A 57,039-nucleotide genomic window follows, 5' to 3' on the forward strand; every position below is an offset into this window, starting at 1 on the left:
GCCGCGGATCATCGGAGTCGAGGTGGCGGAACTCGCTGGCGACGCTGGCGAGTTCGAGATCGCTGGTCATGTGCAACACGATCGATTCGATGGCGTTGGACAGTTGCTCGCTCGGCGTCCGGCCGGACTGGATTGCTGCGCCGACCCACGCCAGCACCGAGGTCATCGCCGCCTCGAGCAATTCGACGAGGATGCCCAGTTTGTTGTCGTGGTGGTAGTACAGCGTCGGCAGTGACACGCCTGCCCGCGAGGCGATGTCGCGGATCGAGGTGCCGTGGTAACCGCGCTCGTAGAAGGCGTGTTTCGCCGCGACGAGGGTGGCCGGCAACGGCACCGGCTCGCGTCGTCGCCAGTCCAGACCCTCGGTATCGATCGTCAGCTTCCGGGTGGGAGCCGTCTTGGCCGGTTCAGACACGTTCGATGATGGTGGCGTTGGCCATGCCCGCGCCCTCGCACATGGTCTGGAGGCCATAGCGGCCGCCGGTCGCCTCGAGGTGGTTGACGAGGGTGCCCAGCAGGCGGGTACCCGACGATCCGAGCGCGTGGCCGAGGGCGATCGCGCCGCCGCGCGGGTTCAGCCTGGCCGGGTCGGCGCCGAACTCGTGAGCCCAGGCCATCGGCACCGAGGCGAACGCCTCGTTGACCTCGTAGGCGTCGATGTCGTCGATCGACAGCCCCGAGCGCGCGAGGATCTTGTGCGTGGCCGGGATGGGCGCGGTCAACATGAAGATCGGATCGTCACCGGCGACGGAGAACGAATGGAAGCGTGCGCGCGGGGTCAGTCCCAGCTTCGACGCCATCACGTCACTCATGATGAGGGCGCCCGATGCACCATCGGTCAGCGGCGACGAGTTGCCGGGGGTGATGTGCCAGTTGATCTCCGGGAACCGGGTGGCGAAGTCCTCGGTGTAGAACGAGGGCTTCAGGCCGGACAGGCCCTCCGGAGTGGTCGTGGCGCGGACCGTCTCGTCGGTCTTGTGTGTGGAGGTCGTGCCGTCGGCGTCGGCGACGTCGATGGGCAGGATCTCGCGGTCGAAGAAGCCCTCGGCGGCTGCTGCGGCGGCACGCTGGTGGGACCGGGCGGCGAAGGCGTCGAGCGCCTCGCGGTCGAACTTCCACTTGGCGGCGACCAGTTCGGCCGAGATTCCTTGCCCGACAAGACCGTCCGGGTAGCGCGCGGCGATGCTGGGGCCGTAGGGGCTACGTCCGGCGGTGGTGAAGCCCATCGGGACCCGACTCATCGACTCCACGCCGGCGGCGATCACCACGTCGTAGGCGCCGGCGATGATGCCCTGCGCGGCGAAGTGGGCTGCCTGCTGGCTCGATCCGCACTGACGGTCGACGGTCGTGGCGGGCACGGATTCGGGGAAGCCCGCCGACAGCAGGGCCGTCCGCGAGATGTTGAGGGCCTGCTCGCCGGCCTGGCCGACGCAGCCGCCGATGACGTCGTCGACGAGAGCCGGGTCGATGTCGTTGCGCTCGACCAGCGAGCGCAGGACGTGCGCGAGGAGCTCGACGGGCTTGGTCTCCGAGAGCGCGCCACCGGGCTTGCCCTTTCCGGACGCGAGGCGCACGACGTCGACGATGACGGCTTCGGGCATGGGGGTTTCCTCTCGGGAGCAGTGCCGCGCCGCAGCACGCTGCATGGCGCGCGTCACTTTATCTAACGATCGTTATACCCGGTGTAGCACGCCATCGACAACGGAATCAACAAGGCGGACCGCCGGACAACGCACGAAGCCCCCACCCGGCACACGGGTGGGGGCGATCGGAGCGAGCGGTCAGATGGTGCCTTTGTCGTCCTGGCCAGCGGGAACCGCAGTGAACGTCCGGACATCGAGGGGGCCGGCGAGAAGCCCGCCGAGTGCCTTGCCGAGTTGGGTGAGCGCAGGTGCGGCGCCGTGGGTCGCCAGGGCCTCCATGGACTCCCACCGTTCGATCATGACCAGATCGGTCGAGTCGCCGGTGGCCTCGTGCAGCGCGTACTTCCCGCATCCGGGCTCGCCGTGCACTTCGGGGATGGCGGCGAGCACGGCCTCCCGTACCGCCTGCTCCTCGCCGGGCTTGGGGGAGATGGTGGCGACGACGATCACTTCGGACATGCTGTTCTCCGTTCGCGGTGCTTGGTGTGTATCTCGACTACTCGTCGGGATGTCCCTCGGACATCGGACACCCCGGTGACGTTAGGTCAGCGAGTCGTCTCGATGTGGCGGTTTCGGCACCCCGCGCAGAAACGCGGGCCCCGAACGGCTGCGCGCGGGCGTTCCGGCGCGGCTGACGGGGCCGGCGAGGTGTGCGACGAGGAGTCAGCGCCAGCCGAGAGCGGGTGCGACGTGCGTGAGGATCGACTCGAGGACATGCGCGTTGTAGTCCACGCCCAGTTGGTTCGGCACGGTCAGCAGCAGCGTGTCGGCCGCGGCGATGGCCTCGTCTTCGCGCAACTGCTCGATCAGCTTGTCCGGCTCGTCGGCGTAGCTGCGGCCGAAGCGGGCCACGCTGTTGTCGATGACGCCGACCTGATCGGACTCGGCACCGCCGCGTCCGAAGTAGGCGCGGTCGCGGTCGTCGACGATGGCGAAGATGCTGCGGCTCACCGACACCCGTGGCTCGCGCGGGTGTCCGGCGTCGGCCCAGGCCTTGCGGAACCGCTGGATCTGTTCGGCCTGCAACTGGTGGAAGGGCACCCCGGTGTCCTCGGTCAGCAGCGTCGAGCTCATCAGGTTCATCCCCTGCTCGGCGGTCCATTCCGCGGTCGCGCGGCTTCCGGCACCCCACCAGATGCGATCCCGGAGACCGGGCGACTGCGGCTCGATGGGCAGCAGGCCGGGCGGGTTGGGGAACATCGGCCGAGGATTGGGGGTCGCGAAACCCCCGCCCTCGATGACGCGTAGGAACACCTCGGTGTGCTGGCGGGCCATGTCGGCGTCGGTCTCGCCGTCGGTCGGGACGTATCCGAAGTACTTGTATCCGTCGATGACCTGCTCAGGCGATCCGCGGCTGATGCCGAGCTGGAGCCGACCGCCGGAGATGAGATCCGCCGCGCCGGCGTCTTCGGCCATGTACAGCGGATTCTCGTACCGCATGTCGATGACCCCGGTGCCGATCTCGATCCGACTGGTCTTCGCACCCACCGCGGCCAGCAGTGGGAACGGCGAGGCGAGCTGCCGGGCGAAGTGGTGGACCCGGAAGTACGCGCCGTCGGCGCCGAGCTCTTCGGCGGCCACCGCCAGGTCGATCGACTGGAGCAAGGTGTCGGCACCGGACCGCACCTGGGACCCGTGGGCGTCCGACCAGTGGCCGAACGAGAGGAAACCGATGTTCTTCATGCCCTCTAAATGAAACTCCGGTCCGTTTTGTTCCCGAGGCCCCGCCGCCGTCCCGCGAATCGGGTCCGATCACGGGGCGGCAGCGGCCTGGCGGAACGAGTGGAGCGACCGGCAGGTCAGGGCGCCCAGGTGCCGGGGGCGGCCTCGTCGTCGGCGACCGGGACCGAGATGACCCGGTAGGCGCGGTTCACGGCCGACACGACCGCGCGCAGGCTGGCGGTGGTGATCGACGACGCGATGCCCACGCCCCACACGGTCTCGCCGTTGACCTCGGTCTCCACGTACGCCGCGGCGCTGGCGTCGCCGCCCGCGGTCAAGGCGTGCTCGCTGTAGTCGAGGACCCGGACCTCGTAGCCGACGGTGCCCAGTGCGTCCACGAACGCCGCCAGCGGACCGTTGCCCGACCCGGAGATCTCGCGCTCGTTGCCCTCGACCTTCACGACCGCGGTGATGTGGTCGTCGCCGCCGTCGACCTCGGCCGCGTCGACCTTCTGACGGATTCGCTCCAGCGGCCAGATCGGGTGCAGGTAGTTCTCCGCGAAGACGTCCCACATCTCCTTGGGATTGACCTCGCCGCCCTCGCCGTCGGTGATCTTCTGGATCTCGCGACTGAACTCGATCTGCAGACGACGCGGCAGGTTCATGCCGTGGTCGGCCTTCATGATGTAGGCGACGCCGCCCTTGCCGGACTGGCTGTTGACGCGGATGACCGCTTCGTAGTTGCGGCCCACGTCCTTGGGATCGATCGGCAGATACGGGACGGCCCAAGTGATGTCGTCGACATCGGAATCGGCGTCGTCGGCGTCGACCTTCATCTGGTCGAGGCCCTTGTTGATCGCATCCTGGTGGCTGCCCGAGAACGCGGTGTAGACCAGGTCGCCGCCGTAGGGATGACGCTCGGGAACGTTGAGCTGGTTGCAGTACTCGACCGTCCGGCGGATCTCGTCGATGTCGGAGAAGCTGATCTGCGGGTCGACGCCGCGGCTGAACATGTTCATGCCGAGGGTGACCAGGCAGACGTTGCCGGTGCGCTCGCCGTTGCCGAACAGGCAACCCTCGATGCGGTCGGCGCCGGCCTGGTAGCCGAGTTCGGCTGCGGCGACGGCGGTTCCGCGGTCGTTGTGCGGATGCAGGCTCAGGATGACCGAGTCGCGGCGGGCGAGGTTGCGGTGCATCCACTCGATCGAGTCGGCATAGACGTTGGGAGTGGCCATCTCGACGGTCGCCGGCAGGTTGATGATCATCGGGCGCTCGGGTGTGGGGGCGATGATCTCGGTGACCGCGTCGCACACCTCCTTGGCGAAGCTCAGCTCGGTGCCCGTGTAGGACTCCGGGGAGTACTCGTACCGCCAGTTGGTGTCGGGGTAGTTCTGCTGTACCTCGAGGACCTTGTGTGCGGCGTCGGTGGCGATCTTGGTGATGGCCGCCTTGTCTGCGCGGAACACGACGCGCCGCTGCAGAACCGAGGTCGAGTTGTAGAAGTGCACGATGACGTTCGATGCGCCGCGGCAGGCGTCGAAGGTGCGCTCGATCAGCTCGTCGCGACACTGGGTCAGGACCTGGATCGTCACGTCGTCGGGGATGGCGCCGTCCTCGATGATCTCGCGGACGAAGTCGTAGTCGGTCTGGCTCGCCGACGGGAAGCCGACCTCGATCTCCTTGTAGCCCATCCGGACCAGGAGGTCGAACATGCGGCGCTTGCGTGCCGGGCTCATCGGGTCGATCAGTGCCTGATTACCGTCGCGCAGGTCGACCGCGCACCACATCGGGGCGGTCGTGATGACCTTGTCGGGCCAGGTGCGGTCGGGAACCGCCACCGTCTCGACCTCGTCGGCGAACTGGCGGTAGCGATGAACCGGCATCGCCGAGCTGCGCTGCGGATTCCAGGCGGGCTGTCCGGCGGGAATCGGGCCTGCGGGCTCGACGATTCGGCTGGCGCCGGAAGTGAAACTGTCTGCTGGTGCCATGGTGGTCATTCTCCGTGTCTGGAAGGAAAGTGACCGGCGCGTGATTGGGCCCCGCGACGGAGGGCCGGTCGGTTCAGACCCCGCCGCGGCAACCGAGGAGGAGTGCGCGCTGCATGCGCCTGACTGTACTCCCCGGCGACGAAGTGACCAAAGCTGCAGGTGAGGCCCCGAATCGGGTCCCCCCTCTTCGGGGGGTGCCGCCCCGGCTACCCGCATTCCAGACTATGACATGCCTCTCAGTCGGCAGCCGGAGTGACCCAATTCATCCGCCCGGCCGACAGGGGCCGCCCGGATGAGTTGCCGTCCGGGATAGCGCGCCGCCCACCCCGACGCGGCCGTCTGCAGAAAGGGACGAACGCCAGTGACGACCATCCCCGCCGACCCCCCGGTGACCGATCCGCCGGAGGGCAAGCGCACGAGCCTACGACGAGTGGCCGCCGCGAGTTCCATCGGTACGACCATCGAGTTCTACGACTTCTTCATCTACGGAACCGCCGCGGCCCTGGTGTTCCCGACGGTGTTCTTCCCGTCCGCCGACGAGGTCACCGGGACGATCGCCTCCTTCGCGACCTTCGCCGTGGCCTTCTTCGCACGGCCGGTCGGCGCGATGCTCTTCGGACACTTCGGTGACCGGATCGGCCGCAAACGCACCCTGGTGTGGACCCTGCTCATCATGGGACTGGCGACGGTCGCGATCGGTCTTCTCCCCGGTTACGAGACCGGCGTGTTCGGCTTCGCCGAATCCGGCATCGGTATCGCGGCTCCCATCCTCCTCGTCTTCCTGCGGTTCCTGCAGGGCTTCGCCGTCGGCGGGGAATGGGCGGGCGCAACGCTTCTCACCGCCGAGTACGCCCCACCGGGCAAGCGGGGGCTGTATGCGATGTTCCCGCAGCTCGGCCCGGCCTTCGCGTTCTTCCTGTCGAGCCTGACGTTCCTCATCGCGAGCCTGACCCTCGGCGAGACGAGTTCGGCCTTCCTCGACTACGGCTGGCGCATCCCGTTCATCCTGTCGTTCGCGCTGGTCGCGGTCGGGTTGTGGGTTCGGCTCGCGGTCGCCGAGACCCCGGTGTTCCGAGAGGCGCAGCAGCGCAAGGCGGCCGGCGACGCCGCGGCCGACGGCCCCGCCCTGCCGTTCCTGGATGCGTTCCGTCACCAGTGGCGCGAGATCCTCATCGCCGGCGGCGCGCTGGCGAGCCTGTTCTCGCTCTTCTACATGGGCACCGCGTTCCTCACGAATTACGGCACCAAGTCACTGGAGCTGTCCCGGACCTTCGTGCTGACCGCAGGGATGGGCGCGGCCGTGGTGTTCGGTCTGTCGACCGCGGCGTCGGCGGTGTGGTCGGACCGCGTGGGGCGTCGCCGCGTCATCCTCACCTCATGCGCCATCGCGATCCCGTGGACGCTGGTGCTGTTCCCGATCCTCGAGATCGGCGGCGGCCTCGCCTTCGTCGTCGGGCTCCTCGGCACACTGCTCATCTTCGGCATCGCCTACGGGCCAGCCGGTGCGCTCCTGCCCGAACTGTTCGAGGCGCGATACCGCTACACCGGTGCGGGGATGGGCTACAACCTCGCCGGCATCCTCGGCGGTGCGATCCCGCCGCTGATCGCCGCCCCGCTGATCGCGGGTCCCGGTGCGATCTGGGTGGGTGTCCTGCTCGCCGGTCTGTCGGCACTCAGCGTCGTGTGCACGATCATGATCGTCGAGACCAAGGACAAGACGATGCGGGCGTCGGCCCCCGGCGACGAGCAGGTGCTGGTCGCGTAACCGATTGTCCCGCAATCTCACACGCAACTCCGCCCCGGGCCGTTCGGCTCGGGGCGGAGTTGGCTGTGCGGTTCTTCCGGATCAGGAGCTCCGGCGGCTCACGGGGTGTAGCGCAACCAGTCGACGGTCATCGTCGACGGACTCGGGGTCGTCGACGACGGCGGTCCGGGCCAGATGCCGCCGACTGCGACGTTGAGCAGTGCGTACATGGGTTTGTCGAAGACCCAGCGCTCATCGCCGGTGAGCGAGGACCTGTTGATCATGTAGACCGCGTTCCCGTCGATGGTGAAGCGGATCTGCGACGACGTCTTGGTCACCGCGTAGACGTGGAAGTCGCCGGGGTCGACGCCGGTCAGGTCATGGCCCCGTTCCCAGCGCCCGGCGAGGGGGCCCGGGAGCGGGAGTCCGGGGAGCAGGTCGGTGAGCGAGATGTCGAGCGACCCGGTGGCGGTCCCCAGGGCCGTCGGGCCGTGCACGCCCACGTGCACCCAGTCGGAGGTGTTGATCGTCTCCGCGATGTCGACCTCGCCGGCGGCCGGATATCCGACCGAGTCGATGTCGCTCCCGAGTAGCCAGAATGCCGGATGCAGCCCGCGACCCTGCGGCAGCGAGATGCGTGCGGAGATCGTGCCGTAGGTGAACTCGAAGCTGTCCTTGGTGGTCAGCCGGGCTGAGGTCCAACCGCCCGTCGCGGCCCGCCGGGCCTCGATGAGGAGGTTGCCGTTGCCGTCCAGACGTGAATTGAGGCGGTCGGCGGTGTAGTTCTGCACCTCGTTGTTGCCCCAGCCACCCGCGCCGGTCTCGTGCTGCAAGGCCGACGGAAACGTGCCGGCTGCGCCGTCGAACTCGAGGCTGAAGGGCTCGTCGGCGCTTGCGATCGCCGGCACGGACAGCGCTGCCGACAGAGCCGTGACGGCGGCGACGGGAGCGAGGTGCGCTCCCAGCCGACGGAGAAGTCCTCGTCGTGGAGGTGAGACAGTCATGGAGAAGAAGTACCACAAGTCACTTCTGTCTCATATGCCTCGTTCGTCACATCCGCCGGTCAGGTGCCTGCAGAGTCCGGGAACGCGGCATGGCCCCACTCGCCGGCGAAGGCGACCTCGTCGAGGGGGAGCCGGGTGCGTGGCTTCGCGTCTCGGGTGCGGATGTCCTCGGGAAGTGACGTCGTGTCGTCGGTGAGCACGCCGACGCCGAGCAACACCAGCGGCCGCTTGCCGGACGGGATCCCGAAGGCGTCACGCGCGGCCTCGGCGTCGAAACCGGCCATCGGATGCGCGTTGAAACCGAGTGCCTCGGCCTGCAGGATCATCTGGGCGACGGCCAGTCCACAGTCGACCGCCCCGTAGGTGTGGGCCTTCGCGTCGTCCGGGTCATCGGTGGTGCAGACCAGGACCAGCGCCGCCGAGCGCGGCGCCCACCCCGAGTTGCCTCGGGTCAGGACGCCGCTGAGGGCGGCGAAGGTGGGGTCGTCACGCAGGCCGACGATGAACCGCACCGGTTGCACTCGGCCCCAGGTGGGTGCCCAGCGGCCGGCGTCGACGATGGTGGTGATGTCGTCGACCGAGATGGTCGCGGCGGGATCGTAGCCGCGGGCGCTCCAGCGCCCCGAGATCAGTTCGTGCATCCGCCCGAGGGTAGTGGGGCGACGCCGTCAGGACCGGGTACGCGCGGCGCCGACCGACTCACCGTCGGGCAGGCGCACCTCGGCGACCTCGGCCTGCGGATCGGTCGGCTCGTCGCGCATCACCACGAGCAGGATCGCCCCGAGGATGAGGAGAGCGAGGCCGCTCGCGAGCGATGCGGCATGCATGCCGTCCACGAACGACTGCTTCGCCGCGGCGGCCAGGCCATCCCCGGCCGGGCCCATGTCCGTCGAGCGGTGCAGCGTCTCGCCGAGGGTGTCACCGAATGCCCAACCCCGGTCGCCGTCCCGGAACACGAGGGTGGCCAGCGATCCGAGCAGAGCCAGGCCCATCGCCGTGCCGAGCTCGAAGCTGGTCTCCGAGATGCCCGACGCGGCGCCGGACCGTTCCGGCGGAACGGAGCCGACGACGACGACCGACACCAGGCTGAACTGGATGCCATAACCGATGCCCGCGATCGTCGTGCACAGGATGTACACCCAGACCGGGGACGAGGTGCCGAGTGTCAGCATGCCGAGGTTGCCTGCCGCCGCGAGGCCGACGGAACCCACGAAGGCCAACCGGGTGCCCAGGAAGGAGGCGACACGCGTCGCTCCGATGGAGAACACCGCGACCGCGACGGCCATCGGGAGGCCGGCGATGGCCGCGGCCAGGACGTCGTGTCCCATGACCGACTGGAGGTAGACGCCGGTGAGGTAGGACATGCCGCCGAGTGCCATCATGCCGATCAACGCGACGGCCACCGCGCCGCTGAACTGGGCGTTGCCGAACAGTTTGAGGTCGAGGAGCGGCGATGCGACTCGACGCTGGTGGAGCAGGAACGTGATGAGCAGAGCCGCACCCACCACGCCGGCGACGACCACAGCCGTCGTGGCGCCGTCGCTCGCCACCGTCTTCACCGCGTAGACGAGGGGGAGGATGCCTGCCATCGAGAGCACGACGCCGAGGACGTCGAACGGATCGGTCGTCGCGGCCCGGTACTCCGGGATCAGGCGCGGGCCGAAGACGAAGAGCAGGACGAGCACCGGAACGTTGATGAGAAAGACCACGCCCCACCAGAAGTGGTGCAGCAGAACGCCTCCGATGACCGGTCCCACCGCGCTGCCGCCGGCGAACGCCGCGGTCCACACGCCGATCGCGCGACCGCGCTCGCGCGCGTCGGGGAACATGTTGGCGATGAGCGACAGGCTCGACGGCAGCAGGGTCGCGCCGCCGATGCCCATCAGGGCGCGCGCCGCGATCAGGATGCCGGCTGTGGGTGCGAAGGCGGCGATGACCGAGGCGACGCCGAAGAGGCCCGCTCCGGCGAGGAGGATGCGACGACGCCCGACGCGGTCGCCGACGTTGCCCATCGTGATGAGCAGTCCGGCGATGAGGAACCCGTAGATGTCGAGAATCCACAATTGCTGGGCCGCGGACGGCGCGAGTGCGTCGGTGATCGACGGGATGGCGAGGTACAGCACCGAGACGTCCATCGAGACCAGGAACACCGGCAGGGTGAGCACGGCCAGTCCCAGCCACGTTCGTCGGTCGGCGGCACCCGGGGTGGTCGGGTGGAGCCGGGTCGACGGGTCGAGCTGGGCGGACATCATTTCCTCCTTCGCGGCAGGCGACAGCTACCTGCGCGTACGGTGTACGCGGGTCAGCGTACGGGGATGAGTACGCTGTACGCAATCGCTTTATTCCCGCTCTGAGCAGGAGGAACCCGAACGTGACGTCCGACACCTCGAAGCTGTCGCCCGCGACGATCGTGGACGCCGCGATCGCCGTCGCCGATGACGACGGCATCGGCTCCCTGTCGATGCGGCGGGTTGCCGAGAAGCTCGGGGTGGGAGCGATGTCGCTCTATCGCCACGTCGCGGACAAGGACGCACTGCTGCAGGCGATGTCGACGGAGGTGGGACGCCGGTTCCCGTACCCGGTGGACACCCAGCCCGGGTGGCGTGCCCGCGTCACTGTCGCCGTCGACGTCGACTGGGAGCTCTACACGCGTCACCCGTGGGTCGTCCTGGCCTACTCGTCGCCCCGGCACAGCTACGGCGAGGATTCGCTGGCGTGCCTCGACTGGCTCGCGGCCGGATTCCTCGAACTCGGCGTCGGCATCGAACGCGCGACCGACATGGCGCTGTCGGTGTGGAGCTTCGTCCACGGTGTGGCGCTGGTCGCGGTGAGCGATCAACTGCTCCACGACGATGCGTTGCTGCCGTCCGCCGGACTCGCGGAGGTGATCTCGGGAGAGTCCGAGGTCGAGGTCCCGTCGCACCTCGCTCGTCTGGCCGGCCGCCGCGATGCCGGCCGGCTTCTCGATCCCCGAGCGCGGCTCGACGCCGGGATCGATTACCTCTGTCTGGGATTCGCGGCGTCGGCGGTGTGACAACCTCCCGCTCCCTGAGGTGCGAGGTTGCGGGCCAACCGCCGCTCCCTGAGGAGCGAGCTTGCGAGCGTCACGAAGGGTCTCGCAAGGCATCTCACCAGGCCCTTCGAGGCTCGTCGCTATCGCTCCTCGCACCTCAGGGAGCAGAGGTTTTGCCGTCGTCTCGGATTAGGGGGCAGAGGTTTTGCCGTTCTTTCGGATCAGAGATCAGAGGGGTCGCGCTCCGCGGGGAGTGGGGGTGCGCGCATCTCACATGGCGTGGGGGAACACGGTGAGCATGTGTGCACCGAACCACGAGCTGCCCACCACGACCGGCACGACGATCATCCCGGCGACGACCGGTCGCATCCGCGCGAGCGCCATCGCCAGCGGGATCAGCAGGACGAATGCGGGCAGGAGCAGCCGCGGCCGGCTCATCATCAGCCCGCTCGACAGCACGATCTGCGCGACGAGCAGGGAACCGTAGAGCAGGACCGGCCACGGCATCCGTGACCACACCGCGACACACAGCATCGCCAGTGTGCTCAGGACGATCCACGCGGTCGCCACCGGCGCGATCTCGGCCGAGTGCACGAGCATCTCGTTGACGAACCCGAAAGCGGCCACACCCCAGTCGAATCGGGTGTCCCAGCCCTCGGTCTGGATGCGGAACCACCCGGTCGGTGAACCGGTGTGCACCCACACCACGCAGAGGTAGGCGAGGTAGCCGAGGGGACTGATCACGATGGCGACGAGCGCGCGGACCCGTGCCGCTCTCGGCACGGCGGTTCCGCGTGCCTGCCACAGGAACACGACGGCCGCGAGCATCACGACCCCGATCAGGACCGCCGCCGTGGGCCGGCACAGCCCGCAGATCGCGGCCACGAGGCCGGCGAGAAGCCAGCGTTTCTCGAGGACGGCCACCAGCGCCCACACCGCTAGTGCGCAGAACAGCGCCTCGGTGTAGGCCATGTTCAGCACGATCGACATCGGCGTCGCGGCGAAGAGCACCACCAGGAACAGTCCGGTACCCCGCTCGGGTGCCGGGCCGACGGGCGACCGGCGCGCCATGAGTCGCGCGCACACCATGCCCAGGCGTGCCGCGCCGACCGCCGCCACGCAACCCAGGAACAGGTTCACCGTGATCGCGGCACCGAACGGGCTCAGCCCGGGCAGCTTCGCGATGAGCCCGACCAGGTACGGGTAGCCGGGAAAGAAGGCGTATGCCGTGTCGACGGTGTGCAGACCCCGGGCGTCGGTGAGCGCGTAGGGAACGCCGTCGTACCCGTGGGTCGCGATCGCGATCATCCACTGCCCGTCCCATACCGCGAGGGAGTCGCCCAGCGTGGTCCCCCGGAGATCGGCGAAACGGGCCAGCACGAGGATGCCGACGGCCCGGATGACGAGGAAGACGAGCAGTGCGTCGAGCCACCAGCGATGCCTGCGGAGGCCGGCCGGCGACGAGCTGAGCGGACCGAAGAACGCCGTGGTGATCGACCTCAGCCGACGCCCCGCCTCGCCGACGACGACCGGTGCGCGTCCGGACGACGCGCCCCCGGCGCCGGATCGCCTCCCGGTCCGGCCGTCGGCGCCGCTTCCGGAATCGCCGACGTCGGTAGGGGAGGCCACCCGAGCGATCCTAGGGCGGATCGGATCGTCCGGGTGCCGATGGGTGGCGTGGAGACCAGGTCAGGCCGTCGGGCGTGGTCCCGGTAAGGTTGTCCCGGCAAGTTGACGTCTATCGACCGGCACACTGGCCGGCGGGAGGTAACTCGACGTGGCCCTCGTGGTGCAGAAGTACGGCGGATCCTCGGTCGCAACGGCCGAACGCATCCGTCGCGTCGCCGAGCGGATCGTCGAGACCAAGAAGCAGGGCAACGACGTCGTCGTGGTCGTGTCGGCGATGGGTGACACCACCGATGAACTGCTCGACCTCGCCCAGCAGGTCAACCCGGCGCCGCCGGCGCGCGAGATGGACATGCTGCTGACCTCCGGTGAGCGGATCTCGAACTCCCTCGTGGCCATGGCGATCAGTTCGATGGGCGCGCAGGCGCAGTCGTTCACCGGCTCCCAGGCCGGCGTCATCACGACGAGCAGCCACGGCAAGGCCAAGATCATCGACGTCACGCCCGGACGCGTTCGCAGCGCCCTCGACGAGGGCAAGATCGTGCTGGTCGCCGGTTTCCAGGGCGTCTCGCAGGACACCAAGGACGTCACCACCCTGGGACGCGGCGGTTCCGACACCACCGCAGTCGCGCTGGCCGCGGCACTCGAGGCCGATGTCTGCGAGATCTACACCGATGTCGACGGGGTCTACTCGGCCGATCCGCGCATCGTGCCCGACGCCCGTCGGCTCGACACCGTCTGCTTCGAGGAGATGCTCGAGCTGGCCGCCTGCGGCGCCAAGGTGCTGATGCTGCGGTGCGTCGAATACGCCCGCCGGTACAACGTTCCCGTTCACGTGCGCTCGTCGTACTCGACCAAACCCGGCACCGTGGTGACCGGATCGATGGAGGACATCCCCGTGGAAGAAGCCATTCTCACCGGCGTCGCACATGATCGCAGCGAGGCCAAGATCACCGTCGTCGGACTCGACGACAAGCCCGGTTACGCGGCGCGGGTGTTCCGCGCCGTCGCCGACGCCGAGATCAACATCGACATGGTGCTGCAGAACGTCTCGAAGGTCGACACCGGCAAGACCGACATCACCTTCACCCTGCCGCGCGAGCTCGGACCGCTCGGTGTGGAGAAGCTGACCAAGCTGCAGGCCGAGATCGGCTTCACCGACCTGCTCTACGACGACCACATCGGCAAGGTGTCGCTGGTGGGCGCCGGCATGAAGTCGCATCCCGGCGTCACGGCCACATTCTGTGAGGCCCTCAGCGAGGCCGGCGTGAACATCGAGCTGATCTCCACCTCGGAGATCCGCATCTCGGTACTGTGCCGCGACACCGAACTCGACGACGCGGTGCGCGCTCTGCACGCCGCCTTCGATCTCGGCGGCGAAGAAGAAGCCGTCGTCTACGCCGGAACGGGGCGATAGCAGTGGGCGTACGTATCGGAGTCGTGGGCGCGACCGGTCAGGTCGGCGCCGTCATGCGAACCCTGTTGGCGGAGCGCGGGTTCCCCGCCGACGAGGTGCGGTTCTTCGCGTCGTCGCGCTCGGCGGGCAAGAAGCTGCCCTGGGGCGACGGCGAGATCGTCGTCGAGGACGCGGCCACCGCGGATCCGTCCGGTCTCGACATCGCCCTCTTCTCGGCGGGCGCCACGATGTCGCGCGAGCAGGCACCGCGGTTCGCCGCGGCCGGGGTCACCGTCATCGACAACTCCTCGGCATGGCGCAAGGATCCCGATGTGCCGCTGGTGGTCTCGGAGGTCAACGGCGAACTGGCGAAGAACCCGCCCAAGGGCATCATCGCCAACCCGAACTGCACCACCATGGCCGCCATGCCGGTGCTCAAGCCGCTGCACGACGAAGCCGGCCTGCAGCGCCTCATCATCTCCAGCTACCAGGCGGTCTCGGGCAGTGGGCTGGCCGGCGTCGAGGAACTCGCCACCCAGGTGCGCGCGGTCGCCGACGACGCGGAGAAGCTCGTGCACGATGGTTCGGCCGCGGACTTCCCGGCGCCGAACAAGTACGTCGCGCCGATCGCGTTCAACGTTGTGGCTCTTGCCGGTTCGCTCGTCGACGACGGGTCTGGCGAGACCGACGAAGACCAGAAGCTGCGCAACGAGTCGCGCAAGATCCTCGGCCTGCCCGAGCTCCTCGTGAGCGGCACATGCGTGCGGGTGCCGGTGTTCACCGGTCACTCGCTGTCGATCAACGCCGAGTTCGCGAACCCGCTGTCGGTGGCTCGCGCACAGGAGATCCTCGGCGCGGCAGCCGGTGTGGAACTCGCCGACGTGCCGACGCCGCTGGCCGCCGCGGGCAAGGACGTATCGCTGGTCGGCCGGATCCGGCAGGACCCGGGCGTTCCGGAAGATCGCGGCCTCGCGCTGTTCGTCTCGGGGGACAACCTCCGAAAGGGCGCGGCCCTCAACACGATCCAGATCGCCGAGCTGCTGGTCTAGAGCACCTCCGGCGGCGAGGGGGTCTCCTCGGAGACGGCCGCCGCCGCCTCGGTGATGATCGCTCGCATCGACGCCTCCGCGACCTCCGGGTCGCGGAGGCGTATTGCTCTGGCCACATCGTCGTGCAGTGCGATGGCGGCCGGGTTGGGGGTCGCCGGCATCATCCCGTGATGGGTGCGTCCGGCCAGGACCTCGTTCACCACGCCGGTGAGTGACCGGAACATCTCGTTGCCGCTCGCCTCGAGCAATGTCCGGTGGAAGACCTTGTCGGCCAACAGATACGACTCCAGGTCGCCGCCTCGTCCGTGGACCGACATGTCCGACACCGCAGCCGCGAGAATGCGGCACTGATGCTCGTCGGCCCGTTCGGCGGCCAGCGCCGCCGCCACCGGTTCAAAACCTCGCCGCAACTCCGACAGGGTCGCCAGGAACTCGGCGCGCTCGCCGCCGTCCAGCCGCCACCGGATCAGCCGGGCGTCGAACACGCTCCACCGCGTCCGTGGCTGGATGGTGATGCCGACGCGCCGTCTCGATTCGACCAGGCCCATCGACTCCAGCACCCGGATCACCTCCCGGGACACCGTCCGGGAGATGCCGTGTTCGGCACTGATCGACTCGAGGGTCAGCACGCTGCCGGCCGGTTGCGCCCCCGAGACGATCCGCCGACCGATCGCGGCGAGGATCTCGTCGTGCCGTTCACCTGCGCTCCGTGTGCCCTGACTCACCGTTTCATCTTCTCATTCACCGGCATCTGACCCAATGTGCGTACTTAATCCGTCACGAGCTTGCAAAAGTATGACTATTGAGGCAGCCTGACGTGATCAGCAGCACAGTGTCGTGAGGAGTGAGCATGCGATCGCCAGTAGTCGTCATGGGCGTGTCGGGGTCCGGGAAGTCGACGGTCGGGGCCGCGCTGGCGCAGCGCCTACGGGTGCCGTTCGCCGACGCCGACGACTTCCACCCCGCGGAGAACATCGCCAAGATGTCGGCGGGACAGCCGCTCGACGACAACGACCGCGGACCCTGGCTCGAATCGATCGGCGCCTGGTTGGCCGACCACGGCACCGGCGGGGTGATGAGCTGTTCGGCACTCAAACGCGACTACCGTGACCGTCTGCGCGAGCATGCACCGACGACCCTGTTCGCGCACCTCGCCGGCTCGGTCGACGTCATCTCGCGACGACAGGCATCCCGGCCCGGGCACTTCATGCCCCCGGCGCTGCTCGCCTCGCAGTTCGAGACCCTGGAGCCGCTGACCGCGGACGAGAACGGCCTGACCGTCGACGTCGACCAGAGCGTGGACGCGATCGTCGACGAGTTGGTCGCGTCTCTGCCCGACGGGCCGAGCCCGCACGATTCGACCCCGGCCACCGAGGAGAAGTGACGATGTCCCCGATCACCACGATCCTCGCCGCCGGTACGGACCTGCCCGAACCCGTTGCTCCCGGTTGGCAACTCATCGTCGCGGCGCTGGCCGGTATCGCCGTCATCGTCGTCGCGATCACGATCGCGAAGGTCCATCCCTTCCTCGCGTTGGTGGGCGGCGGCGCGACGGTCGGCATCGTCGCGGGTGAATCCATTCCGACGGTCCTGGAGTCCTTCACCGCCGGGTTCGGCACCACCGCAGCAGGTGTCGGCATCCTGATCGCACTCGGCGCCATGTTCGCGAAACTCCTCGCGGACTCGGGTGGTGCCGACGAGATCGTCGACACGATCGTCGGTCACGCGTTGCCGCGGATGCTGCCGTGGGCGATGGCCCTCGTCGGCGCCATCATCGGGCTGCCGATGTTCTTCGAGATCGGCCTCGTGCTGTTGATGCCGGTGATCTACCTGGTGGCCCGACGTTCGGGTCTCGGATTGATCCCGATCGGCATACCCGCGCTGGCCGGGCTCTCGGCGATGCACGGGTTCGTCCCACCGCACCCCGGTCCGCTCGTGGCGATCGACGCCCTCGGCGCGGATCTGGGAACGACGCTCGGACTCGGTGTGCTGGTGGCCATCCCGACCATCATCGTCTCCGGACCACTGTTCGGGGTGCTCGCGGGCAGGTGGGTGACGGTCGAGGCGCCGACGACCTTCGACGTCGATCCGGCAGACGGTCCGACGACGAAGCGCCCCTCGTTCGCGATCACCATGTTCAGCGTCCTGCTGCCCGTCGTGCTGATGCTGGGCAAAGCCATCGCCGAGATCTTCATCGCCGACGAGGACCAACCCCTGCGCAAGGTCCTCGACATCCTGGGCACACCTCTGATCGCCCTCCTGATCGCGGTGATCGTCGCGATGTTCACCCTCGGTCGGGGTTCCGGCATGGACCGCGAGACGATCTCGAAGTGTACGGGTGCGGCCCTGCCGGCCATTGCGGGAATCCTGCTGATCGTCTCGGCGGGTGGCGGTTTCAAAGAAGTCCTCGTCGACACCGGGATCGGCACGTTGCTGGCGGACTGGGCAACGGGCGCCAATGTCTCGGTGCTCCTGCTCGCCTGGACCCTCGCGGCACTGATCCGCCTGGCCACCGGTTCGGCGACCGTCGCGACCATCACCGCGTCGTCGTTGATCCTGGGCCTGGTCGACGGGATGGGTTCGGGAGAACTCTCGCTGGTCGTCCTCGCGATCGGTGCCGGCTCGGTGTTCCTGTCGCACGTCAACGACGCCGGCTTCTGGCTGGTGAAGGAGTACTTCGGGATGACCGTCGGCCAGACCTTCAAGACCTGGTCGATGATGGAGACGGTCCTCTCGGTGACCGGATTGATCGTGGTGCTGGCTCTCGGTCTGATCATTTGAGGGAGCGGTGAGCAGGAACCGGCTACTCGGAGCCGGTCCGAACGCCCCCGGGGGCAAGCAGTCGCCGGATCGAGCCGCGTTGTCGATCGAGGTCGGCGAGCTGGGCCTCGACCCTCGCGAGCACCTGTGTCATCTCGGCGGCGACACTCGGGCACAGCTGGATCTCTGGTGATCTCCCGACCGCGCAGGGGAGGAGTCGCGCGATCACCTCGGTCGAGAAGCCGGCGGCGAGCAGCCCGCGGATCTGGTGTACTCGCAGCTCCGCGTCTCCGCGGTATCGGCGGTAGCCGTTCGGGTCCCGGTCCGGTATGAGCAGCGCATGCTCCTCGTAGTAGCGCAGCGCTCGTCGCGTCGTCCCGGTTCGCCGTGCCAGCTCACCGATCAGCACCCTTGACCTCCTGCTTTCGCGGCAGGTTTGACATTCACCCCGGCGTCAACGCCTACGTTTCCGGCATGATTCCGCAGACAGAAGTCGCAGACATCCTCACCGGCGTCGACGTTGTCGAGTCGGGTGACGGCCCGGTGGTCGCGCTCGCCCATGGTGCGGGCGGCGGGGTACGGGAGAATTTCGCCGCGTTGATCGATCGATCCCCACGCGAGCACCGGTTCGTCGGGCCGTATTACCCGGGTGCAGGCGGTACGCCGCCCGTCGCCGATCCGTTGGACATCGAGGCCCTTGCTGATCAGGTGGTCGCAGCCGGAATCCGTGCCGGTGGGACGAGGTTTCCGGTCGTGGGCCTGTCCCTCGGTGCAGCAGTCGCGGTCACCGCCGCGGCACGGCACCCCGAGAACGTGAGTGCTCTTGTCCTCACCGTCGGACTGGCGCATGCCGACGCCCAGTCCGACGCGTTCACCGCGGTGTGGCGGACACTCGCGGCGCACGAGGAGTGGGACGCCCTCGGCCGGTACCTCGTCTCGAGCACACTCACACCGGATCTCCTCGGCGCACTGACGCTCGATGAGTACGAGCGAGCTGTGGCGGCCGTCGTCGATGGATATCCGGCCGGTGGGGCAGCGCACGCAGAGCTGGCGGGGCGGACCGACGTGACCGAACTGCTCGACGGGATCGAGGTGCCGTCACTGGTCGTCGTCTCCGGACAGGATCGCATCATCGCGCCGTCGACGGCCCGCGCCTACGCGCGCATTCGGGGCGCAGAGTTGATCGAGTATCCCGATGCCGGACACATCTTCACTCCCGATGAGGCCGCGGTCTGGGCTGGCGAGGTCGCACGCTTCCTCCGAGAGCCGTCATCGGTGCGGTGACGCTCCTCCGCTACGGCTCGCTCGGCGCAGCGCTGTTCGTGTATCTGACCGCAGAGCTGTTCCCGATCGGGGCGCAATCCGAGCTCGCCGCCGGACTGGCCTGTCCACCAGCCCGCATCGGCCTCCTGCTGTCCGTCTACGCGGTGGTGGCAGCTGCTGTGACGTTGCCGTTGCTCGCTGTCACCCGGCGGTACGACCAGCGCACGGTGCTGGTGGTGTGTGTATCTGTGCTTGCGGTGTCGCAGGTGGGTTTCGCGTTCTCGGACGACTTCGCGTCAGCCGCTGCCTGGCGGGCGCCGGCGGCGGCCGTTCACGGGATCGTGTGGTCGCAGGCCACGGTGGTGGCGGCACGGCTGAGTCCCCCGAACCGCGTCGCCCGCGCGAGCGCCGCAGTGTTCGTCGGATCAACCCTCGCGCTTGTCGCCGGCGCCCCGCTCACCGCGACACTCGCGCATGTGATGGGTTGGCGGGCAACGTCGATGGTGATCGGAGTGGCAGCGGCAGTGTGTGCGGCTGCGCTGTGTGCGGTGTTGCCGTCGGTTCCGCCGCATCGGGCTTCCCCGCCGGCCACCGGAGGCGCCGGCGATGTCGGGCCGATTGCCCTCGTGGGCTCGATCACGGTGCTGATGGTGACCGGGCATTACGTCAGCTATGCATTCTTCGAACCCCTGGTCCTGCGCGGCTGGTTCGGATACGCAGTCGTGGCACCGATGCTGGCGGCGTTCGGAATCGCAGGTCTGCTCGGCGTCTGCCTGGCGGGCCGCCGGCTCGATGCGCATCCACGACGGGTCCGGTTCGGTGTCGTCACCGGCCTGGTCTGTGCTCTGTGCGCGGTGGCGATCCCGCCGGTGATCCCGGCGGGGGTGGTTGTCTGGGGATGTGCCGCCGCGGCGATGCCGGTGGTGCTCAACACCGCCGCGCTGCGGTCGAGTCGGCACCGGAAGGATGTGGCCTCGGCCGTGTATGTGGTCGCCTACCAGGCGGGAATCGCGATCGGCTCCGCGACGGGTGCTGCGGTGCTGGACTTCGTCTCCCTCGCCGCTCTCCCGATCGTCTCGATCATGCTCATCGTCGCTTCTGCGGCTTTGCCGTTCCGCACCGGCTGAGTGCGTGTCGAGACCCCGGCGCGGCTCAGCCGCCCCATCGAGCCCGACCGACCGGCGGGTCGCCACCCTCGTCGATGCTGTGCGATAGCTTGACCATCCATGACACGGATGCAGCGGGCCTGGCCGGTGGCCGTCGCCGGGGTCCTGGCGATGGCGGTGACCCTGGCGTACCCCGCGGCGGCACAACCGGACTCGCCGAGCGCCGGACTCGGACCGGCCGACACCTCGCTCATGCACGGCGATCTCGCCTCCACGGACTCCACGTCGCATCGCGGACCCGGACGTGGTGCTCGGCTGGCCGCCTCCTCCGTCCCGGGCGGCGCGTGCGCGGCGACCTTTGTGGGACGCGACGGGATGCCGGTCGCATTGTGCACCCAGTTCGTCGGATCGTCGCCGCCGGCATTCGCGGCACCGACGGTCGTCCTCTTCGATCCCCGGACCGCGCAACCGCTGGCGTCGACGCAGCTGACGAAAGGTGGCCTCCTCGGTGGTGTGTACGGCTATCTCGATGATCGCGACCGGGTGGTCGTCGCCGACGGTTCGGGGTCGATTCTCCGTGTCGCGCATGCGAAGACGGCGAACGGATGGCGAGTCTTCGTCGACGATCGGGTCGACGTCGAGCATGTGATACCGACGGGTGACGCGATCACCGGACTGGCGCCGGACTTCGACGGCCGCGTGTGGTTCGCGACGACGCGCGGGGTGATCGGGACGGTCGACCGGCACGGCGCCGTGCGGTCCACCCGACTCCCGGCGGGGGAGGAGCTGGGCAACGGGCTGTCGATCCGGCGGACCGGTGCGTCGATCCTGACGACGCACGCGCTGTACGAGATGCACGCCGACCCCGGTGGCGCGCCGCGGGTCGTCTGGCGTCGCGCCTATGACCGGGGACCGGCACGCAAACCCGGGCAGCTCACCTGGGGTTCGGGGACGACACCGACCTATTTCGGTCCGGGTGGCGACGGGTGGGTCGCCCTCGTCGACAACGCGGAGCCGCCGAGTCTTCGGGTGCTGCGCAGCGACGACGGTTCCGAGGTGTGCCGGATGCGGGCCTTCGCCACGTCCGGGCCGGGCACCGAGAACTCGCCGATGGCCTGGGGCAATTCGCTCGTGATCCCGAGCACCCTCGGTTACCAGTACCCACCGATGGCGGTGCGGGGGCCGTCGATCCCGGCCGATGCCCCGTTCGTCGGTGGGTCCACCCGCATCGATGTCGGGGAAGGTGGCTGTCGCCGCGTGTGGGAGAACGGTGACCGGATCGCCACGCTCCCCAAGCTGTCCCGCGCGGACGGTCTGATCCACGCGGTCGGCTACGGTCCGCTCGTACCGGGGCGCCCGCAGCAGGTGGGCGAAGTCGTCTACCTCGCAACGGACTTCGCGACGGGACGGCGGGTGGCGACCGTGCCGGTCGGGACGGCGCCGGTCGACGAACCGCTGGAACTGACCGGAACCATCACGTCCGACGGGACACTGTGGCAGGCGACGCTCGGGCGGATGCTGAAGATCGCGCCGGGTCGCTGACCGGGCGGCTCGGTGACAGCCGGCGGCGGCTCGAGGACGGGTCCGCGGCCGGTCGTGCCGGTGCTCGCACCCCGCCCGCGACGCCAGTCACCTGACTCAAGTTACTGTGGGGTAGGTTACACAGCCATGAACGTGAGGTCGGGGAGAACAATGACTCATCGCAGGACATCGAGACGACTCGTCGGGCTCGCCGGCGCGCTGGTGGCGGCCTGTGCCGCATCGCTGGTCCCGGCGGCGGCCGGAACCGCCGCGGCGGCGGACTTCTACACCCCGCCGGCCCGGTACGCCTCGGACCCGGGTTCGGTGATCCGTAGCAAACCGAGTCCGCTGCTGCTCCAGATCCCCGGGATGGCAGGCCAGTGGCCGGGGACGGCGCGCACGGTGATGTACACGTCGCGACGTTCCGACGGGACACCCGTTCCGGTCACCGGCACCGTCGTCGAGCCGACCGCGCCGTGGCCCGGCAAGGGCCCGCGACCGACGCTGGTCGTCGGGTCCGGAACGATCGGTCAGGGCGACCAGTGCGCCCCGTCGAAGCTGATGGGTCTGCCGCTGGCAGTCGATCTCACGAAGCCGAGCATCGCGGTGAACTACACGGCGCCCGAGATGTACTACATGCTCGTCCACGGCGTACGCGTCGTCATCACCGATTACGTCGGGATGGGCACGCCCGGTGTCCACACCTACGTCAACCGCGCCGAGTCCGGCCAGGCCATGCTCGATGGTGCGCGGGCCGCGCTCGACCTCGTGGGTGCGCCCGCCGATGCGCCGGTCGGCTTCGCCGGATACTCGCAGGGCGGTGGGGCCGCCGCGTCGGCGGCCGAACTCGCCGAAACCTATGCGCCCGAGCTGAACGTCCGTGCCACCTACGCCGGCGCGCCTCCGGCCGACCTCGAGAAGGTCATCCCGGCGATCGACGGCACCACCATCGCCGGGGCGATCGGTTTCGCGATCAACGGGTTGACCGAGCGGTATCCGAACGTCGCCGACGTGGTACGACGAGAGACCAATCCGACCGGCAAGGCGGCGCTGAAGCAGATCTCGACGAGTTGCATCGGCGACATCATCCCGGCCTTCGGTTTCCGCCGCGTCGAGACCTGGACCCGAACCGGAGAGACGCTGTCAGCCCTCATCGCCCGCTCCCCGGGTCTGCAGGACGTGGTCCGGCAACAGCGGATCGGACGCCTGAAGCCGAACGCGCCCGTCTTCGTCGAAGGCGGACTGCACGACGACGTGATCCCGTACGGACAGGTCGCGCAGCTCGCGGCGGACTGGCGGGCCCAGGGTGCCGACGTCACCTTCGTCACCGATCCCACCCCGCCCATCCTGACGAAGTCGATCGTCAATCACGTCGTGCCCATGCTCGGGACGTTCGTGCCCGGGATGGAATTCGTACTGACCGAGTTCCGGAGATAAGCCGCACGGCGCCGGAGGCTCCTCGACGCTGGAGGCCCACCGGGGCGAGTGGCAGGATCGGGGCATGACGGATCCGAAGGACCCGACCGGCGGTGCGTCCGGCGAACCCGCCGGGCGTGACCCCGATCGTGTCCCGAGCCAGGCCGAGCTGGATGCCGAGGACCTGGCCGCCCTCGAACGATCCTCCCGAGACCGGGACCAGGCCGCGCTCTATCCGGCCCGGCCCGGCGATCCGGGGCCGCCACCGGAGGCGCTCGCTGTGCACGCACGGATCGTGTGGTGGGGCGCTGCGGTGATCGGGCTCGTGCTGACGATCTACGGCTTCTTCAACCTGGGGACGATCACCGACGATCTGCGTGGTCGGTTGCTCGAAGGGGTGGTCGCCGACCCGGCGAACTCCGCTCCCGAGAGCGAGGTCGACACGCTCGCCGGGTTCTTCCCGCCGTTCATGCTGGTGATGATCATCGTCGTGCTCGCCATCGAGTACGCGTGCCTGGTCGCCGCGGCCACCCAGCACAGCCGCCACCTCCGCAACTTCTTCCTGGCCGCCGTCGTCGTGCATCTGTTGTGCATCCCCGTCGGCGTCGACCTGCTCTTCCGGTACCCGGACGTGTCGTCGACCATGGTCGTCCTCAGTTATGTGCAGCTCATTCTGCTGGTGGTCGCTGCCCTCTGCACCCTCCGGAGCCCGGTCAATCGATGGCTGCCGGAGTCGACCCGGATGAAGCCGACGCGGATGATGCGCGGACGCTGAGACGGCTCGCCCGGTGTCGTGACCATCACGTCGCCGAGGGTGGTGTCGCCGGAATGTTCCGTGAACGGGGCGGGTTGGAACGATCGTCGGCCCGAACCCGTACTGAGCATCCAGGAGGATTTCGAATGGCAATCGAACCGGTGTACACCATCTCGTCGAAGGCGTCCGGCGGCGGACGTGACGGCGAAGTCGTCTCGGCGAGCGGCCAGATCGACCTGGACCTGCGCCCGCCGAAGGAACTCGGTGGCAACGGGGAGGGAACCAATCCGGAAGAGTTGTTCTCCGCGGGATATGCGGCCTGTTTCCTCAGTGCGCTTCGCGCCACGGCCAAGCAGGCAGACACCCCGGTCCCCGACGGTGCAACCGTGGACGTCACCGTCGGAATCGGAAAGGACCCCGCGGACAACGGCTTCGGACTCACCGTCGCCATCGAGGTGTCGCTGCCGGGTCTGGACGAGGCCAAGGCGAAGGAGCTCGCCGACCTCGCATACACCTTCTGTCCGTACTCGAAGGCCACCAAGGGCAACATCGATTCCGCGGTCACCGTCCGCGTCTGACCGCGTCGCACCACCGCAGTCGGATCTCGACTGCATCCAGCTATGACGAGAAGGGAGTTCTTGATCATGACCACCACTCCGATCACCAGCACACTCACCGACGAGCAGCAGTCCGTCGCCGGAAAGGCGTTGCAGGACACTCTCGTCGACCTCATCGACCTGTCGCTGATCGCGAAGCAGGCGCACTGGAACGTCGTCGGCAAGCAGTTCCGGTCGGTGCATCTCGACCTCGATGAACTGGTCACGGTGTCCCGGGAATTCACCGATGCGGCGGCCGAACGCGCCACCGCCATCGGCGTGAGCCCGGACGGCCGTGCCGAGACCGTCGCCAAGACCGCCCACACCAAGGGATTCGGTGAGGGATGGACCAAGGACAGTGACGTCGTCGAGTCGATCGTCGACAATCTCAAGGCAGTCGTCGCGGGTCTCCGCGAGCGAATCGGGGTCACCGAGGAGGCCGATCCGGTCACCCAGGATCTACTGATCTCGTTCGCCTCGAAACTCGAGCAGCTGCACTGGATGTGGCAGGCGCAAATCGTCTAGCGAGGCCGCCTGACCCTCTCACAGCAACGAACCCCCGCCGAGCGGTCCAGCCCGGTGGGGGTTCGTTGTGTCTCGGGTCGCCGGTCAGTCGGCGGGCCGCGCCGGGACCGGGGGTTCAGCGGCGGTCGGGGCATCGGACACCGGGGCATCGGACACCGGGGCATCAGAGACCGGCGCATCGGACACCGGGGCATCGGCTGCCGGAGTCGGGTCCGGATCGGTGTCCTCGGTGGCGGCGTACGAGTCGCTGAAGGACACCCGCGGGGTCGTCGCCGAGTGGTACAGCGCGATGCCGACACACACCAGCGTCGACACGGCGAAGACGCCGGCGGCCACGATCGCGGCGATGTGCACGACGGTCGCGAAGACGCCGTCGAGTGATCCCACCGCGAGAGCCCCGGCTCCGGCGAGTACCGCGCCGAGCAGCGCCCATGCCGCACTCCGAATCCACGGCGCGACCACCGATGCATAGAAGAGCCGCTGATAGATGGTCAGCGAGAACTCGTCGACCGCGGCGAGTCGCACCTCGTCGTCGCCGGCGAGGTCGCGCAGTTCCCGGGCCAGCTGGGTCTGGCGTTGCAGGGTCGTCGATTCCCGTTCGCGGTATCGCACGAACCCGACGACGCCGAACGCCGTAGCCAAGAGTCCCAAGCCGACCATCACACCCCAGTAGTCCACGGCAGTCACGCTACAACTAGAACCTGTTGCAGTCGTGAAGCGGGTCACAGGGTCGCATCGTCGTGGCCGGTCACGACCTCGCCCCGCGGTGACGGTCGAACCCGCACCGCACGCGCTGCTACGTTGGGCGACCGTCTGCGCCGGAACGGACGGGTCGGGGCGAGCCCGGCGGCCTGCGCGGAGGATTCGGGAACGAACGGGAGGGTGCGCGGGTGACCGGTCGGGTGATCTGGACGTCGATCGTGTGCGTGGCTGTCGGCCTCGCGGTGAGCGCTTCGGCAACCGGTGTCGGGGCGTCAGGTGTCGGGGCGTCCGGGATCGGCGCGTATACGAGTCCGTCGCCGGGCGTCGACGTACTCGCCGGCGATGTGCCGGAGTCGGTTCAGCTCAGTCGCGAGCTGTACGCCCGATCCGACGAGGCGATCCTGGTGGGTCCCGACGCACTCGACGACGCCGCTCGCCGAGCCGCTGCGGCGCGTGTCGCACAGGACAAGCACGTGCCGGTCCTGGCGGTCACCCCGCAGACGGCGCCGAGCGTCGCCGGCGAGCTCCGACGGCTCGGGGTCGACACGGAGGTCCGCCTCGGCCGGGTCGACGGCGTTCCGGCCCCGCGTACCTCCGCGGATCTCGACGACCTGCGGGGCAACGCACCGAGGTCGGGGACCGCGCCAGTGGTGATGCTGACCCGCGACGCTCCCGCCGACGCGATCATGACGGCACGGTCCGCGGCACGGGTCGTCGAGGTGCCGGTACCCGATCCGCGTGCGACCGCCGAGTCGGTGGCGACGATCGAGGCGGCCGCGTCCGAACCGACCGCAGTGCGGGCGGTGGGTCCCGGGTTCGGCACCGCTGCGGAGTTCGCCCGTCGCGTCGAACAAGCCCGCGACACACCGGAACTGCCCGGCGGCGGGCAGGTCGTCTTCCCGGGTAGGCGGATGGTGGCGCTGTACGGATCGCCGGACGCACCGGCGCTCGGACCCCTCGGCCGGCAGGGCATCGCGGCGTCGATAGACCGGGTGCGCCGCCTCGCCGCCGAGTACCAGCGGGTGAGCGCCGAGCCGGTGGTCCCGGCGTTCGAGATCATCGCGTCGGTCGCCTCGGCCGAACCGGGCCCGGGGTCGACCTACACGAACATGATCGATCCGGAGACCCTGCGGCCCTGGGTCGAGGCCGCCGGCCGCGCCGGGGTCTACGTGACCCTCGACCTCCAGCCGGGGCGCATGGACTTCCTGACGCAGGCGCGTCGCTATGCCGACCTGCTGGCGCAACCCCACGTCGGCCTGGCGCTGGACCCCGAGTGGCGACTGACGCCCCATCAGGTCCACCTCACCCAGATCGGTTCGGTCGGCGCCGAGGAGGTCAACCGGACCTCGGACTGGCTCGCCGGATTCGTCCGCGACCGTCGTCTACCGCAGAAGCTGTTCGTCCTGCACCAGTTCGACGCCGGGATGCTCGACGACCGGCCCGCGATCGTGACCGATCGCGACGAGCTGCAGGTGGTTCTCCATGCCGACGGGCACGGCACCCCGGACGTCAAGATGGAAACGTGGCGCAGATTGGTCACCGATCTCCCGGCGGGAATGTGGATGGGCTGGAAGAATTTCTACACGGAGGACAAGCCGACGTTCTCGCCCGCGGCCACGCTGGCGGTGCGCCCGTCCCCGTGGTTCGTGTCGTATCAGTGACCTCGGCGTCACCGGCCGGCGCGGGGCCCGACGGACGTCGTTCGCGGCGGTTCACCGCGGGTTCCGAACGGGCCCGGAGAACTGCAACTCCGCCCGGTGGCGGGGCCGCACCGACGTGAAGGAGCATCCGTGGTCGCACCTCTGTCCACCCTGCCCACCGCTGTCGAACTCGCCGCGTGCCCCACGCCGACCGAGCGAGCCGACCCACTGAAAATACTGGCGGCACAGGCCGAGACCCGGGTCGCCGACCTCATCCCGGTGCGGCACGCCCGGATGTCGGCCACCCCGTTCACCTTCTATCGTGGCGCGGCCGCGGTGATGTCCGACGACCTGTCGCGGACCCCCGACACCGGGATCATCACGCAACTCTGCGGCGATGCGCACCTCAGCAATCTCGGTCTCTTCTTCAGTCCGGAGCGTCGAATGGTGTTCGACCTCAACGACTTCGACGAGACCCACGTCGGTCCGTTCGAGTGGGACGTCAAACGCCTCGCGGCCAGCTTCACGATCGCCGGACGCAACAACGGGTTCGACGACACGACCAACCGCAAGGTCGCCAAGACCGTCGCTAAGGCATACCGACGGGCCATTGCGCGCAGCGTCACGCAGACGACGCTCGAGAACTGGTACGCCGGAATCGACGCCGACGACTTCCTGACGGACTTCGGCCCGAAGCTGGACACGTCGATGAGCGAGCGCACGCAGAAGGCCCTCACCAAGGCCCGCCACCGCGACAGCGCCCAGGCCCTCGCGAAACTCTGCGTGATCGACGCTGACGGTACGGCGCACATCCGCAGTGACCCGCCGCTGTTGGTTCCGCTGCACGAACGCTTCCCCGCGGAGACCGCCGACATCGTCGCCGAGCGGGTCCGGGAGCGGATCGAGGCCTATCGCGACACCGTGCCGCTGCACGTGCAGGCGCTCCTCGACCAGTTCGAGATCGTCGACATCGCGTTCAAGGTGGTGGGCGTCGGGAGTGTCGGCACGCGGGCGTGGATCATCCTGCTCACCGGCAAGGAGATGGGTGACCCGCTGTTCCTCCAGGTCAAGGAGGCGCAGCGGTCGGTTCTCGCCGACCACGTGCCGGCCTCCGGGTTCGACAACCAGGGGCAGCGGGTGGTCGAGGGTCAGCGACTGCTCCAGGCGACCAGCGACCTGTTCCTCGGCTGGTCGACGGGGACCGACGAGAACGGCGAGCGACGCGACTTCTACGTCCGTCAACTCCGAGACGGCAAGGGCTCGGTGGTCGTCGAGGCCCTGAGCCCCGAGGGTATGAAGCTGTATGCGCAGTTGTGCGGCCTGGTCCTCGGTCAGGCGCATGCGCGTACGGCGAGCCGGTTCCAGATCGCCGAGTACCTGAAGACGACGAAGGGCTTCGGCGAGGCCATCGCCGAGTTCTCGATCGGCTACGCGGATCTCAACGACTCCGACCACTCGAGGATGATGGAGGCCATCGGCCGCGGCGAGCTCGAGGTGTACGACCTGGCGGCCGAGGGTAAGAGCTGAGTCCGCCGGCGATCGGCCGGGCGGCCCGATTCGACGACACACGGGAGATCGCTGGTGGAACCGACTGCGCGAGACGACGAGATGACCCTGCGGGACGAGGTGACCGCGCTGATGCCGCAGGCGAGATCGGATCTCGCGGAGATGGTCCGGTTCCGGTCGGTGCACGACCAACACCAGTTCCCGGTCGAGGAATGCGACGGGATGGTCGACTGGCTGCTGGCGGCGTTCCGGGATGTCGGCGTCGACGACATCGCCGCACACGTCACCAGCGACGGCAGCAAGGCGATCACCGGGTCCATTCCCGGCCCGGAGGGCGCGCCGACCGTCCTGCTCTACTTCCACCACGATGTGCAGCCACCCCTCGGTGATGACGAATGGGATTCCCCCGTCTGGGAACTGACCGACCGCGACGGGCGCTGGTACGGGCGCGGAGCGGCGGACTGCAAGGGCAACATCGCCGTACACCTCACCGCGCTGCGGGCACTCGCCGGCCGGGCGGGGGTGACCGTGAAGATCATCGGCGAGGGCTCGGAGGAGCAGGGGACCGGCGGTCTCGAGGACTTCGCCGTACGGAACCCGGAACTGCTTGCCGCCGACGCTATCCTGATCGCGGACTCCGGGAACTTCGCCGTCGGGAAGCCGAGCCTGACGACCACCCTGCGCGGTATCGCGAACATCGTGGTGTCCGTGGAAACTCTCGGGTCGGCCATGCACTCCGGGATGTTCGGCGGCGCCGCCCCGGATGCCCTCGCAGCCCTCATCTCGATGCTCGCCACCCTGCGTGACGAGCACGGCAACACCACCGTCCACGGACTCGACGCCGACGCTCGCTGGTCTGGCGTGTCCTACCCGCCCGAGCGGTTCCGCAGCGATGCAACGGTTCTCGACGGGGTGGGACTGGTCGGTTCGGGATCGGTGTCGGACATGGTGTGGGCGCGCCCGGCCGCCACGGTGCTCGGCATCGACTGTCCTCCGGTGGTCGGCTCATCGGCGGCCGTGCAGCCGAAAGCGCGGGCGCGGATCAACCTCCGGGTGCCGCCGGGGATGGACCCCACGCATGCGCAGGACGCACTCATCGAGCATCTCCGGGCCGTCACGCCGTGGAACGCACGGGTGTCCTTCGAGCGGGAGGCGGTGGGAGCGCCGTTCGTCGGCTCCACCAGTGGCCCCGCGTACGACACCCTCACCGACGCGCTGGCGACCGCGTACGGCAGTGAGGTGCTGATCCAGGGACAGGGCGGCTCGATCCCGTTGTGCAACGTCCTCCAGTCGTTGTTCCCGGACGCGGAGATCATGCTCTTCGGTGTCGAGGAACCGCGCTGCCTGATCCACGCGCCCAACGAGAGCGTCGATCCGTCGGAGATCGAACGGATCGCGTTGGCCGAGGCCATCTTCCTGCGCGACTTCAGGCACCGCTGAAGCGCTGCAACAGAGCAGTTTTCAATTCCGGCCGGCTCGCGGCGACCAGGACGAACGCGGCTTCGCGGAACAGCCGCTCGGAAGCGCTCCCGCGTACCACCGCGCGGCCGCCGTCCGCGGCCGCCAGTGCGGCGGCGGCGTCGAGTGCCAGGCGCGCCGCGTCGGCCCGGGCTGCCAGCAGTGCGGTGGCATCCGCCATCCCGGCGTCCAGTGCGGTCCGGACGACGTCGGCGCGCTCACGTAGTGCCCGGGCCTCCCGATTGTGCCCGCGGACATCGAGCAGCGCGGTACAGCGTCTGATGAGTCCGAACGGGAGCGTGCCGTTGAGCCGGACGCCGACGTTCTGGCTCGCGAAGAACTCCCCGAGACCCACGCGGGTGACCACGCGGTCGACGGGGACGGTCAGGCCGTCGACCCGCAGCGACACCGTCCTCGTCGCGGTGGCCGCGGACAGGTCGACGGGCGTGGCCCGCACCGCGTCGGCCGACGCGCCCTCGAGGAGGTCGGGCATGCGCAGAATCGCGGACACGACGTCGTCGGTGGCAGCGTCGCGGGCCGAGACCTGCAGGAGGTCGACGTCGCCCCAGCCGCTCACGAACGGAGCATGACCGGTGAGGAGCCAGCCGTCGCCGGTGGCGGTCGCGGTCATCCGCGGCGGCGTGGGGACGACCCCGGCATAGGCGACCCCGGCACGGAGTCGCCCGGTCACGGTCGCTTCGAGGAGTTCCGCACGTAGGTCGGCGTTCGTGGTCCGGGACAGGGACAGCACCACCCCGTGATGCTGGATCCAGGTGAACGCGGTGGCGAGACAGCCGCTGGTCAGTACCTCCAGGATCTCGGTGACCTCCCCGAATTCGAGCCCCGGCCCGCCGGCGTCGACGGGCGCGGCGATCCCGTACAGGCCGGCCTCGGCCAGTGCCTGCCAGTGCGACTCGGGCACGGCGCCGGTGCGGTCGACGTCACCGGCGGCGGGGAACAGGACCTCATCGGCCAGCCTGATCGCGGCCGTCCGGAGCTCGGCGCGTCGTGCGTCTGCGGCGTCGTCGATGGTCACGGTTGACACCCTACGGCGCGTGTCCGCGCCGGCCCCGTTGTTGGACATCTGACCAAGACTGTCGCCGACCCCTCTCACGGAAGTCGTCGTGGCGCAGCACGATCCCGGGACCAGAATCCTTGAAAGTGGGACCAAAGGCCCAAGACCGGCGAGGGGCGCGTCGATAGACTCATGTTCGGGTGGGAGCATTCTCTCGCGTGGAAGGAACCCTGGTGACCGCAATCCTCAATGGTCGGGACGTGCAGTCGATACGTGTAGTGCCGGAATCGAATTCGGGTGCTCTACGGTCGGATATGCGGACGAGTGAGCGGTACTTGCGCGCCGCGGTCACCGACCTCATCGAGCGCAACTTCCGTGATCCCGACTTCAGTGTCGAGATCGTCGCCCGGCACCTGCACGTGAGTCGCCGACACCTCTACCGGGTTCTCGCCGGTGGCACCACGTCGCTCGCGGAGATGATCGCCGACCGCCGCCTGGAATGGGCCCAGGGGTTGCTCATGGGTCCGGGCAACCTCAAACTCGAAGCCATCGCGCACGCGTCGGGCTTCGCCTCGACGGCGACGATGCGCAACCGGTTCCGGTCGAAGTTCGGGTGCACCCCCGACGAGTTCCGCCGCACCGCCCCGGTGTCCGGCTCGGCCGCCGAAGCGAGCTGAAACACTCCGGCGCAAGCACTTTCGTGCCTGCGCCGGAGTTTCTGGTCATCGTCTGACGGTGGCCGTCACACCGTGCACAGAGGCGAGTAGTCGCTGCGCCCGCCGGTCGTCGGGGAGACGAGGAAGGTGCACGGGTTGTACCCGACCTTCTCGATCTCCTTGGTCAGGCGACGCAATTCCGAGTTGGGGACCACTTTGTCGCGGGAGAGCAGGAATCCCGATCCGCGGGTCGGATCACCGACGATCGCGTACTGGTAGGGGCCCGTGGGGTTCGGGCCGTCCTCGAGATAGGCGACGATGTAGTTGGGCGCGCTGCCGGGATTGATGCTCCCCGGGGTCTGCGGGAAGCGAACGCTCAGTTGCGCATTGGTCTGGGGGTCGACGACGGTCGCGCGCCCGACGACACCTCCGCGCATGCCGGTGGGGCCGGTGCACTGGTTGTCGACGCCGATGGTCTTGGCGTCGACGTAGGTGTAGGTCGCGCTGGTGTCCCGGGCGCACGTGACCCCGAAGAAGGACGGCACGGTTGCCAGCTGCCACCACTTACCGAGGTAGCGGTCCACCTCGACCTTCGCCACCGGGGCCAGCGGCGCGGCGTGCGCCGGCCCTGCTCCGGCAGCGAAGCCGACGCTGAGGAATACGCCGGCGACAAGGGCTGCAAGGGACCGGGTGATGCGCATGGTGTTCCTTTCGGGCGATACGTCGTCGCGCCGCTCCCGAGGTGGAGCAGCGTCACCAGACGATTCGGACCGGATGCGCGTCGTGGATTGGTCGTCCCCCGCAGCCCCCGTCTCAGCGAACTCTTCGCACTGCGTCAGAGCCGGTCGGTCACAGGTTGTATTCGTTGTTGGGGTTCCAGGTGGAGACGGCCCAGATCACGATCAGGTCCAGGACGATGATCAGGATGGCCCACGCGGGGTAGTAGGGCAGCCACAGGAACTGCGCGATGATCGACAGCGAGGCGATGATGATCGCGGAGATGCGCGCCCAGTCCGCGCCCACGGCGAGACCGCCGGCGACGAGGACTCCGACGATGCCCAGGATCAGGTGGATCCAGCCCCAGGTGGTGAGGTCGAACTCGAAGATGTAGTTCGGGCTCGCGACGAACAGGTCGTCGTTCGCGATCGCGGAGATGCCCTGGAAGATCGAGACCAGACCGGCTACGAAGAGCAGCGCGGCGGCCACGATCGCGATCCCGAATGCGAAACCCTGCTTGGCAGACGAGTTGGCCTGCTGATCCGGGGAAGCGCTCATGGTTGGCGTGTCCTTTCAGTGGTTGTACGCCGACTCCCTGGCCCCGACCGACGGCGCGGCGGCACTGGTACGGATGGACCACATCAAGAATGAGGTGCGCGGCACACTTTCGCACGAGTTTCAGCCACACCGGACACATCTTTGACCAGGCGATTTAGTACTCGACGAGAGTGGGGTATAAGCTATCGCAGGCTACACACGGGGTGTGGCGCAGCTTGGTAGCGCGCTTCGTTCGGGACGAAGAGGTCGTGGGTTCGAATCCCGCCACCCCGACGCAAGGTTGAGATTGCAGAAGAGACCCTGACCTGGAGAAATCCGGTCGGGGTCTCCTCGTTTCCGGAGGTCGCCGGGTCACTCCGGATCGTCGTCGGAGCACATCCGACCGCCGATGTGGGCCAGGATGATCGGATCGTCGGTGAGGACGCGGTCGACCTCTTCGCCGCCGTCGCAGCGCAGCAGACCCAGCGTGACCCCGTCCGGTCCGTGGTGGACCACCCGCCACGACGCCCCGGAGTCCTCCCAGCGCAGCAGGTCGTCGAGTGTCATCCGAGCGGTGCGCTCTCCGAGCGGCTCAGCTGCCGCGCGAGGTCGAGCAGATCCGTGGCGTGGACGTCGTTGTCCGGCGAACCGGAGTCGTCCTTCTCGTCCCCGCCCCACTCGTCCGGCCGCTCGATGAACGCCGTCCGGAGTCCGAACGATCGCGCGGCGTCGAGATCGCTCTGGTGGGTCGCCACCATCATCACCTCGGCGGGTTCGACCTCGAGGAGATCGGCCAGCCCGCAATAGGTCTCGCGTGCCGGTTTGTAGTGCCGCCAGAGGTCGGAACCGCCGATCACGTCCCACGGGAATCCGTTGTGCCGGGCCATGTCGGTCAGCAACGCGACGGTGCCGTTGCTCAGCGCACAGATGATGTGGTCGCGTTTGAGGCGCCGGAGGCCGTCGGCGGCGTCCGGCCAGCCCGGGATCGTCCGCCAGGCGCGGACGAGAGAGCGTGCCTGCGCGTCGTCGAGCGAGACGTCGTACAGCGTGGCGACATCGTGCAGCGTCTCGGTCTGCAGATCGTCGAGGCGCCGCCACGGCAGTTCGCCGGATTCGACGCGCGCCAGGATCGGCGAGTAGCGGCGTCGCCATTCCTTGGCGAACGCCGCCGCGTCGATTCCCGGGACCGTCGCCTGAACGGCGCCGGAGATGCCGGTGAACCAGTCGGTGACCGTCCCGAAGGTGTCGAAAGCGAGGACCTTCACACGGGGATGAAGGTCAGCGCTCACATGCTCTCCCGGGCCAGCTGAGGCAGCGACTGGTCGGCGTCGTAGTCGGCGTCGCCGTGCGATACAGGCGTGAGGGTGAGCAGGCTGGCCTCCGGGCGGCAGCAGAAGCGCGCCGGGGCATACGGAGAGGTGCCCAGTCCCGCGCTCACGTGCAGCTTCATCGACGATCCCCAGCTCGACGGACCCTTCACCCGGGACCGATCGAGCTGGCAGTTGGTCACCAGCGCCCCGAAGAACGGCAGACAGAGCTGCCCGCCGTGCGTGTGACCGGCCATGACGAGGTCATAACCGTCGGCGGCGAACCGATCGAGGACCCGCGGCTCGGGTGAGTGGGTCAGACCGAGCCGCAGGTGGGCCAGCGGGTTCGGGCGGCCGGCGACCGTCTCGTAGCGGTCCCGCTCGATGTGTGGATCGTCGACGCCGGCCGCGACGACCCGCACGCCGCTGACCTCCAGCTCCCGGACCGTGTGCGTCGCGTCGAGCCAGCCGCGCTCGGTGAACGCGGCACGCAGATCCTGCCACGGGAGGGGCTCGCCCTGCGTGCGCTGATGGTCCTTCTTGAAATACTTGAGCGGATTCTTGGGCTTGGGACCGAAGTAGTCGTTGGACCCGAACACGAACAAGCCGGGCCGCGACAGCAACCCGCCGAGCGCCTGGATCACCGACGGAACCGCCTGTGGGTGCGCGAGGTTGTCCCCGGTGTTGACGACGAGGTCCGGTTCGAGCGCCTCGAGCTCGGCGATCCATGCCTGCTTGAGACGCTGGCCGGGCATCATGTGCAGATCGCTGATGTGCAGGACGCGCAGCGGCGAGGCGCCGGGTTCGAGCACCGACAGCGTCGTGTGTCGCAGCGCGAATGCGTTGCGCTCGATCACCGTCGAGTAGAACAGCCCGGCCGCGGCGAGTCCCGCGGCGCCGGCCAGAGCGCGGACGGGTACCCCGGAACCGGACGGACCGAGGCGGGGGATGCCGAGGCGTGCGATGTCGAGTTCGGAGTGCTGCATCACCCCAGAATACGCATCCCGTACGACGGTTCCGCCCCGGTTTCTCCAGCGGCGCGGGCGCGTCGTCGAGCAACCGTTCGCGGTCAGCCCGGTAGCTGGATCACCACCGGTCCGACGCCGGGCACGACGACCGTGGTCTCGGTGGGGCCGCCGTCGTCGCCACCGGCGCGGCGGCCGTTGCTGACGTAGATGGTCACAGTGCTGCCGGGCATGGCCGAGTCGGACGGAGCGGTGAAGACCACGGTGCCCTGCGGACGGCCGCTGTCGACGTCGAGCTCGCTCACCTTGAATCCGGCGCCCTGCAGCCGGGACGTGGCCTCGCTCGCGGGGAGGCCGCTGACCTGCGGGATGCGACCGCGGTCGCTCCCGTTCCAGTACTCACGGTCGATCGGGGGCAGGGTGACCGGGCCGAACTTCGTCGCCACCGGTCGGACTGCCTGGAACCATGTCCGGGCCGGTTCCATGCCGCCGTACAGGTCACCGTCGTAGCAGGAACGCAGCGGGCTGCTGCACACGCCCTGCGGGTTCGGGCCGTCGCTGTAGACGTATGCGGCGCCGGCGATCTGGTTGGTGAAGCCGATGAACGCCGAGGAGCGGTGCGCCTCGGTGGTACCGGTCTTGCCCGACATCGGGAGGGTCCAACCCGCCGAGCCGGCCGCACCGGCCGCGGTGCCGCCGCCCACGTCGTCCTTGCTCATCGCGTTGGCGAGGGTGTGCGCGAGTCCCTCGTCCACGACCTGCTCACAGGGCGGGGGCGTGAACGGGACTGCCGTCAGGGCGCGCCGGCCGTCCGGTCCCATCACCGGGTTGCCGTACTGGTCCCGCTTGATCCGGCTGATGGCCTTGATCGGATTGGGCGGACACCATGTGCCGCCCGACGCGATGGTGGCGGCGACGTTGGCGAGCTCGAGACCGTTGAGCGGCAGGGGGCCGAGGGTGAAGGAACCGAAGTTCCCGTCCTTGACGTACTGGGCCATGCTCTTCTCGCCGTAACCCGACGATCCGGGGATGGTGTACGAGCGCAGGCCCAGGCGGACGGCCATGTCGACCGCAGGCTTGACGCCGACCTGCTGGAGCAGCTTCACGAACGCGGTGTTCGGCGACTGCGCGAGAGCGTTGGTCACCGACAACGAGGCCGGGTACCGGCCGTCGTTCTTGACGCAATAGGCGTTGGCGGGACAGCCGTTGGCCCCTCCGCTGTTGCCCATGCCCTCCACGGCGATGGAGCCGGGAACGGGGATGTTGGACCCCGCGCCGAGACCCTTCTCCATCGCGGCGGCGACGGTGAAGATCTTGAACACCGAGCCGGCGCCGTCGCCGACCATCGAGAACGGCTGCGGTTGCATCGTCTCACCGGCGCCGAGGTCGAGGCCGTAGTCGCGGCTCGACGCCATCGACAGCACGTCGTGCGACTTCTTCCCGGGGCGCAGCGTGCTCATCACGTCGGCGACACCGTCGGCGGTCGGGCTGGCCTGCGCCTTCACCGCCCGCACGGTGGAGCGCTGGACCTCGGGGTCGAGCGTCGTCTGGATGATGTAGCCGCCGCGCAGGACCGAGTTGCGGGACATGCCGTTCTCGGCCAGGAACTGCAGGGCGTAGTCGCAGAAGAAGCCGTTGTTGTCCGCCGCGATACATCCCTGCGTCGGGGTCTGGGGACGCGGCAGCACGCCGAGCGGCTTCTGCTTGGCCGCGACCAGCTCGTCACGCCGTTCCGGGAAGTTCTCGATCATCGTGTCCAGCACGACGTTCCGGCGGGCGAGGGAGGCCTCGGGGTTGGAGTAGGGGTTCAGTGCGGAGCTGGACTGCACCATGCCGGCGAGCAGGGCGGCCTGCTCGACCCGCAGGTCCTTGGCCGGGATGCCGAAGTAGGTCTGCGCAGCGGCCTCGATGCCGTAGGCGTTGTTGCCGAACGGCACCACGTTCAGGTACCGGGTGACGATCTGCTTCTTCGCCTCCTGCTTGGCGGCGGCGTCGTCGAGTCCCTTGTCGCGCTTGGCCTGATCGATGAGGGTCTGCTCGAGGGTGAGCGCCATGCGCACCTCGCGGAGCTTGCGCGCGGGCGTGGTCTCCACCGCGGCCTGCCGGTCGGCCTCGGTCCGGGCGAGCACGAGGAGCTGGTAGTTCTTGATGTACTGCTGATCGAGCGTCGACGCGCCCTGCTGGACCTCACCCGACGACGAGTTCTTCAGGGCGGCACGGATGGTGCCCTTCCAGTCGACGCCGTCGTGTTCGAGGAACCGTCGGTCCTCCACCGAGATGATCGCGCGGATCATGTCGGGGGAGATGTCGTTGTAGCCCACCTGGTAGCGGTACTGGTCGAACAGCACCGCGATCGGCTTCCCGTCGACATCGGTCATCGTGGTGACCTCTGGCAACGTGCCGTTGAGGAGTTCAGAGGACACGTTCTCGACTGCGGCCGCCGCTCGGTTGGAGACGACGCCGATTCCGCTGGCCACGGGGTAGAGCAGGCCGGCGACGAGAACTCCGGCCAGCAGGCTCGCCCACGCCAGCGACCACAGTTTCTTCGACATCACCCCGACAGGATACGTGCGTTCGTCTCGAACATCGCCCTGCACTCGCCCGCGGAGACGGCGGTGACCGGGTCGACCGCGCTTCGCGGGGTCGCCGGGTGCGCCCGCGCGATATGGGCGATTGCGGACCGTCCGAACGGATGAGTTTGCACGGTTGTCCCACTTTGTTGCTTCCAGGGGTTGCGCCCCCCAGCACAGATCCCTAGATTGAGTGCAGAATGTGACTCACTTAACAGTTCGCTGCAAATGTGGCTTGAGCAGCGAGGTTGAGACGTTCTCGCAGCTACGCAGATACGACAGGTAGGGGTGGCGGATGGCGACAGCGGCAGTTTCCAACGAAGAGGATCGCCTGGCGTGGGTCGCTCAGGCGCGATGTAGAGGGGGAGACCCCGACGATCTGTTCGTGCGGGGCGCAGCCCAGCGCAAAGCCGCCACGATCTGCCGCCACTGCCCGGTGCAGCTCGAATGCGGCGCCGATGCGCTCGACAACCGTGTCGAGTTCGGGGTGTGGGGCGGATTGACCGAACGTCAGCGTCGCGCCCTCCTCCGCCAGCATCCCGAGGTCACGTCCTGGTCGGCGTTCTTCGCCGCACAGCGTCGGCGTCACCGCGACGCAGTCTGAACCCTGTCCCTTCGCGAGCCGTGTCGAGTGGATTTCGACACGGCTCGTCGCATGCTCCTCGCCTGCTCAATCAGCAGGGACCGGCTCGTCGCATGCTCAACCGGCAGGTGAGCGCAGGCCTCAGCCCCGGCCGGTGATCTGCTCGGCCACCGCGCGCAGCGCCGTCACGTCCGCCACCTCGAACGGCAATGCCGGCACCCCGACGATCGGCACCCGCGGATGCGACGCCGTGAATCGTTGCAGCAGATGGAGTTCGCGCTTGCCGGTGGCCGCCCGGTCCGCGTGGATCCGCAGGACGCCCCGGGCGAGGTCGTCGGTGACCGACTCCAGGGCGACCAGCGCGGCCTCCTCGTGGATCGACGTCAGGTTCGGGTGTGTCCGGTTGAGGATCAACCCGGCCAGCGGCATCGATTCCTCCGACAGGCGGTCGACGAAGAACGCGGCCTCCCGCAGGGCGTCGGCCTCCGCCGCGGCCACGACGGCGAACTGGGTACCCGGCTGCTTGAGCAGGGCGTAGGTCTTCGCGGCACGGTCCTGGAACCCGCCGAACATCGAATCCAGCGATTGCACGAACATCGCGACGTCGCGGAGCATGTCGCCGCCGATGATCGTCGCGACACCGCGCATGGCCAGGCTCATCGCACCGGTCACCATGCGGCCGACCCCGCGGCCACCGCCGACCAGCACCTTCATGAGGCGACCGGAGAGAAACGAACCCAGCCGCTGCGGGGCGTCGAGGAAGTCGAGAGCGTTCCGCGACGGCGGGGTGTCGACGACGATCAGATCCCAGTGGTCCTGCTCGAGCAGCTTGCCGAGCTTCTCCATCGCCATGTACTCCTGCGTGCCGGAGAACGACGAGGCCACGGTCTGATAGAAGGCGTTCTCCATGATCGCCTCGGCTCGCTCCGGCGAGGAGTACTCGAGCACCATCTCGTCGAAGGTGCGTCGCATGTCGAGCATCATCGCGTCGAGCGTGCCCTTGCCGTCGATCGCGACCGGTTGCGGATCGTTGGTGAGTTCGGACATCCCCAGGGACTGGGCCAGACGCTTGGCCGGGTCGATCGTCAGCACGGCCACGGTCCGGCCCTGCTCGGCGGCGTACATGGCCATCGCGGCCGCGGTGGTCGTCTTCCCGACTCCACCCGCGCCGCAACAGATCACGACGCGCGTCGACGGATCGGTGAGCACCGAGCCCATCTTGAGATCGAGTGGCATCACGCACCCGCTTTCTGGAGGAGGTTGGCCAGCTCGTAGATGGACCCCAGGTCGACGCCGTCGCCGAGGGACGGCAGTTCGAGCGTCGGCAACTCCACCTCGTCGAGCTGGGCCTTGGCGATCTGCTGCGCCTGCAGCCGGGTCGCGTGCTCGATGGTCTCGGTGAGCAGCCCGGCCAGATCCCCGTCGGTGAGCTTGAGCCCGGCCGCGGTCAGGGCGTCCTCCACCCGCCCGGCATCGACCCGTCCCTCGGCGATCTCGTCGATCACCTCGGCGGGTAGATGGGGTGCGCTCACGCGGTTGATGACGAGGCTGCCCAGGTTGAGGTTCTTGCCCCGGAGCTCGTCGATGGCCTCGATGGTCTCCTGGATCGGCATCGCCTCGAGGAGGGTCACGAGGTGGATGATCGTCTCCTCCGAGTGCAGGAGCCGCACGACGCCTTCGCTCTGGTTGCGGATCGGACCGGTCTTGGCGAGATCGGCCATCGCCTGCGTGACGTCGAGGAAGTTCCCGATGCGTCCGGTCGGCGGAGCGTCCACGACCACCGCGTCGTACACGCGGTTCCCCTGCTTGTCGGTGTGGATGATCCGCTCTTTGATCTTGCCGGTGAGCAGCACGTCGCGGAGGCCGGGTGCGACGGTCGTGACGAAGTCGATGGCGCCGATCCGCTTCATCGCGCGACCGGCGAAGCCGAGGTTGTAGAACATGTCGAGGTACTCGAGCAGCGCATGCTCGATGTCGATTGCCAGCGCGGACACCTCGCCGCCGCCCTCGGCGGTCGCGATGCGGGTGTCGGTCGGGGGCAGCGGCGGGATGTCGAAGACCTGCGCGATGCCCTGCCGGCCCTCGGTCTCGACGAGGAGGACCTTCTTGCCGTCGGCGGCGAGCGCCAGCGCCAGCGCCGCGGCCACCGTGGTCTTCCCGGTGCCGCCCTTGCCGGACACGAAGTGCAGGCGGGCGCGGGCGGCGGCCGCAGGCCACTCGTTCCCACCCGCGACGGACGAAGCGTCTGTCGCGCCGCTGCCGGAAGCGTCGTCTGTCACGCCGGAATCGAGCGACTCACCCGACCCGGAACGCGAGCCCTGTTCGTTGGCCACGGCAACACCTTATCCATTGACCGTCGCCAGATAGGGTGAGTCCATGAGTGAAGTGACCGCGTGGGAATACGTGACGGTGCCGCTGCTGACGCACGCCACGAAGCAGATCCTCGATCAGTGGGGTGCCGATGGCTGGGAGCTGGTTTCGGTTCTGCCCGGTCCGACGGGCGAGCAGCACGTCGCATACCTGAAGCGTCCGAAGGGCTGACCATGGCGACCACGTGGACCGATCGTCTCGCCGAGCTGGGCATCGAGCTCCCGTCCGTGGTGCCGCCGGTGGCGAGCTACACCCCGGCCGTGCGCACCGGCAACCTCGTCTACACCTCGGGCCAGTTGCCCGTGGTCGACGGCGAACTGTCAGCGCGCGGCAAGGTGCACGAGGGTGCCGAAGGCGTCGTTCGTCCGGATGAGGCGACCGCGGCGGCCCGGGTCTGTGCACTCAATGCGCTCGCCGCGATCGACGCGCTGGTCGGGATCGATGCGATCGTGCGCGTGGTCAAGGTCGTCGGTTTCGTCGCGTCCGCACCGGGGTTCACCGGTCAGCCTGCGGTGATCAACGGGGCGTCGGACGTCCTCGGTGAGATCTTCGGCGACGCGGGCGTGCACGCCCGGTCGGCAGTCGGCGTCGCCGAACTCCCGCTGGGTGCGCCGGTCGAGGTGGAACTGATCGTCGAAGTGGCCTGACGTCTCCGTTGGACGTCGCGCTGCTGATCGCCGCTGCCGCCGCGGCCGGATGGGTCGATGCCGTGGTCGGTGGCGGTGGCCTCGTCCTGATCCCGGCGATGCTGATCGTCCAACCGGGACTGCCCACCGCGACGGCCCTGGGGACCAACAAACTCGCCGCGGTGTTCGGCACGGCGTCGGCGGCGTGGCGCTACACGCGGCACGTCCGGATCGATCTACGTCGGCTGATCCCGGTGTTCGTTGCTGCGCTCGTCTTCTCGGCGCTCGGTGCGACGGTGGCGGTGGCCCTGCCCACCGAGATCTTCACGCCGATCGTGCTGGTGATGCTGGTGTGCGTCGGACTGTTCGTCGCGCTCAATCCCGGCTTCGGGGGTGACGCGTCCACGGGACCGCGCTCGCGTGTGTCGACGATTGCGGGGCTCGTGGTGGCCGGTGTCGTCGTGGCCTTCTACGACGGGGTGATGGGCCCGGGGACCGGGACGTTCCTGATCATCAGTCTGACCGCGCTGGTCGGGACGAGCTTCCTGGAGAGTTCGGCGATGGCCAAGGTCATCAACACCGGCACGAATCTCGGCGCGCTCGCGGTGTTCGGTCTGCAGGGAAATGTCCTGTGGCTCTTGGGGTTGGGGCTCGCCGTCGCCAACGTCATCGGCGCTCAGGTCGGATCCCACATGGCGATCGGACGGGGGAGTTCGTTCGTGCGGTGGGTCCTGCTGGCCGTCGTCGTCGTGATGGTGGGGAAACTCGGGTACGACCTCATCGCGGGGTGACGGCGGCCGGGCTCGGCGCAACAGCCCGGTAGGACGGCTCCGCCCGATCTATGCTCTCCTCGTCGAGCCCGCGGCGGACGGGCCGCGACCGATTGTCGTGGAGGCGGTTCACAGTGGGCGATTCGACGACTTCGGAAACCGCGGCTCCGCTGTCGGGCAAGCAGCGGGTCCTCGCGCTGCTGCTCGCGATGGCGATGTTCGTTCTGGTCGTGGACACCTCGTTCATGAACGTTTCGATCTCGGCGGTGGTTCGCGATCTAGACACGACCGTGAGTGGGGTGCAGTCGGCGATCGCCCTCGAGGCATTGGTGTCCGCGGCGTTCATCCTGATCGGGGGCAAGGTCGGCGATCTGATCGGCCGGCGGCGGGCGTACGTCATCGGACTGCTCGCCTACGCCGTCGGCGCCTCCGCCATGGCACTCGCGCAGGGACTCACGACGATCATCGTCTTCTGGGCGATCATCGGCGGGATAGGGGCGTCCCTCCTCCTGCCCGCGATGCAGTCGCTGGTACACGGCAACTTCCATGGCGACGACCAGAAGCGGGTGTACGCCCTCGTGGGCGCCGCGGCGGCGATCGCGGCTGCGGTCGGCCCGCTCCTGGGCGGATTCATCACGACGTACTTCTCGTGGCGGCTGGCCTTCGTCGGTGAGGTCGTCATCATCGCGATCGTGTTGTGCGGAATCGGTTTGGTCCGCGATGTCGCGTACACCGGACCGCGCGGCGTGGACCCGATCGGTGCGCTGCTCTCCGTGCTGGGGATGGGCGGGATCGTCCTGGGGATCCTCGTCTGGCAGGAAGGCGGTGAGGCCGTCGGCATCCTGCTGGTCGCGGGAGCCGCGGGTCTGGTCGGCCTCACCTGGTGGTTGATGCGCCGGCGCCGCGCCGGCCGGCCCACGCTCCTGGACCCGGATCTGTTCCGGTCCAGGCCGTTCCGCCTGGGTGTCAGTCAGCAGCTGCTCCAGCAGATCGCGCTCGGCGGCATCATGATCTCGCTGCCGATCTATCTCCAGATGGTCCTCGAATACGACGCCATGGAAGCCGGGCTGTCACTGGCGCCGTTGTCGCTCAGCATGTTCGCGGTCGCGCTGGTCGCCGGCCGGCGGACGCACACCCGCCCCCCGTCGACGATCGTGCTCGTCGGTTTCGCATTGCTGACGCTCGGTGTCGCCGTCCTCCTCCCGATCGTGCCGCGGGCGGACTTCGGTTGGGGTCTGATCGTGCCGCTCATCGTGGCGGGTGCCGGTCTGGGGCTGCTCGTCTCGCAGCTGAACGACTACACGCTGGGGCCGATCAGTGACGAACGCGTGAGCGAGGCCGCCGGGACGAACTCTGCGGCCGGGTCGTTCGGGTTGTCCTTCGGACTGGCCAGCGCCGGCGCGGTCCTGCTGGCGTCGCTTGCCTTCGGATTCGTCCGCGAGGCGGAGTCCAGTGCGGTCCTGGCGCCCGCGGAACAGCAACGGGTGGCGCAAGTGCTCGACGACGATGCGCAGGTGATGAGCAACACGCAGCTGACCGAGTTGCTGGCCGGTCAGCCCGCGGACGTTCGCGAGGAGATCATCCGCATCAACACCGAGGTGCGGCCGGTGGCGCTACAGGTGGCACTGGTGATCCCGTTGGCCGCGGGCGTGCTCGGCACGGTCAACGCGCTGCGGATGAGAAGCGGGTCGGGCCGGCGGCGATCATGAGTTCGCCTCTCGCCCTGCAGCGGCGAACCGTCGTCCTGCTCTGTACGGCCCAGGTCCTGGGCGGATTGTCGATGGGTGGCGCCCTCGCGCTCGGCGCGATCCTCGGTGAGGAACTGTCGGGGACGGACTCGATGGCCGGACTGCCGACCACCGTGGTCACTCTCGGTGCGGCCGCCGCAGGGCTCCCACTCGCTTCCCTTGCGGCCGGGCGCGGGCGTCGTCCCGCGCTGACCACCGGCCTGCTGATCGCCGGCTTCGGGACCCTGACCGTGGCCGTGGCGGTCGACCACGGTTGGTTCGTGGTGATGCTCATCGGCATGGCCGGATTGGGGTCGGGCAGCGCGGTGAGTCTGCAGGCGCGGTTCGCCGCGACCGACCTGTCGTCGGCAGGCACACGTGGGCGTGATCTCTCGCTCGTGGTGTGGACGACGATGGTCGGCGCGGTGATCGGCCCCGCAGTGGTCCCGTTCGGTGCGACCGTCGCCGGGTGGTTCGCGATGACCGATCTGTCGGGACCGTTCCTCGTCGGCGCCGCGGGGTGTTTCGGCGCGGCGGCCGTGCTCTTCGCCGGGTTGCGTCCCGATCCGCTCGTCATGGCGCTCGGCGAGACCGACGGATCGCGCACCACGGTGTCATTGGCCGACGGCCTCTCGGCGATCGTGCACACACCGCCGGCACGGGCGGCGATGGCCGCCGTGGTGTCGGCGCACGCGGTCATGGTCGGGGTCATGGCACTGACGCCGGTCCACATGCATCATGGCGGTGCCTCGGTGACCCTGGTCGGTCTGTCGATCAGCGCGCACATCGCCGGGATGTATGCGCTCGCACCGGTGATGGGCCTGCTCTCCGATCGGGCCGGCCGGATTCCGGTCATCCTCGGCGGCCAGGCGGTACTCGTCGTCAGCTGCGTCATCGGTTTCGTCTTCGCGGAGTCGCAGACCGGCCTCGTCGTGGCCCTGGTCCTGCTCGGCGTCGGATGGTCGGCCTCGACGGTCGCAGCGTCGGCGTTGCTCACCGACAGCGTGGACACCGCACGGCGTGCACCGGCGCAAGGCGTTTCGGATACCTCGATGAGCCTCGCCGGGGCGGCCGCGGGGGCGCTCGCCGGGATCATCGTCGGGACCTTCGGTTACCCGGCGCTGGTCCTCGGTGCCGCGGTGGTCGCGGTGGTGACCGCGGCCTACGTCGTGCTCGACGGTGTCCGCGACCGGCGCCGGAGCGCGATGGCCTAGCAGAGCGTCTCGGGAAACGGGAGACCGGTCGCGGGCTTGCGCGACGTACCACTAGGGTTCGAGTCACTGGCGGGCGAGTCGAGGAGGCGTCGGATGTCAGCGGCGCAACTCGTCGGACGCACCGGGACCGTGACGATGTCCATTCCCGGAGGCGAGGCGCTCGGTGAGATCGAGCTGCCGTTCGCCGGCGGGACCGAGCGGTTCCTCGCGCGCGCCATGGGGCCGATCGGAATCGACGAGGCGGTGCTGGTGATCGCGGAGTGGCCCGGCCGTGTCGTCGATGTCGAACCATGGGCGCCGGTCCCCGGACACGAGCCCCGGTGAGTCGCGCCACGCCATGTGAACAACAGATCGTCATGAGCCCGCCGATGCGGCAGGATCTGAATCCGACCCGGACGCCCCGTGGGCCTGTCGTACGACAGACGACGGCATCCCGCCCACAACGCGTCCGACACCGGTGAGACACGGCGCGCTCGTTCCGCCGACGACACGAGGAGAGACCATGCTCGGCTACTACGTTCCCGAACCCGACGAGGCGATGTTGATCTCCGGCGCCAAGTCAGAGGCCGACAACGCGCCGTTCGTCGTGGTCGTGGGGCACGGGAAGTGGGTCATGCCCTTCTTCCGGAAGGTTCGGTTCCTGTCGATGGCGTTGCACGAGGCGACGATCCGCGAGGTCTGTGTGACGACTCAGGGCATCCAGCTCAACGTGCGGGCGGTCATCGCCCACAAGGTCGGCAACGACGTGGCGTCGATCGTGAATGCCGGCCAACGGTTCATCTCCGAGCAGGAGAACGAGATGAACCAGCTGACCGGACAGATCTTCTCGGGCCACCTGCGCTCCATCGTGGGCTCGATGACCGTCGAGCAGATCATCCGCGAACGCGACACCCTGGCCCGTCAGGTGCTCGATGCCTCCAAGCGTGAGATGGGATCGATCGGCCTCGTCGTCGACTCGTTCCAGATCCAGTCGATCGACGACATGGACTCCGGTTACATCAATGCGCTGGCCGCTCCCAACATCGCCAAGGTGCAGCGCGAGGCCGCCGTCGAACGGGCTCGCGCAGATCAGGAGTCGGCCAAGGCGCAGCAGGAGTCGCTGCGCAACCAGGCCGACTACGAACGCGAGACGGCCATCAAGCGGGCTGCGATCAAGGCCGAGACCGACAAGGCCAATGCCGAAGCCGCCCAAGCCGGTCCGCTCGCGCAGGCCCGCGTCAACCAGGAAGTCATCCGCGAACAGTCCGTGCTCGCGCAGGCGCAGGCCGAACTCCGTGAGCAGGAACTGATCTCGGAGGTCGTGAAGCCGGCCGAGGCCGAGGCGTTGCGCCGTCAGATCATCGCCGAGGCAGAGGCCAAGGCCGTCGAGATCCAATCGGCGGCAGCCGCGCAGCACAACCGGATCGCCCTCGACCAGCAGCTCATCGAAGCCCTGCCCACGCTCGTCGGCGAGGTCGCCAAGGGACTCAGCACCGCGAACCTCACCGTGTACAACGGCGCCGAGGGGGTCAACGAGATCATGACCGGCGTGATCACCCAGGGTGCCGCGCTGCTGCGGAGTCTGCAGGATCAGGTGGCGCCGGCGACGGTCGACGGATCGGCCGACGAGCAGTACGTGAACGGCACCCCGGTGCGCGAGAACTGATCCGGCCGTTCGGCCCGGCGTGGTCGGATCGTCGGGCTTCGCCCGGCCGGCCCGGCCGAGTCGATAGGCTCGGAGACCATGAGCTCACCGAATGACGCCGCACCGCAGCACCCGGCCTACGGGGTGCTGCGGCAAGTGACCCCGTTCGCGTCGGTCCTGTTGTGCGACAACTCCGGGATGATGGAACTCGACGGTACGAACACCTATGTGTTGCGTGCGCCCGGTAGTGACGACTGCGTCGTCGTCGACCCCGGGCCGCCGAAGTACAAGCACCATGCCCGGCGTCTCGCCGAACTGCCCGGGGTCTCGCTGGTGCTGGTGACCCACCGGCATTTCGACCACACCGGCGGGGTTTCGCGTCTGCACAAGCGCACCGGCGCTCCGGTGCGCGCTCGTCTCGAGAAGCACTGCCGCAGAGGGGCGCCGCTCCGGGACCGCGAGGTGATCGAGGCCGCGGGCCTGCGAATCACGGTGCTGTTCACGCCCGGACACACGGGGGACTCCGTCAGCTTTCTCGTCGAACACGACGGTCAGCGGGCAGTCCTGACGGGTGACACGATCCTCGGGAGTGGGACGACCGTGCTCGATCCCGCCGACGGCGGTTTGCGCGACTACCTGAACTCGCTGAACCGGCTCATCGTCGAGGGTGAAGGAGCGGCGTTGCTCCCGGCGCACGGTCCCGACCATCCCGACCTGGGCCCGGTGGCGCGGTACTACAAAGCCCATCGCGAGGAGCGGATCGACCAGATCGTCGCGGCCCTCGACACGATGGGGGTGTCGGCTCGGGACGCGAAGCCGATGAAGGTGGTGCGCAAGGTGTACTCCGACGTCGACAAGAAGCTGTGGCCCGCCGCGCGGATGTCGGTGAAGGCACAACTGGAGTACCTGCGCGAGGCCTGACCACGACGAAGGCCGCCGGCTCGGGGGAGCCGGCGGCCTTCAGTTCGTGTCAGTGCCTGCTCGCTTGGGGAGCGAGCGCTATGGCTCGCTTCCCGTTCCCTGAGGAGCGAGCGCAGCGAGCGTCTCGAAGGGTCAGCGCGCGCGGCGCGCGAGACGCTCGGAGTCGGCGATGAGGACGCTCTTGCCCTCGAGGCGCAGCCATCCGCGCTGGGCGAAGTCGGCCAGGGCCTTGTTGACGGTCTCGCGCGACGCCCCGACGAGCTGGGCGATCTCTTCCTGGGTCAGGTCGTGCGTGACGCGCAGGGCGCCGCCCTCCTGGGTCCCGAAGCGCTGGGCGAGCTGCAGGAGCTGCTTGGCGACGCGACCGGGGACGTCGGTGAAGATGAGGTCGGCGAGGTTGTTGTTGGTGCGGCGCAGGCGACGTGCCAACACGCGCAGCAACTGCTCGGCGATCTCCGGACGGTCCTTGATCCACGCCTTGAGTGCGTCGCGGTCCATCGACACCGCGCGGACCTCGGTGACGGTCGTCGCGGATGACGTACGCGGGCCGGGGTCGAAGATGGAGAGTTCACCGAACATGTCCGACGGTCCCATGATCGTCAGCAGGTTCTCGCGTCCGTCAGGGGAGCGACGGCCGACCTTCACCTTGCCGGACATGATGATGTAGAGCCGATCCCCGGGCTCGCCTTCGTGGAAGATCACATGTCCGCGAGGGAAGTCGACGGGCTGAAGCTGCTTGGTCAGCGCCGCGACGGCGGAGGGCTCGACGCCTTGGAATATGCCCGCCCGCGCCAGTACTTCTTCCACCTAGGGAACCTTTCTCGAATCTTTGCTACAGCCACGCGTCAGATCGCGCCCTTGGATACGCTACCCCGCGCACAAGCATATGTGTTGGATGGGTCACTGGAAGCTCATTGCGCGTGTGTCCGGTCGTCGAGGTGCCGACGTGGTGTTCGGGGCGAGGTGGTGGCGGTCGCGGGGTGACCGGTCAGCTGGCCCGTTGCGGTGACTCGGCGTGACCGGCGACGGCAGATTCGTGGCGGGTGACCCGGCGGTCGCGGAGTTCGTCGAGAGCGGCGGGCATCCCCTCGCGGGCGAGGGTCTGGACGTTCTGGGCGTCGGCCGCGTCGAGGAAGTCCTCGACCTCGTCGCGGGAGACCGCCGAGCGGTCGATCCGGGACTGGACCTTGTCCATCCCCATGGCGAAGAGCATGAGTACAGCCGGGAACAGCAGCGCCGCGAGACCGTGCATGGGGACCAGTAAACACAATGGACTCGCCGGAATCCCCATCCGGAGGGCCGCCGTCACTGACTTGTTACCTGACCGTAGGTTGTGTGTGAGCCGATCGATGCGACCGGCACAGGGGCGTGGCCTCGGGCGGAGAGTTCGCCGTGACCTGCGGAAACGCCGAGCCTGTCGGTGCTGTGCCGACAGTCCGGGGTGCACCGGGCGCCGGTGAAATCGGGATTGCCGCAGTACATCGCTAATCTGAATCAGGTGAGCGCACGCAAGACTGCGGCCGCGGGCCCGGCCCCGGCACGCAAGCAGGAGACCCATCTCGGATTGGTCCGGCGCGCGCGACGGATGAACCGCACCCTGAAGGTCGCCTTCCCGCACGTGTACTGCGAGCTCGACTTCACCGATCCGCTGGAACTCTCGGTGGCGACGATCCTGTCGGCGCAGTGCACCGATGTCCGGGTCAACCAGACCACCCCGGCGCTGTTCGCGAAGTACCGGACGGCCGCGGACTACGCCGGCGCCGACCGCACCGAACTCGAGGAGATGATCCGCCCGACCGGGTTCTACCGGAACAAGGCGAACTCGATCATGGGACTCGGCCAGGCCCTCGTCGAGCGGTTCGACGGTGAGGTGCCGAACAACCTGAAGGACCTGGTGTCGTTGCCCGGATTCGGGAGGAAGACCGCGAACGTGGTGCTGGGCAATGCCTTCGGCGTTCCGGGGATCACCGTTGACACCCACTTCGGCCGCCTGGTCCGACGCTGGCAGTGGACCGAGGAGACCGATCCGGTGAAGGTCGAGCACGCCATCGGTGAGCTGATCGAGCGGCGCGAGTGGACCGACCTGTCGCACCGGGTCATCTTCCACGGCCGTCGTGTCTGCCATGCGCGGAAGCCGGCCTGCGGCGTGTGCATCCTCGCGAAGGACTGCCCATCGGTGGGGACCGGTCCGATGGACAAGGCCGAAGCCGCAGCCCTCGTGAAGGGGCCGGAGACCGAGCATCTCCTCGCGCTGGCCGGGATCGCCGCCCCGTGAACGACACCAGAGACAGCGGCACCACCGACAGCGGCAGCACGGGCAGCAGTGCCACGGTCAGCGGCACCGACACCGAGAGCGAAGCGCGCCGGTCGACGCGGGATTCCCGTTTCCCGCCCGCCGCGCGCTGGACCGTCGTCTTCGTGATCGTGATGATCGCGCTGATCGTGGCGATCTGGCCACGCGGGGACGATCCGTCGCCGATGACCGCCGCGCCGTCGTCGGCGAGCGGACCCCGACCGATCGACGCCCCGGTCGACGAGGCGCGTGTGGCGGAGGCGCGTCAAGCCGCAGCCCTACCGGATTGCCCGGTCACGGGTCTGCCGGAGTCCCCCGATTCCGTCCTCGCGGGCGTCGTCGAGCCGTGTCTGGGTACCGGCGCGCCGTATGACCTCGGTGCGGCGACGGCGGGCCGGCCGCTGGTGATCAACGTGTGGGCCCAGTGGTGCGCGCCGTGCAAGACCGAGTTGCCCTACTTCGAGGAGTTCGCCGCGCGCGCCGGGGACCGGGTCACCGTGCTGGCCCTGCACGCCAAGGAGGGCGGCAGCAATCCGTTCTTCCCGCTGACGCTGCTCACCGAGATCGGAGTCCGTGTGCCGTCCGTGCTCGACCTCGACGGAAAGGTCGCCGCGGCCGTCGGCGCGCCCCGGGTGTTCCCGTCGACCGTCTTCCTGAGACCCGACGGCACGGTGGCCAAGGTCTATCCCGGCGTCTTCGACAGCCCGGAGGAGATCGCCGACTCGGTGGCCGAGCACCTGGGCGTGCGGGTATGAGCGGGCGATCGCCCGGCGACGCGGGTCCGCTGGTCCCGCGTACGGAGATCCCGCCCTGGCTACGAGCCCTCACCGATGACGTCACCGCGGTCACCAGGAGTGTCGACAACCGCGGCGGCGACCGGTCGCGCTGGGCATCGATGCTGCGGACGAAGTCGCGGTCGGCGGCGGTCCTGATCCTGTTCTCCGGATCGTGGGAGTCGGCCGACGACCATCCCGGCGGTGTGCCCGCAGACGCCGAGGTCCTGCTGACCGAGCGTGCGCCGACGCTGCGGCAGCACAGCGGTCAGGTCGCGTTCCCCGGCGGTGCGGCCGATCCGGGCGACGACTTCCCGGTCGGCACCGCGTTGCGCGAGGCCGCCGAGGAGACCGGCCTCGACGCGTCCGGGGTGAGCATCCTCGCGACCCTGCCGAGCTTTCCGGTCGGCGTCTCGGGGTTCGACGTCGTCCCGGTGATCGGCTACTGGCACCGTCCGAGCGAGGTGCGCGTCGTCGACGAGGGCGAGACCGCGCGAGTGGACCGCATCAACCTGCGGGAGCTGCTCGACCCGGCCAATCGATTCCAGGTCCGTCGCAAAGCGGTGGGCATCGTCTACAAGGGCCCGGCCTTCTTCGTCGACCGACTGCTCGTGTGGGGATTCACCGGTGGGCTCGTCGCCGCCATCAGCGAGGTGTCCGGCTGGGACCGCCCGTGGGACAAGAACGACGTGCGTTCGCTGGAGAAGATGATCGAACTCGCCGGCAGCCGTCAGGAGTCCGGTTTCGCGGAACTGCGGTCGGACGACCGTGACGTCGTCGATGCCCGCAACGCCGAGTCCGGGGGTTCCCGGTGACCGGCTCGACCTGGGTCGACGTCATCGTGATCGGCATCGCGCTGCTCGCCGCGGCGAGCGGTTACCGATCGGGTGCGGTCGCCTCGGCCCTGGCGTTCATCGGTGTCGCGCTCGGTGCCGTGGCCGGTCTGCTGCTCGCGCCGCGCCTGATCGAACAGTTCGACGACCTGCAGGTACGGCTGCTCGCCGGAATCCTGGTGCTTGTCGTGCTCGTCGTCGTCGGCGAGGTCGCAGGCATGGTTCTGGGACGCGCGGCTCGCGGTGGTATCCGGTCGCCCGGCCTGCGTGCTGTCGATAGTGGTGTCGGTTCGCTCCTACAGGTGGTCGCGGTGCTGCTGGCCGCCGGGCTGCTGGCCATCCCGCTGCGGGAGTCGGCGGACCCGGCGATCGCCGGGGCGGTGCGCGACTCCAAGGTGCTGACCGGCGTCGACGCGGTGTCCCCGCAGTGGGTCGACGACCTGCCCGATGATTTCAAGGCGCTCCTGGACAGTTCCGGGCTCCCGAAGCTCCCGTTCGTCAGCACCCCGTCGACGAACGTCGACCCGCCCGATCAGGCGCTGGCCGAACTGCCGGTGGTGACGCAGGCGCGTCCCAGTGTCGTGAAGATCGAGGGCGTCGCGCCGAGCTGCCGGCAGGCGCTCGAGGGGAGCGGGTTCGTCGTGTCGCCCGAGCGGGTCATGACCAACGCGCACGTGGTCGCGGGTACCGAGCGGCTGGAGGTGCAGACCTCGACCGGGGCGCAGCTGCCGGCTCGCGTCGTACTCTTCGACAGCGAGAACGACATCGCGGTGCTCGACGTCCCGGGGCTGCGTGCGCCGGCTCTGCGGTTCGCCTCACGCCCCGCGTCGACCGGGGACGATGCGATCGCGCTCGGCTTCCCTGAGGCCGGACCGTTCTACGTGAGCCCGCTGCGGGTTCGCGCGGTGTTCGCCCACACCGGCGACGACATCTACCGCACCGGGCAGGTGACCCGTGAGGTCTATGCCGTTCGCGGTCTGATCCGTCAGGGCAATTCGGGTGGCCCGCTGCTCAACTCGGACGGCGAGGTGCTCGGCGTGGTCTTCGGGGCGGCCGAGAATGCCGCCGACGAAACCGGTTTCGTGCTCACCGCCCGTCAGGTCCGCTCCGACTTCGACGAATCCGAGCGGCGAAGCGAGCGGGTGAGTACGCAACGCTGCGTCCTCGCCTGACTTTCCGTGCCGATCGGCGCGTGCCGTCCGCGGTCGGTTCGGGCTCGTGGCGCAGGAACTCGAGGATGTGCTCGGTCACCGCGGCCGGTTGTTCCTGATGGACGAAGTGGCCGCTGCCCTCGACCTGTCGATACTGCTGGTGCGCGGCCCACCGGTGGCTGTCGGCCATCGCGTCGTCGAGGATGTACGGGTCGTCGCGGCCGCGGAGGGCGAGCACCGGCAGGTGCAGCCGTTGATCCATGAGCTCCATGAAACGGGCGCCGTCGGGCCGGAACTGTGAACGGAACGCCCAGCGCCGGTACTCCAGGCTGCAGTGCGCGACGTTGGGGATCAGCATCGCCGACCGGTTGAGTTCGACGGTGTGCGCGTAGTCGGGTTCGGCCCGCCAGGGGTCCGACGACCGTTCCGCGAAGTAGTCGGAGACGAAGGCGGCGTCGTCGCGCGTGACCTGACGTTCGCCGAGACGCGGGATCTGGTTGCGCAGGAACAGCGGCAGGAACTGCGCTCGCTGGGCCTTGTCGCGCAGCACCCGTCGACGCAGGGCGCGCGGGTGGGGGGACGCGACGACGACGATCCGGTCGACGACGCGCGGGTGCAGAGTGGCGGTCGCCCAGCAGACCAGTCCGCCGTCGGAATGCCCGATGAGGGTGGCGCGGGTGTGTCCGAGCGCGCGCACCAGCCCGTTGGTGTCGCCGGCCAGGGTCCAGCCGTCGTAGCCGCGCGGGGGTTTGTCGGTGTCGCCGTAACCGCGGAGGTCGACGGCGACGGCGCGGAAGCCGGCGTCGGTGAGTGCGGTGAGCTGATGTCGCCAGCTCCACCAGAACTCGCCGAAGCCGTGGAGCAGCAGCACCAGCGGGCGGTCGCCCGCAGGGACGCCCGCGGGTTGGACGGCGTGGAACCGGACTCCGTTGGCGCGGACGTCGAAGTGCTCCCAGTCGCCCGGGAGACGAACGCTCGAGGGGTCAGGCTCCTCGCTCACGGGTCATCCTTCGCGGGCGGGCGGAATTCTCGGGTGGGTGGTCTCGTGCGCCGCGCCCCGATGCGGCAGGACGGTCGGCAACTCGTTGACCGATTCGATCGTCTTCTCGGGTCCGCGTACCCGTTTGAAGAAGAGGTAGCCGACGAAGGCCGCGATCAGGGTGACCGTCACCAGGATGAGGAAGACGATCAGGAACGCCAGCCAGCGCCAGACCCATTCGTCGAGCAGCTCGGCGAGGAAGAAAAAGAAGAAGAAGCTGGAGTACAGCGCCATCACGCCGGCGACGATCAGCAGCCCCGTGCCGGCGCCGGCCTTCTTCGCCTCGGTGACCAGTTCGGCCTTGGCGAGCGCGACCTCGGATCGGAACAGGGTGGAGACACTGGTGGTCGCGTCCTTGACCAGGCTTCCGATGGTCGGCTCGCCGTTGTGGCCGGCGTTCGCGTCGGAGAGCGGGATCGACGGGACGGAGTCCCGGCCCGCGTCGGGCAGGCCGTGCTCGTTGGGGCTCACAGAATCCTCCGTTGTTCGGCTGATGGCCATATGTTGCCATGCGCGGGCGGTCCGGGTGGCGAGCCACCCGTCGAAGGAGTGGCGAGCCACCCGTCGAATGGAGTGGCGAGGTACCCGTCGAATGCTGTGGCGAGCCCTCGCCGGACGCAGCGGAGCGAGCAAGTGATGGTGCGGTTCCCACCGCTCTCCGAGGAGTGGCCGTCGCTTGCGGAGGTGCGGTTCCCACTGCTCCCTGAGGAGCGGCCGTAGCTTGCGGAGGTGCGGTTCCCACTGCTCCCTGAGGAGCGGCCGAAGCTTGCGGAGGTGCGGTTCCCACTGCTCCCTGAGGAGCGGCCGAAGCTTGCGGAGGCCGCGTCACGAAGGGGCCTGCCGACTCGACGTCGGCAGGCCCCGATCGGGCGTCGGTGATTTCGCGGGAGGGTGGTTACGCCTTCTTCGCGCGGATCGCCTCGAAGACCGAGGGGTCGACGAGGGTGGAGGTGTCGCCGAGTTCGCGTCCTTCGGCGACGTCCTTGAGCAGGCGGCGCATGATCTTGCCCGAGCGCGTCTTGGGCAGTTCGGGTACGACGTTGATCTCGCGGGGTTTGGCGATCGGCGAGATCTCCACCGACACCTGCTGGCGCAGTTCGGCGATCAACTGGTCACCGGTGTTCGCCACACCCTCGCGCAGGATGACGAAAGCGACGATGCCCTGGCCGGTGGTCTCGTCGGCGGCGCCGATGACCGCGGCTTCGGCGACACCGGAGTGCCCGACGAGTGCGGACTCGACCTCGGCGGTGGAGATGCGGTGGCCGGAGACGTTCATGACGTCGTCGACGCGTCCGAGGACCCAGAGGGCGTGGTCCTCGTCGTAGCGGGCGCCGTCGCCGGCGAAGTACCAGCCCTGCTCGGCGAAGCGTGACCAGTACGTCTCGCGGAAGCGCTCGTCGTCGCCCCAGATGCCGCGCAGCATCGACGGCCACGGCTGGTCGAGCACGAGGTAGCCCTGCTCACCCGCGCCGACCGGGTTGCCCTGGTCGTCGACGATGTTGGCGCTGATGCCGGGCAGGGGCTTCATCGCCGATCCGGGCTTGGTCGCGGTGACCCCGGGCAGCGGCGAGATCATGATGGCGCCGGTCTCGGTCTGCCACCAGGTGTCGACGATGGGCGCGGAGTCGCCGCCGATGACCTCGCGATACCACTTCCAGGCCTCGGGGTTGATCGGTTCGCCGACGCTGCCGAGCAGACGAATGCTGGACAGATCGTGGGCGTCGGGGATCTCGCGGCCCCACTTCATGAAGGTGCGGATCAGCGTCGGCGCGATGTAGTAGATGGTGACGCCGTACTTCTGGATGATCTCGAAGTGACGGTGCTCGTTGGGGGAGTTGGGGGTTCCCTCGTAGACGACTTCGGTCGCGCCGTTGGAGAGCGGGCCGTACACGAGGTAGGAGTGGCCGGTCACCCAGCCGATGTCGGCACCGCACCAGAAGACGTCGCGGCCTTCCTTGTGGTCGAACACGTAGTGGAACGAGTAGCTGACCTGGGTGAGGTAGCCGCCCGAGGAGTGGACGATGCCCTTGGGCTTGCCGGTGGTCCCCGAGGTGTAGAGCAGGAACAGCGGGTGCTCGGCGTCGAACGCCTCGGCCTCGTGGGTGTCGGACTGCTCGTCGACGGTGTCTTCCCACCACACGTCGCGGCCTTCGACCCAGTTCAGGTCGGGGTCGTGGTTGGTCCGACGCACGACCAGGACCTTCTCGACCGACTTCGCGGCGTCCTCGCCGGTGCCGAGCGCTTCGTCGACCTGCGTCTTCAGCGGTGCCGGCTGGCCGCGGCGGTACTGGCCGTCGGTGGTGATCACGAGCTTGGCCTCGGCGTCGTCGACGCGCGAGCGCAGCGCGCCCGAGGAGAAGCCGGCGAAGACCACCGAATGGGTCAGTCCGAGGCGGGCGCAGGCGAGCATCGAGATCAGGGCCTCGGGCACCATCGGCATGTAGATGGCGACGCGGTCGCCGGCGACCAGTCCGATCGACGAGAAGTAGTTGGCCGCCTTGCTGACCTCGGCGAGTAACTGGCTGTAGGTGAGGTCGCGGGTGTCGCCGGGTTCTCCGACCCAGTGGATGGCGACCCGGTCGCCCTTACCTGCGGCGACGTGACGGTCCACGCAGTTGACGGCCACGTTGAGGCGGCCGCCGACGAACCACTTGGCGAAGGGTGCGTCGGACCAGTCGAGGGTGGTGGTGAAGTCGGTGGCCCAGTCCAGCCTCCGGGCCTGTTCGGCCCAGAACTCGAGGCGATCGGCATCGGCATGGTCGTACATCTCGGCCGTGCCGTTGGCCTGGGCGGCGAACTCGTCGGAAGGTGGGAATGCCTGGACGGTGGAGGACATCGGTGAGAAGGGCCTTTCGCTGTCGACGGCGGTCACTCAACAGTAAGGTGACCCGACGTCAGTACGGGGAAACAGTGTGAGCGTAGTCACGTCGGCGTCATGCCAGGAACCGTCCGGTATGCGAACGCAACCGATACGCG

56 protein-coding genes and 1 tRNA gene (1 of these 57 running past the window's edge) are annotated in these 57,039 nt (G+C 68.7%); 31 read left to right on the top strand and 26 right to left on the bottom strand.

The annotated features are described in order from the left end of the window. The 5 genes from CA982_RS01305 to leuA all read right to left on the bottom strand — a co-directional run. Positions 1-415: the 5' portion of a TetR/AcrR family transcriptional regulator gene (locus CA982_RS01305; protein ID WP_086533520.1), read on the bottom strand. The gene continues 272 nt to the left of window position 1, outside the view; 415 of the gene's 687 nt are visible here — the first part of the coding sequence; it begins with the start codon at positions 413-415; its stop codon lies off the left edge, out of view. Next, positions 408-1,601 (bottom strand): thiolase family protein, encoded by a 1,194-nt coding sequence (locus CA982_RS01310; protein WP_086533521.1) that lies wholly within the window; start codon positions 1,599-1,601, stop codon positions 408-410. The genes CA982_RS01305 and CA982_RS01310 overlap by 8 nt, the downstream gene beginning before the upstream one ends. 180 nt (positions 1,602-1,781) lie before the next feature. After that, entirely contained in the window at positions 1,782-2,102 is a 321-nt protein-coding gene (locus CA982_RS01315; RefSeq protein WP_086533522.1) for a putative quinol monooxygenase, read from the bottom strand. 204 nt (positions 2,103-2,306) lie between these two features. Next, a complete protein-coding gene (locus tag CA982_RS01320; protein WP_086533523.1) occupies positions 2,307-3,326 on the bottom strand; it encodes an LLM class flavin-dependent oxidoreductase in 1,020 nt (339 codons plus the stop codon). Positions 3,327-3,442: 116 nt separating this feature from the next. Next, complete coding sequence (gene leuA, locus CA982_RS01325; protein WP_086533524.1) at positions 3,443-5,293, bottom strand: 2-isopropylmalate synthase; 1,851 nt, start codon at positions 5,291-5,293, stop codon at positions 3,443-3,445. A 361-nt stretch (positions 5,294-5,654) separates the two neighbouring features. On the opposite strand from leuA, the gene CA982_RS01330 reads away from it, so the two are divergent. Continuing rightward, positions 5,655-7,058 carry an MFS transporter gene (locus CA982_RS01330; RefSeq protein ID WP_086533525.1) on the top strand — a complete coding sequence of 468 codons (1,404 nt, stop codon included), beginning with the start codon at positions 5,655-5,657 and terminating at the stop codon, positions 7,056-7,058. A 98-nt stretch (positions 7,059-7,156) separates the two neighbouring features. Here CA982_RS01330 and CA982_RS01335 read toward each other — a convergent pair whose 3' ends face one another. The 3 genes from CA982_RS01335 to CA982_RS01345 are packed head-to-tail and all read right to left on the bottom strand — an operon-like array spanning position 7,157 to position 10,290. After that, positions 7,157-8,041, bottom strand: coding sequence for a glycoside hydrolase family 16 protein (locus tag CA982_RS01335; RefSeq protein WP_086533631.1), 885 nt, complete (start codon positions 8,039-8,041; stop codon positions 7,157-7,159). Between the two features lie 59 nt (positions 8,042-8,100). Beyond that, complete coding sequence (locus CA982_RS01340) at positions 8,101-8,682, bottom strand: nitroreductase family protein (protein ID WP_086533526.1); 582 nt, start codon at positions 8,680-8,682, stop codon at positions 8,101-8,103. A 27-nt stretch (positions 8,683-8,709) separates the two neighbouring features. Then, on the bottom strand, positions 8,710-10,290 hold the full coding sequence (locus CA982_RS01345) for an MFS transporter (protein WP_086533632.1): 1,581 nt from the start codon (positions 10,288-10,290) through the stop codon (positions 8,710-8,712). Positions 10,291-10,412: 122 nt separating this feature from the next. Between CA982_RS01345 and CA982_RS01350 the strand changes: the two genes are divergently transcribed. Next, positions 10,413-11,075: a TetR/AcrR family transcriptional regulator gene (locus CA982_RS01350; protein WP_086533527.1), complete on the top strand. Its 663-nt coding sequence runs from the start codon at positions 10,413-10,415 to the stop codon at positions 11,073-11,075. Positions 11,076-11,324: 249 nt separating this feature from the next. Here the strand turns inward: CA982_RS01350 and CA982_RS01355 are convergent, their stop codons facing one another. Beyond that, positions 11,325-12,683: a mannosyltransferase family protein gene (locus CA982_RS01355; RefSeq protein WP_086533528.1), complete on the bottom strand. Its 1,359-nt coding sequence runs from the start codon at positions 12,681-12,683 to the stop codon at positions 11,325-11,327. 148 nt (positions 12,684-12,831) lie between these two features. On the opposite strand from CA982_RS01355, the gene CA982_RS01360 reads away from it, so the two are divergent. Both CA982_RS01360 and CA982_RS01365 read left to right on the top strand, forming a co-directional pair. Continuing rightward, a complete protein-coding gene (locus CA982_RS01360; RefSeq protein WP_086533529.1) occupies positions 12,832-14,097 on the top strand; it encodes an aspartate kinase in 1,266 nt (421 codons plus the stop codon). 2 nt (positions 14,098-14,099) lie between these two features. After that, positions 14,100-15,125, top strand: a complete 1,026-nt coding sequence (locus CA982_RS01365; protein ID WP_086533530.1) for an aspartate-semialdehyde dehydrogenase — start codon at positions 14,100-14,102, stop codon at positions 15,123-15,125. Here CA982_RS01365 and CA982_RS01370 read toward each other — a convergent pair. Further along, positions 15,122-15,850 carry a FadR/GntR family transcriptional regulator gene (locus CA982_RS01370; protein WP_086533531.1) on the bottom strand — a complete coding sequence of 243 codons (729 nt, stop codon included), beginning with the start codon at positions 15,848-15,850 and terminating at the stop codon, positions 15,122-15,124. The genes CA982_RS01365 and CA982_RS01370 overlap by 4 nt on opposite strands. Before the next feature lie 125 nt (positions 15,851-15,975). Here CA982_RS01370 and CA982_RS01375 point away from each other — a divergent pair, with 125 nt between their 5' ends. Both CA982_RS01375 and CA982_RS01380 read left to right on the top strand, forming a co-directional pair. After that, complete coding sequence (locus tag CA982_RS01375) at positions 15,976-16,509, top strand: gluconokinase (RefSeq protein ID WP_086533532.1); 534 nt, start codon at positions 15,976-15,978, stop codon at positions 16,507-16,509. A 2-nt stretch (positions 16,510-16,511) separates the two neighbouring features. Beyond that, a complete protein-coding gene (locus tag CA982_RS01380; protein WP_086533533.1) occupies positions 16,512-17,906 on the top strand; it encodes a GntP family permease in 1,395 nt (464 codons plus the stop codon). Positions 17,907-17,928: 22 nt separating this feature from the next. On the opposite strand, the gene CA982_RS01385 is transcribed toward CA982_RS01380, so the two are convergent. Continuing rightward, positions 17,929-18,294, bottom strand: coding sequence for a MerR family transcriptional regulator (locus CA982_RS01385; RefSeq protein WP_086533534.1), 366 nt, complete (start codon positions 18,292-18,294; stop codon positions 17,929-17,931). Between the two features lie 65 nt (positions 18,295-18,359). Here CA982_RS01385 and CA982_RS01390 point away from each other — a divergent pair, with 65 nt between their 5' ends. The 7 genes from CA982_RS01390 (at position 18,360) to CA982_RS01420 (ending at position 25,066) form a co-directional block, all read left to right on the top strand. Further along, the gene (locus CA982_RS01390) at positions 18,360-19,169 is read left to right on the top strand and encodes an alpha/beta fold hydrolase (RefSeq protein WP_086533535.1); all 810 of its coding nucleotides are present in this window, start codon (positions 18,360-18,362) and stop codon (positions 19,167-19,169) included. Further along, the gene (locus CA982_RS01395) at positions 19,166-20,275 is read left to right on the top strand and encodes an MFS transporter (protein ID WP_158097786.1); all 1,110 of its coding nucleotides are present in this window, start codon (positions 19,166-19,168) and stop codon (positions 20,273-20,275) included. The genes CA982_RS01390 and CA982_RS01395 overlap by 4 nt, the downstream gene beginning before the upstream one ends. A gap of 108 nt (positions 20,276-20,383) precedes the next feature. Continuing rightward, entirely contained in the window at positions 20,384-21,796 is a 1,413-nt protein-coding gene (locus CA982_RS01400; protein WP_086533537.1) for a hypothetical protein, read from the top strand. Positions 21,797-21,946: 150 nt separating this feature from the next. Next, positions 21,947-23,212: a lipase family protein gene (locus CA982_RS01405; protein ID WP_086533538.1), complete on the top strand. Its 1,266-nt coding sequence runs from the start codon at positions 21,947-21,949 to the stop codon at positions 23,210-23,212. A gap of 64 nt (positions 23,213-23,276) precedes the next feature. Next, positions 23,277-23,966, top strand: a complete 690-nt coding sequence (locus tag CA982_RS01410; protein ID WP_086533539.1) for a hypothetical protein — start codon at positions 23,277-23,279, stop codon at positions 23,964-23,966. A 125-nt stretch (positions 23,967-24,091) separates the two neighbouring features. After that, positions 24,092-24,523 carry an organic hydroperoxide resistance protein gene (locus tag CA982_RS01415; RefSeq protein WP_004023349.1) on the top strand — a complete coding sequence of 144 codons (432 nt, stop codon included), beginning with the start codon at positions 24,092-24,094 and terminating at the stop codon, positions 24,521-24,523. Positions 24,524-24,589: 66 nt separating this feature from the next. Next, entirely contained in the window at positions 24,590-25,066 is a 477-nt protein-coding gene (locus tag CA982_RS01420) for a Dps family protein (RefSeq protein ID WP_086533633.1), read from the top strand. A gap of 84 nt (positions 25,067-25,150) precedes the next feature. On the opposite strand, the gene CA982_RS01425 is transcribed toward CA982_RS01420, so the two are convergent. Next, positions 25,151-25,753 carry a hypothetical protein gene (locus CA982_RS01425; RefSeq protein WP_086533540.1) on the bottom strand — a complete coding sequence of 201 codons (603 nt, stop codon included), beginning with the start codon at positions 25,751-25,753 and terminating at the stop codon, positions 25,151-25,153. 203 nt (positions 25,754-25,956) lie between these two features. Here CA982_RS01425 and CA982_RS01430 point away from each other — a divergent pair, with 203 nt between their 5' ends. The 3 genes from CA982_RS01430 (at position 25,957) to CA982_RS01440 (ending at position 30,354) form a co-directional block, all read left to right on the top strand. Next, positions 25,957-27,429, top strand: a complete 1,473-nt coding sequence (locus CA982_RS01430) for a serine/threonine-protein kinase (protein ID WP_086533541.1) — start codon at positions 25,957-25,959, stop codon at positions 27,427-27,429. 129 nt (positions 27,430-27,558) lie between these two features. Next, complete coding sequence (locus CA982_RS01435) at positions 27,559-28,935, top strand: DUF2252 domain-containing protein (protein ID WP_086533542.1); 1,377 nt, start codon at positions 27,559-27,561, stop codon at positions 28,933-28,935. A gap of 54 nt (positions 28,936-28,989) precedes the next feature. Continuing rightward, the gene (locus tag CA982_RS01440; protein ID WP_086533543.1) at positions 28,990-30,354 is read left to right on the top strand and encodes a dipeptidase; all 1,365 of its coding nucleotides are present in this window, start codon (positions 28,990-28,992) and stop codon (positions 30,352-30,354) included. Here the strand turns inward: CA982_RS01440 and CA982_RS01445 are convergent. Next, complete coding sequence (locus tag CA982_RS01445) at positions 30,341-31,408, bottom strand: acyl-CoA dehydrogenase family protein (RefSeq protein ID WP_086533634.1); 1,068 nt, start codon at positions 31,406-31,408, stop codon at positions 30,341-30,343. The genes CA982_RS01440 and CA982_RS01445 overlap by 14 nt on opposite strands. 212 nt (positions 31,409-31,620) lie before the next feature. On the opposite strand from CA982_RS01445, the gene CA982_RS01450 reads away from it, so the two are divergent. Then, the gene (locus CA982_RS01450; protein ID WP_086533635.1) at positions 31,621-32,064 is read left to right on the top strand and encodes a helix-turn-helix transcriptional regulator; all 444 of its coding nucleotides are present in this window, start codon (positions 31,621-31,623) and stop codon (positions 32,062-32,064) included. 65 nt (positions 32,065-32,129) lie between these two features. Here CA982_RS01450 and CA982_RS01455 read toward each other — a convergent pair whose 3' ends face one another. Further along, entirely contained in the window at positions 32,130-32,744 is a 615-nt protein-coding gene (locus CA982_RS01455) for a lipocalin family protein (protein WP_086533544.1), read from the bottom strand. Between the two features lie 148 nt (positions 32,745-32,892). Next, positions 32,893-33,318, bottom strand: coding sequence for a DUF7144 family membrane protein (locus tag CA982_RS01460; RefSeq protein ID WP_086533545.1), 426 nt, complete (start codon positions 33,316-33,318; stop codon positions 32,893-32,895). A gap of 199 nt (positions 33,319-33,517) precedes the next feature. Here CA982_RS01460 and CA982_RS01465 point away from each other — a divergent pair. Further along, a tRNA-Pro gene (locus CA982_RS01465) sits at positions 33,518-33,591 on the top strand. A 78-nt stretch (positions 33,592-33,669) separates the two neighbouring features. Here CA982_RS01465 and CA982_RS01470 read toward each other — a convergent pair. From CA982_RS01470 to CA982_RS01485, 4 genes are all read right to left on the bottom strand, one after another. After that, entirely contained in the window at positions 33,670-33,864 is a 195-nt protein-coding gene (locus CA982_RS01470; RefSeq protein ID WP_086533546.1) for a hypothetical protein, read from the bottom strand. Continuing rightward, positions 33,861-34,586: a haloacid dehalogenase type II gene (locus tag CA982_RS01475; RefSeq protein ID WP_244176085.1), complete on the bottom strand. Its 726-nt coding sequence runs from the start codon at positions 34,584-34,586 to the stop codon at positions 33,861-33,863. The genes CA982_RS01470 and CA982_RS01475 overlap by 4 nt, the downstream gene beginning before the upstream one ends. After that, positions 34,583-35,590 carry a metallophosphoesterase gene (locus CA982_RS01480; protein ID WP_086533548.1) on the bottom strand — a complete coding sequence of 336 codons (1,008 nt, stop codon included), beginning with the start codon at positions 35,588-35,590 and terminating at the stop codon, positions 34,583-34,585. Before CA982_RS01480 ends, CA982_RS01475 begins: the two co-directional genes overlap by 4 nt. An 83-nt stretch (positions 35,591-35,673) precedes the next feature. Further along, positions 35,674-38,121 carry a penicillin-binding protein gene (locus tag CA982_RS01485; protein ID WP_086533549.1) on the bottom strand — a complete coding sequence of 816 codons (2,448 nt, stop codon included), beginning with the start codon at positions 38,119-38,121 and terminating at the stop codon, positions 35,674-35,676. Between the two features lie 313 nt (positions 38,122-38,434). Between CA982_RS01485 and CA982_RS01495 the strand changes: the two genes are divergently transcribed. Beyond that, positions 38,435-38,743 (top strand): WhiB family transcriptional regulator, encoded by a 309-nt coding sequence (locus CA982_RS01495; protein WP_004022078.1) that lies wholly within the window; start codon positions 38,435-38,437, stop codon positions 38,741-38,743. A gap of 120 nt (positions 38,744-38,863) precedes the next feature. On the opposite strand, the gene bagB is transcribed toward CA982_RS01495, so the two are convergent. Next, on the bottom strand, positions 38,864-39,958 hold the full coding sequence (bagB, locus tag CA982_RS01500) for an ArsA family ATPase (protein ID WP_086533550.1): 1,095 nt from the start codon (positions 39,956-39,958) through the stop codon (positions 38,864-38,866). After that, on the bottom strand, positions 39,958-41,055 hold the full coding sequence (bagA, locus tag CA982_RS01505; protein ID WP_086533551.1) for an ATPase BagA: 1,098 nt from the start codon (positions 41,053-41,055) through the stop codon (positions 39,958-39,960). Before bagA ends, bagB begins: the two co-directional genes overlap by 1 nt. 43 nt (positions 41,056-41,098) lie before the next feature. On the opposite strand from bagA, the gene sp36 reads away from it, so the two are divergent. From sp36 to CA982_RS01545, 8 genes are all read left to right on the top strand, one after another. Next, entirely contained in the window at positions 41,099-41,263 is a 165-nt protein-coding gene (gene sp36, locus CA982_RS01510; protein WP_004022081.1) for a Sp36 family protein, read from the top strand. Positions 41,264-41,265: 2 nt separating this feature from the next. Then, positions 41,266-41,739 carry a RidA family protein gene (locus CA982_RS01515; protein WP_086533552.1) on the top strand — a complete coding sequence of 158 codons (474 nt, stop codon included), beginning with the start codon at positions 41,266-41,268 and terminating at the stop codon, positions 41,737-41,739. Positions 41,740-41,747: 8 nt separating this feature from the next. Then, entirely contained in the window at positions 41,748-42,509 is a 762-nt protein-coding gene (locus CA982_RS01520) for a TSUP family transporter (protein WP_086533553.1), read from the top strand. 113 nt (positions 42,510-42,622) lie between these two features. Next, positions 42,623-44,197 (top strand): MFS transporter, encoded by a 1,575-nt coding sequence (locus CA982_RS01525; RefSeq protein ID WP_086533554.1) that lies wholly within the window; start codon positions 42,623-42,625, stop codon positions 44,195-44,197. Then, positions 44,194-45,429, top strand: coding sequence for an MFS transporter (locus CA982_RS01530; RefSeq protein ID WP_086533555.1), 1,236 nt, complete (start codon positions 44,194-44,196; stop codon positions 45,427-45,429). Before CA982_RS01525 ends, CA982_RS01530 begins: the two co-directional genes overlap by 4 nt. Positions 45,430-45,522: 93 nt before the next feature. Continuing rightward, positions 45,523-45,753 (top strand): hypothetical protein, encoded by a 231-nt coding sequence (locus tag CA982_RS01535; protein WP_086533556.1) that lies wholly within the window; start codon positions 45,523-45,525, stop codon positions 45,751-45,753. A gap of 178 nt (positions 45,754-45,931) precedes the next feature. Then, the gene (locus CA982_RS01540; protein ID WP_086533557.1) at positions 45,932-47,074 is read left to right on the top strand and encodes a flotillin family protein; all 1,143 of its coding nucleotides are present in this window, start codon (positions 45,932-45,934) and stop codon (positions 47,072-47,074) included. Between the two features lie 78 nt (positions 47,075-47,152). Further along, positions 47,153-47,974, top strand: coding sequence for an MBL fold metallo-hydrolase (locus CA982_RS01545; RefSeq protein ID WP_086533558.1), 822 nt, complete (start codon positions 47,153-47,155; stop codon positions 47,972-47,974). A gap of 132 nt (positions 47,975-48,106) precedes the next feature. Here the strand turns inward: CA982_RS01545 and CA982_RS01550 are convergent, their stop codons facing one another. Both CA982_RS01550 and CA982_RS01555 read right to left on the bottom strand, forming a co-directional pair. Next, positions 48,107-48,781, bottom strand: coding sequence for a Crp/Fnr family transcriptional regulator (locus CA982_RS01550; RefSeq protein ID WP_004022089.1), 675 nt, complete (start codon positions 48,779-48,781; stop codon positions 48,107-48,109). A 181-nt stretch (positions 48,782-48,962) separates the two neighbouring features. Continuing rightward, positions 48,963-49,226, bottom strand: coding sequence for a hypothetical protein (locus CA982_RS01555; protein WP_086533559.1), 264 nt, complete (start codon positions 49,224-49,226; stop codon positions 48,963-48,965). 246 nt (positions 49,227-49,472) lie between these two features. Between CA982_RS01555 and nth the strand changes: the two genes are divergently transcribed. The 4 genes from nth to CA982_RS01575 all read left to right on the top strand — a co-directional run bounded on the left by nth (position 49,473) and on the right by CA982_RS01575 (position 53,045). Next, positions 49,473-50,249, top strand: coding sequence for an endonuclease III (nth, locus tag CA982_RS01560; protein WP_208617850.1), 777 nt, complete (start codon positions 49,473-49,475; stop codon positions 50,247-50,249). Positions 50,250-50,401: 152 nt separating this feature from the next. After that, positions 50,402-51,022 carry a TlpA family protein disulfide reductase gene (locus tag CA982_RS01565; protein ID WP_208617857.1) on the top strand — a complete coding sequence of 207 codons (621 nt, stop codon included), beginning with the start codon at positions 50,402-50,404 and terminating at the stop codon, positions 51,020-51,022. Then, positions 51,019-51,855 (top strand): NUDIX hydrolase, encoded by an 837-nt coding sequence (locus CA982_RS01570; RefSeq protein WP_086533561.1) that lies wholly within the window; start codon positions 51,019-51,021, stop codon positions 51,853-51,855. Before CA982_RS01565 ends, CA982_RS01570 begins: the two co-directional genes overlap by 4 nt. Then, the gene (locus CA982_RS01575; protein WP_086533562.1) at positions 51,852-53,045 is read left to right on the top strand and encodes a MarP family serine protease; all 1,194 of its coding nucleotides are present in this window, start codon (positions 51,852-51,854) and stop codon (positions 53,043-53,045) included. Before CA982_RS01570 ends, CA982_RS01575 begins: the two co-directional genes overlap by 4 nt. On the opposite strand, the gene CA982_RS01580 is transcribed toward CA982_RS01575, so the two are convergent. The 3 genes from CA982_RS01580 to acs all read right to left on the bottom strand — a co-directional run bounded on the left by CA982_RS01580 (position 52,960) and on the right by acs (position 56,899). Beyond that, positions 52,960-54,024, bottom strand: a complete 1,065-nt coding sequence (locus CA982_RS01580; protein WP_086533563.1) for an alpha/beta fold hydrolase — start codon at positions 54,022-54,024, stop codon at positions 52,960-52,962. The two genes, CA982_RS01575 and CA982_RS01580, sit on opposite strands and share 86 nt — an antisense overlap. 3 nt (positions 54,025-54,027) lie before the next feature. Continuing rightward, a complete protein-coding gene (locus CA982_RS01585) occupies positions 54,028-54,534 on the bottom strand; it encodes a phage holin family protein (RefSeq protein ID WP_086533564.1) in 507 nt (168 codons plus the stop codon). Positions 54,535-54,958: 424 nt separating this feature from the next. Continuing rightward, positions 54,959-56,899: an acetate--CoA ligase gene (gene acs / locus CA982_RS01590; protein ID WP_086533565.1), complete on the bottom strand. Its 1,941-nt coding sequence runs from the start codon at positions 56,897-56,899 to the stop codon at positions 54,959-54,961. Between the last annotated feature and the right edge of the window lie 140 nt (positions 56,900-57,039).

It is taken from the genome of Gordonia lacunae (assembly GCF_002149015.1).
In the GTDB taxonomy this organism is placed as follows: Bacteria; Actinomycetota; Actinomycetes; order Mycobacteriales; family Mycobacteriaceae; genus Gordonia; species Gordonia lacunae.

Bases quoted from the DNA above. Each gene is read 5' to 3' on its own strand.
- CA982_RS01310 (WP_086533521.1), bottom strand. From the start codon at position 1,601: ATGCCCGAAGCCGTCATCGTCGACGTCGTGCGCCTCGCGTCCGGAAAG.
- CA982_RS01315 (WP_086533522.1), bottom strand. From the start codon at position 2,102: ATGTCCGAAGTGATCGTCGTCGCCACCATCTCCCCCAAGCCCGGCGAG.
- CA982_RS01320 (WP_086533523.1), bottom strand. From the start codon at position 3,326: ATGAAGAACATCGGTTTCCTCTCGTTCGGCCACTGGTCGGACGCCCAC.
- leuA (WP_086533524.1), bottom strand. From the start codon at position 5,293: ATGGCACCAGCAGACAGTTTCACTTCCGGCGCCAGCCGAATCGTCGAG.
- CA982_RS01335 (WP_086533631.1), bottom strand. From the start codon at position 8,041: ATGACTGTCTCACCTCCACGACGAGGACTTCTCCGTCGGCTGGGAGCG.
- CA982_RS01340 (WP_086533526.1), bottom strand. From the start codon at position 8,682: ATGCACGAACTGATCTCGGGGCGCTGGAGCGCCCGCGGCTACGATCCC.
- CA982_RS01345 (WP_086533632.1), bottom strand. From the start codon at position 10,290: ATGTCCGCCCAGCTCGACCCGTCGACCCGGCTCCACCCGACCACCCCG.
- CA982_RS01375 (WP_086533532.1), top strand. From the start codon at position 15,976: ATGCGATCGCCAGTAGTCGTCATGGGCGTGTCGGGGTCCGGGAAGTCG.
- CA982_RS01380 (WP_086533533.1), top strand. From the start codon at position 16,512: ATGTCCCCGATCACCACGATCCTCGCCGCCGGTACGGACCTGCCCGAA.
- CA982_RS01390 (WP_086533535.1), top strand. From the start codon at position 18,360: ATGATTCCGCAGACAGAAGTCGCAGACATCCTCACCGGCGTCGACGTT.
- CA982_RS01400 (WP_086533537.1), top strand. From the start codon at position 20,384: ATGCAGCGGGCCTGGCCGGTGGCCGTCGCCGGGGTCCTGGCGATGGCG.
- CA982_RS01405 (WP_086533538.1), top strand. From the start codon at position 21,947: ATGACTCATCGCAGGACATCGAGACGACTCGTCGGGCTCGCCGGCGCG.
- CA982_RS01410 (WP_086533539.1), top strand. From the start codon at position 23,277: ATGACGGATCCGAAGGACCCGACCGGCGGTGCGTCCGGCGAACCCGCC.
- CA982_RS01415 (WP_004023349.1), top strand. From the start codon at position 24,092: ATGGCAATCGAACCGGTGTACACCATCTCGTCGAAGGCGTCCGGCGGC.
- CA982_RS01420 (WP_086533633.1), top strand. From the start codon at position 24,590: ATGACCACCACTCCGATCACCAGCACACTCACCGACGAGCAGCAGTCC.
- CA982_RS01455 (WP_086533544.1), bottom strand. From the start codon at position 32,744: ATGCGCATCACCCGGTCCCTTGCAGCCCTTGTCGCCGGCGTATTCCTC.
- CA982_RS01460 (WP_086533545.1), bottom strand. From the start codon at position 33,318: ATGAGCGCTTCCCCGGATCAGCAGGCCAACTCGTCTGCCAAGCAGGGT.
- CA982_RS01470 (WP_086533546.1), bottom strand. From the start codon at position 33,864: ATGACACTCGACGACCTGCTGCGCTGGGAGGACTCCGGGGCGTCGTGG.
- CA982_RS01480 (WP_086533548.1), bottom strand. From the start codon at position 35,590: ATGCAGCACTCCGAACTCGACATCGCACGCCTCGGCATCCCCCGCCTC.
- CA982_RS01485 (WP_086533549.1), bottom strand. From the start codon at position 38,121: ATGTCGAAGAAACTGTGGTCGCTGGCGTGGGCGAGCCTGCTGGCCGGA.
- CA982_RS01495 (WP_004022078.1), top strand. From the start codon at position 38,435: ATGGCGACAGCGGCAGTTTCCAACGAAGAGGATCGCCTGGCGTGGGTC.
- bagB (WP_086533550.1), bottom strand. From the start codon at position 39,958: ATGCCACTCGATCTCAAGATGGGCTCGGTGCTCACCGATCCGTCGACG.
- sp36 (WP_004022081.1), top strand. From the start codon at position 41,099: ATGAGTGAAGTGACCGCGTGGGAATACGTGACGGTGCCGCTGCTGACG.
- CA982_RS01515 (WP_086533552.1), top strand. From the start codon at position 41,266: ATGGCGACCACGTGGACCGATCGTCTCGCCGAGCTGGGCATCGAGCTC.
- CA982_RS01530 (WP_086533555.1), top strand. From the start codon at position 44,194: ATGAGTTCGCCTCTCGCCCTGCAGCGGCGAACCGTCGTCCTGCTCTGT.
- CA982_RS01535 (WP_086533556.1), top strand. From the start codon at position 45,523: ATGTCAGCGGCGCAACTCGTCGGACGCACCGGGACCGTGACGATGTCC.
- CA982_RS01540 (WP_086533557.1), top strand. From the start codon at position 45,932: ATGCTCGGCTACTACGTTCCCGAACCCGACGAGGCGATGTTGATCTCC.
- CA982_RS01545 (WP_086533558.1), top strand. From the start codon at position 47,153: ATGAGCTCACCGAATGACGCCGCACCGCAGCACCCGGCCTACGGGGTG.
- CA982_RS01555 (WP_086533559.1), bottom strand. From the start codon at position 49,226: ATGCACGGTCTCGCGGCGCTGCTGTTCCCGGCTGTACTCATGCTCTTC.
- CA982_RS01565 (WP_208617857.1), top strand. From the start codon at position 50,402: ATGATCGCGCTGATCGTGGCGATCTGGCCACGCGGGGACGATCCGTCG.
- CA982_RS01570 (WP_086533561.1), top strand. From the start codon at position 51,019: ATGAGCGGGCGATCGCCCGGCGACGCGGGTCCGCTGGTCCCGCGTACG.
- acs (WP_086533565.1), bottom strand. From the start codon at position 56,899: ATGTCCTCCACCGTCCAGGCATTCCCACCTTCCGACGAGTTCGCCGCC.